The following is a 57,671-nucleotide window of genomic DNA, read 5'->3' as shown; positions in this document are numbered from 1 at the left end:
AACCAGAAGTCGTTGATCACCGAGGTTCGCGCGGTCGCGGCCACCACCCGCGATCCCAACGCTCCGGCGTCGATCTCGCAGAGCACACCCGAACGGACGCTGACACTGTCCCCCGTCGGCGTCACCGACAGTTGGCACGGCTACCTCGCCATGGCGGGCGCCGGGCCCCTGAGCAATATCGACAGAGTGTTGCTCGGGCATGCGGTCTCGCTGCTCACTCTCGAACTCGAGAAACCGGTTCGACTACGGGCCGAGCGAACTCGACTCAACGCCATGGCTTTCGGGCTCTTACTCGACGGCCGAATCCCCGAGGACGGTGTGCCGTCGTACTTGGACGAAGCGAGCGACACGCACGGCAACGTCCGTGTCGTCCACGTTCGCGGATCCGGACTCGGCCCCGTTCTTCGCGAACTCGACAACGCTCTCGCGCGAGCAGGCCGGCCATTGTTCGCGCAATCCGAGGACGGTTCGCTGACCGTCCTCCTTCGCGGAACCGACACAATCGACACTGCCAAAACACTACTGGCGCAGCTCTCCCCCACCGAGGCGAAGACGGTGCGTGCCGGAATCAGCACCCCTCACCGTCTTCTCGACGCACCCCGCGCACTCGTCCAGGCCCGCGCCGCGGCCAACCTCACGACGGCTACGGCGCGTATTCTCGAGTTCGACGCTCTTAGTGGTTCGACGATTCTGGCATCCGAGTCTGCCCGTGAGGCATTGATCGCCATGGCTGCGGACACCATCCCGGTGCTGACGGAACACGACCAGGCACACGGAACCGCACTGGCCGCGTCTTTGCGCGCCTATCTCGAGGCAAACGGCCAATGGGAATCGGCCGCAGCCGAACTCGGTGTTCATCGGCACACCCTCCGAGGTCGCATCGCACGCATCGAGGAACTGCTGCAATGCGACCTCGGACAGGCCAGGGTCAGAGCCGAACTGCTGCTATCGCTACTCGCCTGGGAGGGCCGCTGAACCCTCCTCCGCGTGCACCGAAGCGAAGCTCGACGCACCGCGGACGAGTAGTTCGAGTTCGGCGTCGACCGTGCAGAGACGGGCGGTGTCCAGCGCTCCGCTGCGGCTCACGCTCGACATCAAAGCCGTGAACCGGCGCACCGCTTGCGGATTGGCGGCGGTCCACAACTCGACGACCTCCGGAATACCTTCACCGAGCGCACCGGACACGAGGTCCGCGAAACGCGCCGTCAACCTGGCATGGACGGCAGCGCTGCCCATGACCTCCCAATGCGAGGCACCGACGGCGACGTCGACGCCGCCGAGAACATCGCCCAGGTCGAGAGCGTCGGAGAGTTCCCGATAGATCGCGGCTGCGGCCGCGGCCGTCGTATTCTCCTGCAGTGCAATGTCTGCCAGGGCGAGTGCTCCGAAAGACGCCTCGATGCGCTCGCTGGCCGGCAAACCGTCGGTGAGTTCCCGCACCGGGGCTGCCCACCGATCGATGTCGGCGCGCGGGTTCACGGTGAACCGGCCGGCTGCTCCCGGACGACGCAACACCCAGCTCATCTCGGATTCCAACAACTGCTGCAAGCGATCGAGAGCCTGCAACTGCTCGGTGGCGCGCAGCTCCGAGTTCAAGATCTCGCGCCGAAGTTCCTCGGTGCCGAGCACTTCGCTGACTACTGCGTAGGCCAGAGCCGCTTCCGGACTGTGGACTCCGAGGTGTTCCTCGAGCCGGAACAGCACGCCGGGGCCGACGCGGTTGACCAGTTCGTCGACCACCGAGGTGATGATGATGTCGCGGCCCAACCGATGTGCGCGGACCGCGTCCGGTGCTGCCTCGACGACGGAGAGCGGGAAGTACTGCGGGAGACGATCGGCGAAGATCTGATTGTCCGGGACGGTCGACGCCCCCAATTCCGCCGTCAGTACGTTCTTCGACTGCGCCACCAGCACAGCAAGTTCCGGCCGCAGGAGACCCTGCCCGGCACGCGCCCTGACCGCCAGCGCCTTGGAGTCGGGCAGAGATTCTTCCAGTCGCTTCATGGCGCCCGCCGAGACGAGGTTCTCGATCAACCGCTCGTGCTGATCGAGCAGGGCCGGTGCGCGGTGCTCGGCCAGGCTGATCGCGAGGGTCTGATCTTCACTGGCCTCGAGCACCGATGCGGCCACCTCGTCCTGGGCCGCCGCGAGTAGTTCATTGCGCGAGGTCGCTTCCAACTCTGCGAGTGCGATCTTGATGTTGACCTCACGGTCCGAGGTAGCCACGCCTGCCGCGTTGTCGATGAAGTCGGCGTTGATTCGTCCTCCGCCAGCGGCATATTCGATGCGGGCACGCTGGGTGAAACCCAGGTTGCCGCCCTCACCCACCACGGTTGCACGCAACTCGTCAGCGCTGACGCGAACTGCGTCGTTGGACGGATCGGCCGCGTCGACGTTGCTTTCGGTCGACGCTTTCACGTAGGTACCGACGCCGCCGTTCCACAACAGGTCCACCGGAGCACACAGGATCGCTCGGATCAGTTCCTGCGGGGTCAAGTTCTCCTCGGTGATTCCGAGGGCCGCACGCGCCTCGAGCGGAAGGCGGATCGACTTCGCGCTCCGCGGCCAGACGCCACCGCCCGGCGACATCACGGTGCGATCGAAGTCGTCCCAGGACGAGCGCGGCACGGTGAAGAGGCGAGCGCGTTCGGCAAAGCTCGTCTCGGTGTCGGGGTTCGGGTCGATGAAGATGTGGCGGTGATCGAATGCCGCGACCAGACGGATCTTGTGCGAGAGCAACATTCCGTTGCCGAACACGTCGCCGGACATGTCCCCGATACCCGCGACGGTGAACGGATCGGTGTCGACATCGAGGTCGCGCTCGGCGAAGTGCCGTCGAACCGCTACCCAGGCGCCGCGAGCGGTGATGCCCATCGCCTTGTGGTCGTAGCCGGCCGAACCGCCGGAAGCAAAAGCGTCGCCGAGCCAGAAACCACGCTCGACGGCGATGCCGTTCGCGACGTCCGAGAACCGTGCGGTCCCCTTGTCTGCTGCCACGACGAGATAGGAGTCTTCACCGTCGTACTCGATTACTTCTGCCGGGTGTACCGCAGCGCCGTCGACGATGTTGTCCACCACGTCCAGCAAGCCGCGAATGAAGGTGCTGTACGACTCCTGCACCTGCGCCGGAGTCGGTGACGACGTGCCCCGAACCACGAACGCGCCCTTGGCACCCGAAGGAACGATCGGGGAATTCTTCACGCTCTGGGTCTTCATGAGGCTCAGGGCCTCGGTGCGGTAGTCCTCGTATCGATCCGACCAACGCAGGCCGCCACGGGCGACGGAGGAACTACGCAGGTGAACGCCTTCGACATTGGGTGCGCTGACGTAGATCTCGCGGAAGGGAACGGTCTTCTGTGGGGTGGAGAGCAACTGCGAGTCGATCTTGAACGACGCGTACGGCAGCGGGTCGCCGGACTCACCACGCAGGTACCAGTTGGTGCGCAGAGTCGCCTGCAGGAACGAACGAACGCCGCGCAAGACGCGATCCTCGTCGAGAGTGTCTGCACCGTCGACTGATTCGTCGATGGCCGCCGCCGCGGTGGCCACTGCTGTCTCCCGCAATCCTGCTACGGCGGGATCGAAACGCGCAGTGAAGAGTTCGATTGCCTGCCGTACGAAGAGTGGCTTCGCTGCCAACACTCCGACGATGTAGCTCTCGGACAGCCCGATACGAGCCTGAGCGAGGAAACGGCACGCAGCGCGCAGCAACTCTGCGTCGCGCCACGTGATGTCTGCTCGTCCGATCAGACTGGAGAATGCGTCCATCCGGGTCTGTCCGGCGATGACGGCTTCGAAGGCGTCCGCCATCTTCTCCAGCGCACTGCCGTCGAAGGTGCTCGGCTCGAAGGTGAAGTAATGCGCCGAACCCAGAACGGTTGGAAGGGGGCGGTGCGTCGAAACTCGGAGTCCGAGGGACTCGAAGTTCTCGCACAGATCGGAGAGGGAGGGCTCTCCGGACGGCCACAGCACCACACAGGTCAGATCGTCACTGCTCAGGGCATCGCTGTTCAAGTCGTCGCCCTGACGGAAGACGAGTCGCTGGCCCGCTGCTGCCAATTCGGCGACCAGTTCGAGCGCCGGGTCACCGGATCGATCACCGCCTGCCGGTCTCGATTCTGCAGCTGCGGTCTTGGTCGCCGATGATGTGCTCGCCATTGAACACCCTCCTGGAAATTATTGGATCCGAACACTTTCCAGTGTTGCGTGGATCACCGGAAAGAGGTCGTGCCCGATAGGAGTACCAACCCCCATCGGGCACGACATTTCGGCAGTTGCGGTGAGCTCAGTCGCCCAACCTGATCGGAGCAAGCTCCTCGAACACGTCGCCGGGTCCGGGATTCTCGGCAGGCGCAGCGCCGCCGAGATGGTTGACGACGCCCCATACCGCGTTGATCGCGGTCTGGATCGCGCCCTCAGCCCAGCCGGCGGTCCACGACACGTCGTCACCGGCGAGGAAGATTCCCCGATGACGCGGTTCGAGATCATTCTGCACGAAGTGGGAGAACAGGCGCTCCTGGTAGCGGTAGTGCCCCGGAAGGTTCGCCTTGAATGCGCCCATGAAGTCGCGCTCGGTTTCCCACGACAGCGTCACCGGGCTCGAGATGATGTGGCTGCGGAAGTCAACGCCGGGGTAGATCTCTTCGAGAGAGCGCAGCATGATGTTCATGCGCTCGGTGGCGTCGAGCGCCAGCAGCTTCAGCGAATCGTCCGACCAGGTGTACGACAAGCAGATCAGGCCTGGCTTGCCCTCGCCTTGATCGAGCAGGTAGGTGCCGCGACTCATACGGTCGGTCAGTGTCATCGACACCGAATCACGGCCGGTCACGGGGTCCTTGTCCTTCCAGAACGGGCGGTCGACGAGAACGAACACCTTGGTCGAACCCATGTAGTGAGTTCGCTCGATCGCAGTCCAGTGGTCGATCGGGAACAGATCGTCGTCACACCTGATGTTGTTCAGCAGCATCCAACTCTGCACTGTCACAACGGCACTCGCATACGTGCGAATGAAACCTTCGGAGTCCGTCACCGTGATGTTGCCGGGCTCGGTACGCCGGAGTTCGGTGACGCGGGGACGCGTCTCACCGTCGTTGAGCGAAGCGACCGTAGTACCGGCAGGCCAATGCGCCATGTGCGCCGGGGCGCGGTTCCACAACCGCATCGGCAGCTGCTGCGATCCACCGACGATGCCGCGGTGGTCGTCGTCGGCGGCCGTGATGACCACACGAAGGATTTCGAGGATCGAGTTGGGGTAGTCGGTATCCCAACCGCCCGTACCGAATCCGACCTGTCCGAACACTTCCCGCATGTGGAAGGACTTGAAGTGCTTCGACGCGGCGAGGAATCCGTAGAACGTCTGGTCGTCGTAGCGCACCACGAGGTCGTTCCAGATCCGCTTGATTTCTGCGGTGTCGCGGTCACGAATGGCCTGCTGCAACGGAATCAGATCGGCATGCTCTTCGAGAGTGCGCTGCCAGGCCTGCGCCACCTCGGTGTAGATCGGCGGCAGATCCTCGAGAGTGTGCGCGTAGTGGCTCTCGCCCTTGAGATCGATGACGGTGCTCGGCGTGACCTCGGCAAGGGGATTGGGGAACTCTTCGGTCTGCAGACCCAGTTCGTTCAGGTAGTGGAACAACGTTGTCGACGACGGTGGGAAACGCATTGCGCCCATCTCGGCAACAACCCCGGGGTGCCCGTCGAACTCGACCGACCGCATCCGGCCACCGATCTGATCAGCTTCGTAGACAATCGGTTTGAGACCGATCTTGAGCAACTCGTAGGCCGCGATCATGCCGGAGAGTCCGCCACCGATCACGGCAACTTCTGTACCCAGTGCCAGATCGGGCACCGAGCCGAGTCCCGCCGGACTGGAAACGTAGTCGTTGTACGGGAACGGAAAATCCGGCCCGAACATCGTGAGGGGCGGCTGCTTGCCGGGTTCCGAGGAACTGTCCGGAGCTACTGGGATGGTCATCTACGGTTCTCCTTGGAGACAGTCGTGACAGAAAGATCTGGATACAGATCGAGGCGTCGATCGTCGAGATGCGTGTTGAGGGTGCGCGATTGCGAGACGGTGGCGGCGGCGATATCCGCGAAGAGCAATTCCTGGCCGAACCCGGCCCTCGCCAACTCGGCACCGTCGGGCGCGATGGCGCACGAGAGACCGCAGTAGGTCAGCTCGGTTTCGGCGCCGCAGCGATTGACGTAGGTGACAAACATCTGACTCTCGTATGCGCGGGCCGGAACCACTTGCTGCGCAATGTGTTCGTACGGAGTCATCAACCCTGTCGGCACGATGAGCCATTCGGTACCGGAGTCGGCATGGGCCCGAACCGCTTCGGGAAATTCCACGTCGTAGCAGATCAACAACCCGCAGCGGATGCCCTCGAAATCGAACCCGACCACCAGGGTCTCACCTGGCCGGAAATGTTCGCGGTCGAGCGTGCCGAACAGGTGCGTCTTGCGGTAGTGCGCAAGCGAAGTGCCGTCGCGGTCCACCACCTGCACACTGTTGTAGACATCTCCCCCGTCGAGTTCGGGGTAGCCGTAGACGACTGCGATGCCTGCACTTCGAGCAATCGCGGCGACGGAATCGAAGATCGGGCCGTCGGCCGGTTCCGCGCGTAGCGACACCAGTTCGCCGATGTCGTAGCCGGTTGCGGACATCTCCGGCGTCAGCAGGATCTTCGCACCGGATGCTGCAGCCTCGCGGGCAGCAGTGTCGATTGCAGCGAGGTTGAACTCCACCGACGCAAAGGTGTCCGGGGTGGTGAGCGGACCTTGGAACAGGCCAACTCGAACTGAATCGACATGCATGGTGCGCTCCTTCAGGAGTTCCGTGACGCCAATTTTCGACGGTGTGTGTGACGGGGACAACTACCAGCGTGACGGCTGCCGCCAATCATGTCAACTCTTGTTTCCTAAGAATCAACATTGACGGATTCGAGTCTCACGAAGACGACGCGCGTGGCCCTTCCGGCAATGCCGGATTCAAGACCCACAGAACCTTCGCCAGAACCGAGCCTTCGGCCTGAAAACTATGGTTGTGCGTCGGCGTGAATGTGAAGGAATCGCCCGCCGCAAGTACGACGTCTTCGGCATCGACGGCCTCACCGTTCGGATCCGTCCGACCGCCCTCGAACGAGACCCGCAAGCCGCCCTCGAGCACGTGCACGAAGTTCACGTCGATCGGCAGACTGTAGAACTCCCGACCACTTCCGCCGCCTGGTTCCAGCTCGCCGAGCAGCACCTGAATTCGACGCTCGTTGGTAGGCGTGAGCAGGTACTCCGTCATCTTTTCGCCACCGAAGCTGATTTGCGGCATGGCGTCGGCGCGGACTACTTCACCGGCGGACGCATTCTCGAACAGGGATCCGACGGGGATCTCGAGCACCGCGCACACCTTTATCAGGGTCGCCACCGACGCGTTGACGTGATCGCGCTCGAGTTTCGAGAGATACCCCTTGGTCACACCACAGGCCTCGGCCAGGTCGTCGAGGGTCAACCGCTTCGATTGACGTGCCGCCTTGAGCCTCGCCCCGATGCGCGGTCCGACCGGCTCGACCGCTTCCTTCGCCTTGGCCACTGAACCCACTCCTTCACGACCGCCGTGTCCCTTTCAGGAAACAGGGGTTGACAACCGAGCCTCTTGAAGAAACCATACTTGCTCAGAGAGCTACATCACTGAAGGGCGCCCGGTGTGCGCCGAATCGAGAGCAGGGACCTCTGCACATGGCTACCAACAACCCCGGATCGTTCATCGGACCCGTCGACGCCACGCGCGTCCCCCGCTACGCCGAGCCGACCACCTTTGCGCGTCTCCCGCGCCTGGACGAGGTCTCGCGCGCCGACGTGACGATCCTCGGCATCCCCTTCGATTCGGGTGTCAGCTACCGCCCCGGTGCCCGGTTCGGTCCGGGGCACATCCGCGCTGCGTCGAAGCTGCTGCGTCCGTACAACCCAGCGCTGAAGGTCTCGCCCTTCGCCAATCAGCAGGTAGCCGATTTCGGCGACATCGGCGTCAACCCCTTCGACATCCAGGAAGCTCTCACGACGGTTCAGTCCGCCGTCACCGACCTGCGCGCCGACGGTTCCTCCGTGCTCACGCTCGGCGGCGATCACACCATCGCACTGCCGATCCTGCGTTCACTGGCCCGCGATCACGGCCCGATCGCCGTCCTGCACTTCGACGCTCATCTCGACACCTGGGACACCTACTTCGGTCAGCCTTTCACCCACGGCACCCCCTTCCGCCGCGCCAGTGAAGAGGGCCTGATCGACATGGAGCGTTCGCAGCACATCGGCATCCGTGGACCGCTCTACAGCGAGAAGGACCTCGAAGACGACCGCGTCCTCGGCTTCCAGGTGATCCGCAGTGACGACTACGAGGTCGACGGTGTCGCCAGCATCGTCGAGCGCATGCGTAAGCGCCTCGACGGTGGGCCGGTGTACGTCTCCGTCGACATCGACGTACTCGATCCCGCCCACGCTCCGGGCACCGGAACACCCGAAGCGGGCGGCATGACCTCGCGCGAATTGTTGAACACACTGCGTGGGTTGGTAGGACTCAACGTGGTCGGCGCCGACATCGTCGAGGTAGCGCCGGCGTACGACCACGCCGAGATCACCGGTATCGCAGCGGCCCACGTCGCTTACGAGTTGCTGTCGGTGCTCGCACTCAATCGCTGAAGCAGCACAACGGTATCCGTCGTGTGATGCATCTCGGGGTTCGCGGGAAGATCACGTTCCCGCGACTCCGAGACCAACACCTTCCAACCATCGGTGAACAGCGACTCCACGTATTCGGGTGTATGGAGCATGGCCCGATGGTGCTCGGTCGGCGACTCGTGAGGTGAGTGGCCCACGATCAGCAAATGCCCGCCGGGCGCGACCAGATCTCCGAGAGCACGGAACAATTCCCCGCGCGCGGGTTCGAGCATGTGGAAGAACTGCGCGGACACCAGATCGAACGAGCGCCCCTGCGGATCCCACTTCGTCAGGTCGGCTTCCAGCCATTCGATGTCGACGCCTTCGCCCTCGACGTGAGCCTGGGCGCGGCCGAGCGCAACCGACGAGATGTCGGTGCCGGTGACCTTCCACCCGCGACGCGCCAACCACAAAGCGTCGGCACCTTCGCCGCAACCGACGTCGAGTGCCGTGCCCGGTTCCAGGTCGGAGGCTTCGGCAATCAACTGTGGGTTGGGATTTCCGCTCCAGCGCGCGGGGCGTTCCTCGTACAGCGAATTCCAGAACTGTGCGTCCGCCTTGGCGTACGGATTCTCAGTGGTATCGGAGTTTTCGTGGTGATTGTGGTGTTCGTTGCTCATGCACCCAGGATGAACGACCTTCCACAACTCACGCAACCATCTTTGCTGAAACAGCAACTTCTCCATTTCGACGCCCTGCTAACGTCACGTCGTGGCCGGTGGATTTCCCGTGTTTCGTCTCTACTGCAACTCAGCAGGCCCATACGTTTTGTGTTGTGCGCATTTCCCCGAGTTCACCGGTTCGAACTCGGACGAAGAGTTCAGCGTCCAGCAGAGCTTCGACCGCGCAGTCGAGAAGATTCTGCGCGATGCATCCTTCGAACCGACTACCTTGACTTTGGTCGGCGAGCAGCAGGGCTATCCCGTCGGAGACCGACTGTTCGATACGACAATTCCGCGTACCGGAACCGTCTCGTACGCGTTCCAAGAAGCCGGACCGCCGTGGATCGTTCTCGGCCTTGATGTTTCGGCGGACGAATTCTGGTCCGAAATCGACGACGACGCAGACCTCCACGGTCTCGGCCCCGCCTCCCCGTTGAGGTCAGTTCCAGCAACCGTGCTCACGGAGACCGGGTGGCCACGACGAAGTGACCTCGACTCCCCGTGAACTGAACCAGAACTCCAACCTTCGTGAAATCGAACAAAAATCCGCCCGATTTTCGTGAGGATCGACCGAGATGCCCGTCACGTCCTACGCCAAGATTTAGCGGTCACACTCGACTGCGCCCTCACGATTCACTCCCGGGCCCCGGCTCCTTCACGGAGGCACAATGAAACACCGCTCCTATTCGACGCTTGCCGCGACCGCGGGGCTCGCGCTCGTATTGTCGGCTTGCAGCTCGGGAGGCACGTCCTCGGGCTCCGGCGGCGGTGAGCCTCTGACTGACGGAACCTTCCGGTACGCGTTGCAAGGCGATCCGGGTGCACTCAACCCGATCATGTCCGGCTCTGCGGCAACCGCGGAAATTTCGAAGCTGGCGTACGACTCCCTGGTCTACCAGGATCCTGAAACCAGTGAATTCAAACCATGGTTGGCCGAGAAGTGGGAAGAAACGCCGACCTCCGCGTCCTTCACCATTCGTGAAGGCGTGACCTGTACCGACGGGTCGACGCTGACTGCACAGACCGTCGCGAACAACATCAACTTCGTAGCCGATCCAGCCAAGGGTTCACAACAACGCGGCACCACAGTTCCCATCGGCGCTTCGGCCACTGCCGATCTCGCCACCCGCACCATCACGGTAACCACTCCGGCGCCGACCCCGTTCCTCCTCCTCACCATCAGTCGCCTCCCGATCATGTGCGATGCCGGTCTCGAAGATCCGACCGCCTCGAACAACAAGTCGCTGGGCTCCGGCATGTTCGAAGTCACCGAAGTCTCGGCCAATGACCACTACACGTTCGAGCGTCGTGACGGTTACAGCTGGGGGCCCGACGACACCACCTCCGACACACCGGGTGTCCCCAAGACAGTCATTGCTGTCATGGCACCCAATGTCAGCACCGCAGCAAACCAGCTTCTCTCAGGCGAACTGAGCGCATCTCCGATCGCCGGTCCGGACAAGGATCGCATCGATGCCGCCAATTTCGACTCGGTCCAGCGCCCACTTCCCGCCGGTCAGATGTACTTCAATCAGATTGCGGACAATCCGACCAGTGATCCCGCCGTTCGAAAAGCTCTCGTCCAGGCTGTCAATCTCGACGATCTCGCTGAAGTCATCACCGGCGGCCAGGGCACCCGTGCAACAAGTCTTGTCTCCGTCGAGCCCCGAGCCTGTGTGTACGACTCTGTCGCAGGCAACATTCCGGACTTCGACCTCAGCGCAGCAAAGGCAACACTGGACGCTGCAGGTTGGACCGCCGGCTCCGACGGCAAACGAAGCAAGGACGGAAAGCCGCTGACCCTCCGCCTCTTCTACGCTGCCGGCGAAGATGCGCGCAGCGCGGCAGCCGAGCTCACCCAGTCGGCATGGTCCGACCTCGGTGCGACCGTCGAGGTGACAGGAGCCGACCAGACCAAGGTTGTCGACGTCATGCTCAGTGGCAAGGACAACAACCAGTGGGACATCGCGTGGATCCAGATCAACAATTCGGTTCCCAGCGGGTTCGTCCCGTTCTTCTCCGGTCCTGCTCCGGCAGCAGGTAAGAACTTCTCTTCGATCAACAACCCCGCCTACGAAGCAGCCGTTGCCAAGGCATCCGGCTTGACCGGCGAAGCAGCGTGCGCGGAGTGGGCAGACGCCGAGTCACAGATCACCAAAACGGTGTCCGCAGTCCCGTTTGCAGATACGGTCTTGAGCTTCTACTTCAACAAGGCCGGACTCGCATTCGGTAAGACCTTCATCGGTTCTGCGTTGCGCCTCTACCAGTAGGCCGGTCGACCGAACGCGGTGCGTCAACGAGATACGTCAGATCATTGTGATCTGACGTATCTTGTTGCCACACCGATCGTCTCGTTGTCGAGTTCGACGTAGGTCAGCTGAGGAATGCTGGACGCAAGTTCAGTGAAAGCCCACTTCGCAACGTTCTCGAATGACGGACTCGTCCAGAGCGTCCGTGTCGACAAACCATCCACGTTCTCCGAGTTGGTCGTCCTCGAACGAGAACGCCACTCGCATCGTCACGCGAAATCCGTCGGCAGGCATCAGCGGCGGCAAGTTCTTCGCGTCCCGCACCGGTGCCGGAAGCCCCTGCCTCACAGCGAATGTACGACGGATCTCGATACTGAACATGCGCACCAAGGTATCAATGTTCATCACAATTCTATGAGCGGACCAATCGCGCAATCGCGTCGTTCGCTTCTTTGATCTTCGCGTCCGCCTCGGGCCCACCGGCAACAGCGGCTTTGACGACGCAGTGGCCGATGTGGTCCTCGAGCAGGCCCATGGCCACCGCCTGGAGGCCCTTGGTCATCGCCGACACCTGCGTCAGGATGTCGATACAGTACTTGTCCTCGTCGACCATGCGCTGCAGGCCGCGAGCTTGACCTTCTATGCGACGCAGACGCGCCAGGTAGTCGCCCTTGGCGGTGATGTAGCCGTGCGAATCACTCGTGCAGCATGCATCGCCGGTCGCATCACTGCCTTGGGCACTGTTTGGAGCACTGCTTGGCGCACTGCCCACTTCTGTCGCTTCCGACATTCGATGTCCTCCTGTTCGTCAACGCGTGACTTCGCAACAATTCTCGTTACCGGGGCGATGTGCGGAGACTCTTCGACTTCCGTTGTCTTGCAGAGCAATCACTGCGCACATCGCCACGCATTTCGCTACGGCACGAACAGATGGATGCATGGCGATTGCCCATGCCCGTTTTCCCGTTGCTGCGAAACGCATTCGGTTTCAGTGCCCGTGGTGCGCGTGGCTCGAGTGTTCGGCCCCAGGCGTGGTCGCATTGTCGGCCGTCAGCGTGAATTCCGCCGTACGCACCACTCCGCCGTGCTTGAAGTCCAAAAACAACCGGTAATCCTCGGCGCTCGGCATGTTGGCGTAGAAGGTGATTGCCGGTCCAGTCGGCGTGACACCGTCACCGGGGTAGCCGTCCGGATGGACATGGAGATAGGCGAGGTCGGAGGCACGCAACGCGACCAGATGCCCGTATGCGGCAAGGTAGGGCTGCAAGTCCGTGACCGGGATTCCGTCACGACTGACCGAGAGCGTGAGCTTCGATGTCTGGCCGGCATGGGCCGCGCCTTCGAGGGAGACGGTATAGCCGTCGACCGTCGTGGCGGCAGCAGCAGCGGGCAACGGCCGAGGATCATAGGGTCCGGCGACGCGCACATCCGCACTGAGCGTGATTCCGTCACCACCGTCCGGAGTGAAATCAGCGAACACTCGATAGTCTCCCGCATGATCGAAATCGACTGACACATGCCAGTTTCCGTTCTCGTCCAATTCGGGATGCACGTGCTGGAATCCGGTCAGGTCCAGACCGACCACGATCAGATGCAACTGCTTGTCGTGGGTGTCCGTGTACCGGATCAAGGGAGTTCCAACCGGATCCAGGATCCGGAACTGCAAGGGGACATGGTTGCCGACGGCCGCCTCCGACGTTGCCAATTCCAGTGTGTAGCCGTTGTCGCTGAACATCTTGCCCTCCAAAGTTTGGGTCGGCAGCACTTTCGTTGCCGTCTGCGTCAGGTTCTGCACTCCTTGACATCGAACCTGTTGCAGTTTGTACCATACCCCCCTAGGGTATGCAACGAACTACTCGAACACCCTGAATTCACTCGAAGGAGATCCGATGCGCATCTACGCAGAGCGCCGGCCGAATGAGTTCCAAGAGCAGCATTTCCCCGTGCGCCCCAACGAAGCGCTGCGCCGATGTCACCCAGGCCCGCTTACGACACCCCTTGACCACACAAGCATCACCTATACCCCGTACAGGTAAGGAACTCAGAATGTCCACACAACCGAAATCCACCCGTAAGTGGTGGGCGTTGGCGTTGATCGCCGCCGCTCAGTTCATGGTCATCATGGACACCTCCATCATCGGCGTCGCTCTCCCCCAGATGCAGAGCGATCTCGGCTTTTCCCAAGAAGGCCTGACCTGGGTCTTCAATGCGTACGTCATCGCGTTCGGCGGGCTACTCCTCCTCGGCGGCCGCCTGTCCGACCTGTTCGGCGCCCGCAGAGTGTTCTCCGCTGGTTGGCTGATCCTGCTGATCGGTTCCGTTGTCGCCGGTGCCGCCGGTAACGTCGCCGTCGAACTTGCGGGCCGCGCAGTTCAGGGTGCCGGTGCCGCACTCATCGCGCCGTCGGCGCTCACCTTGCTGATGATGCTGTTCGGCAGCACGCAGAAAGAGATGACCAAGGCGCTGTCCATCTACGGCGCTGCCGCCCCGGCCGGCGGTACGGCCGGCGTGTTCCTCGGCGGCGTCATCACCGAATACACCAGCTGGCCTTGGGTGTTTTACCTCAACATTCCCATCGCTGTCATCGCGCTGATCGCTACTCCCCTCCTGATGCCGAACGCACCGGCACGTACCGGGTCGATCGACTTCCTCGGCGCACTCGCTGTCACCGCAGGTCTTGCTGTCGGAGTCTTCGGCATCGTCAGAGCACCTGATGTTGGATGGGGATCCGGGCAGACGTGGCTGGCGCTCGCCGTTTCGGCCGCTCTGTTGGGTGCATTCGTGTTGATCCAGTCCAAGCGTCGGGAACCTCTGGTGCGTCTGGGAATCTTCAAGGCGCCCAACCTCGGTGCCGCGAACATCGCTCAGCTCGTCCTCGGCGCTGCCTGGATACCGATGTGGTTCTTCCTGAACCTGTACCTGCAGCAAGTGCTCGGATACAGCGCCTTCCCGGCCGGTGCGGCGCTGCTGCCGATGACGATCTTCGTCATGCTCGGCATGGTCGTCGTGGCACCACGGGCCATGGCACGCTTCGGTGCAAAAGCGATGATCGTGACCGGATTGCTTGTACTGGGAATCGGTTTGGGTTGGATGTCGTTGATCCGGCCCACCGGCAACTTCTGGGTCGACGTACTGCCGGCATCGCTCGTGGCTGCGGCAGGTATGACGCTGGCGTTCATTCCCTCACTCGGTACGGCGATTTCGGCTGCGCGCCCGGAAGAGGGCGGATTGGCTTCCGGCATCGTCAACGTCAGCTACCAGGTCGGCTCGGCTGTCGGCCTCGCGGTGATGACCGCGATCGCAGCAGTGTTCGGCGCTGATCAACTCGGTGACCTGACGGAGTTGACGAACGGTTTCTCCGCCGTGTTCCTCGGAGCAGCCGCCATCGCAGTGGTTGGCGCAGCAATCACCGCGATCGTGATGCGGTCGACCAAGGTCGACGATCCTCGACCCGTTCAATCCACCGTCAATTCTTGACCAACTCCGGTGGTGGGTTCGGCCGGCTGTCACCAGCCGAACCCACCACCGGCGGAACCACTTAGGACTCGTTATGTCGCGCCTTGCTTCTCTCACGCCCACCACCGCTGTCGGTGCATCGAAAGACCTTCTCGCCGAACTCGTCAACCGTCACGGACAGGTCGGTGACATGGTCGCGGCGATGGCTCATTCGCCCGCTGTGCTGGGCGGCTATCTGCAACTCAGCCGAGCAATGAAGCGAGCGAAACTGAGCCGCAAGATCACCGAGCGAATCTCTATCGCTGTGCAGGTCCAGCAAGGTTGCGCTGTTTGCCTCGAAGCCCACGTGGCCGCCGCGCACGCCAACGGCGTCGAGGCGGACGAGATCGAGCGTGCCCGCGCGGGCACCTCGGCCGATCCCGCCATCGCGGCAATGATCGACCTCGGGCTTCGCGTCTATCGGGAGCCTGCCTCGATTTCAGACGAACACATCACGGGCCTTCGAGCGCACGGCTACGGTGATCGCGAGATCGCCGACGTAGTCGGAATCGTCGCCCTCAATGTCCTGACCGGAGCTTTCAATCTTGTCGCGGGAGTGAAACCAAATGAACCGGATCGCTAACTCCGCACCGGAACGGAACAGCCTGCGTCTGTTCTTGATTCGCGACTATCGCCTGCTCTTCAGCGCCCAGATCATCGCGCTGTTCGGCACCGGGTTGGCGACGGTTGCGCTGGGTCTACTCGCCTACGAACTCGCCGGACCGAGCGCCGGAGCCGTGCTGGCCACCGCGCTGACGATCAAGATGTCCCTGTACGTCGTGATCGCTCCACTCGCGGCGGCGTACGTAGACCGGTTGCCGAGGCGGGCTTTCCTCGTTGCCCTCGACGCCATTCGTGCAGCGGTCGTGATCGCATTGCCCTTCGTCAGCGAGATCTGGCACATCTACGTGCTGGTAGGCGTTCTCCAAGCTGCGTCGGCAGCGTTCACTCCCACGTTCCAGGCGGTCATCCCTGACATCGTGACCGACGAGGCCGATTTCACCCGCGCACTGTCGGCATCGCAGGTCGCTTACACGATGGAAAGCCTGCTCAGCCCTGTTCTTGCCGCGGTCGCACTGTCCTTCATGACATTCAACCTGTTGTTCGTCGCCACCTCCGTGGGCTTTGCGGTCTCGGCACTGCTCGTGCTGGCCACCCGAATCCCCAACGCTCGCCGAAGTACTCACCGCAAGGCGTGGGATCGGATCGCGTCGGGGGTGCGAATCTTCGTGACCACGCCGCGACTGCGCGGCATCATGGCACTCAATCTCGTGGCGGCAGCAGCCGGATCGATCGTGGTGGTCAACACCGTCAACTACGTCCGCGACGAGCTCGGTGGAACCCAATCCGACGTGGCGTGGATGCTTGCCGCGTCAGGCACCGGCACGTTGGTGACCGCGCTGCTTCTTCCACGCGTTCTCGACAGAACCGCTGAACGCACTGTGATGACAGCAGGTTCCGTTGTCTTGGTCGTCAGTGCCAGCGCGGCAGCAGCCCTCGCCGTGGCCGGTGCATTCACGTGGATGCTCACTGCCGCAGTGTGGGCACTCGTCGGCGCCGGGATGGCCATGCTCGTCACGCCGACCGGAAAAGTACTTCGGCGCTCCGTCGACCCCGCAAGTATTCCGGAGGTGTTCGCAGCCCAGTTCTCCCTGTCGCACCTTGCCTGGCTTGTCACCTATCCGATCGCCGGATGGGTTGGTTCGAGCGCGGGATTTGCGGTCACCTGGAGCATCCTTGCAGCGCTTGCCGCGGTGGGAGCCGTTGCAGGATTTGCACTTTGGCCTCGGGAGACGGTTGCTGAATTGCCCGTACAGGCGACGTACGAAACCACCCGAGGCGAATGCACCTTGGCGGCTGCCCAGTGCGCGTGCGCTCGCGCCGTCTGATGTCGACGGTCCGACTGCCCCCGACAGGGCTACAACGAAAGTGGTGGTGCAGCCATCGCCTGCACCACCACTTTTCGCTCAGCTCACGTCGGCATACTTCCTGGGATTTGCGTCGAACCGAGGACCACATCCCTTGCAGCAGAACCAGTACCGATTTCCTTCGAAGTCACGAAACAGGCCTTCCGCTTCGGCATGCACCTTCTCGATCACGCTGCCCGGCATGACCCGACATTCGACGAGTTCACTACTGCCAGCGGTGAGTAGGTCTTTCCCACCGGTCGGCATCGCCGTACCGACAGTGCCGACATCGCCTTTGGCGTCAGACTTCGGGGTGTTGCCACAGCCACAACTGCTCATTGGGATTCCTGTTCTTTTGCTGGACGGATGTGGCCCGGAAAGCGAGCCCGACACAATCAATATACCCCCTATAGGTATATTGGAGATAACTTGAAGGTCTGCGCGTACAGCATCTCGGCACATAAACCATTGCAGGAGAACGAATAATGCGTCCCCAGTCTCGGGTCACCTACAGCATCATGACACACTCAACCTTATACCTACCGGGGGTATAAGGTAGGTCTGGCATCGACCATCCATGTCCGCGTGGTCGTCGACGAAGAGGAGCAATGAAGAACTGGAAAGCAATCGGCAGCAGCCGATTCGCCGTAGTTGGAGCTTTGCTGTTGGTCGGCATGCTTTGGGGAAGCTCGTTCCCTCTGGTTGCTGTGGCAGCACCAACTCTCGGCGCCGTCGGCACGACGCACGGCCGCTTCATTGTTGCAGCGTTGGTTCTCGCGCTGATAACTGCTTCCAGCAGATCGACCTGGCGCGCGGTCCGTCATCGGTTTCCTGCATTCCTACTGCTGGCTGCCCTCAATGTCGCTGGGCCCCTGACACTTGTCGCAACTGCGATCGTCGGCCTCAACTCGTCGACGGCGTCGATCCTGAATGCCACGACTCCGATGTTCACAGTATTCGTCGCCGCTTTCTGGCTTCGACAAAAGATCACCTGGCGAAAACTCTCGGGGGTCGCGATCGGCATCGTCGGCGTCTCGGTGCTTGTCGGCGGAATTCCGTCAGCGATCGACAGTCGCGCAATGCTGGCCATTGGCGCATCTTTGACCGCGGCGCTGCTGTACGCAGTCGGAGGTGTCTACGCACGAAAGTCGTTCCAGGACACTCCACCCCTGACGCTGGCCCTCGGCCAACAACTTGCCGCGGTCGCCCTCTTGGTGCCGGTGTCCGCCGTCGCTCCCCCTCCGGGGCCCATAACCGTCGGCCCACTCATCGCCGTGGTAGCCCTGGGGCTGGGGGCTACCGCCGGTGGCTACCTGGTCTACTTCTGGATAATTCGTCAGGCGGGTCCAGTCGCGGCATCGGCCGTCACTCTTCTCGTTCCGATTTCGGCATCAGCCATCGGAGTGCTGTGGTTGAACGAGCCTGTTACCTTCGCGCTCGTTGGCGGTCTTGTCATCATTCTTGCCGGAGTCGGCTTGCTCCTGGATCTTCCGCCGACGCGAGATCCATTGCGCAGGGTTGCCCCGGACCGGGCGGCTAGCGCGGACAAACGGCCGGTCAGCGGCTGATCGGAGCCGTCCAAAGTCCGACCAGCGCGTCGACGAGGTCGGTCGTGAAGTCCTCCCATGACGTGACCGCGTCCGGCCCCTCTTCGGCAAGCGTGCGCTCGCGTTCGGCGAACATGTGCACGATCGCATTACGCCCGATGTCCGCGCGGGCGCGTCGAACACTCATCGGCATGTCAGTCAGACAGGCTGAAAGTCCGCGAAGCGTCTCCTGCAGAGTAGGCGAGGCCAGCACCTCGTCGTAAACGATTTTCCGCAGGACCGGGTCGGTGAGAATCTGCGCGCTGAACCGCGCATACCAGGTCGGGCCACCCATTTCGGCGTAGTGATCGGTCGACGCCCGAACCAGACACGAAATCCAGTCACGAACATTTGTGGACCCTTCGATCTCACGCAGCAGTTCGCCACGGTTCTTCTCGACCTGCTGGGAATGCTTGTTCACGATCGCGCGGACCAGATCGGTCTTGGTTCCGAAGTGATATCCGACGGCAGCATTGTTGCCCTGACCTGCCGCGTCGCTCACCTGACGGTTCGAAACCGCGAAGACTCCATGTTCTGCGAACAACTGCTCGGCGACGGCGAGAATGCGGTCTCGGGTTGCAGCAGAGCGCGCGGAATTTGCGGCGCCGCCGACATCGGCCGACGCGTCCTCAGTCCTCGTAGTCATGGACACCATCATCCTCGACCATCCGAAGCTGCTCGGCACCGGAGATATTCGTCACGATCGGAGACACAGCCTTCCGTTAAGTCAGTCACTTGATTTAACTTTAGTTCAAGCAACTGACTTAAACTATTATTCGTTCTTCCTCCGATGGAGTTACCGCAATGTCGTCAACCACTTCACCACCACCGACAACGCCGCCACAGACAACGAAGTCGCCAGCCACCACCGCAGTGGTGGCTGTTCTGGCGTTTTCCGGCATCGTCGTCTCGCTCATGCAGACGCTGGTGATCCCGATCATCCCGCATCTGCCCGAGTACCTGAACGCGCCGGCGTCCGATACCGCGTGGGCTGTGACCGCCACGCTGCTCGCAGCTGCCGTCGCCGTCCCGACCATGGGCCGCTTGGGCGACATGTTCGGCAAACGGCGTCTACTCCTGATCAGCATGGCGCTGTTGGTAACCGGTTCGGTGGTCGGAGCACTCAGTTCGAGCGTTATCCCCCTCGTTGCCGGCCGAATCCTGCAGGGCCTTGCTGCCGGCGTCATTCCGCTGGGCATCAGTGTGATGCGCGACGTGCTTCCGCCCAAGAAGCTCGCCGGCGCTGTTGCGATGATGAGCGCTTCACTGGGAGTCGGCGGCGCTCTAGGTCTTCCGATCGCGGCTTTGATCGCCGAGTACGCCGACTGGCACGTCCTGTTCTGGGCGTCAGCCGTGCTCGGCGCTCTTGCGGCCGTTCTTGTTGTCGTCCTGGTCCCCGAATCGACGGTTCGCACAGGTGGCACGTTCGACTTCGGCGGGGCAATCTCGCTCTCAGCCGCCCTCATCGCTCTACTACTGGCCATTTCCAAAGGTGGCGACTGGGGTTGGACGAGCACGCTCACGCTTTCCTTGTTCGGCGCCGCGATCCTGATATTCGGATTCTGGGCTTGGTGGGAACTACGCACCCCCAAGCCGCTGGTGGATCTACGCGTATCCATCCGCCGCCAGGTGCTCTTCACCAACCTCGCATCGATCGTGTTCGGATTCGCGATGTTCGCCGCCAGCATGGTCTTTCCCCAGGTAGTCCAGTTGCCTGAAGTCACTGGTTACGGCCTAGGCGGTTCGATGCTCACCGCAGGTCTGGTCATGGCTCCCTCCGGCATCATCATGATGCTGATCTCTCCGCTGTCCTCACGCATCACCAATTCGCACGGCCCCAAGGTGACGCTCATGCTCGGCGCCGTTGTCGTCGCAATCGGTTACGGCATCGGCATTTTCGCCATGCACTCGATTTGGGAACTGATCGTGATCGCCGTGATCATCGGCGCCGGTACCGGTATGGCTTACGGCGCGATGCCCGCTCTCATCATGGGGGCTGTTCCTCCGTCCGAGACCGGTGCAGCCAACAGCTTCAACACCCTGATGCGCTCCCTCGGTACATCATTCGCCAGCGCCATCGCGGGTGTCGTCATCGCCCAGATGACCATGTCCATCGGTGGGGCAACGCTGCCGTCGGAGAACGCTTTCCGCGTCGTCATGGCCCTCGCTGCGGGATCCGCCGTCGTCGCACTCGTCCTGGCCGGTTTCCTCCCTCGGTTCAACAGCTCCAACTCCCGCAAGGAGATTGGTAGCCAGCACACCGATACGTCCCCGACCACGTCGAAGGAATCCGTTCCGACACACTGAGCCAGCGCGCAATACACACTGCGCTGTACACACAGCCCGGCCCCGGCGGAGTCCAACTCCGTCGGGGCCGACGCGTTTCACACATTTTGCTGTTGATACACCTGCGGACGACAGTTTCGTGACATGCTCCGTTGAGATGGGTGCTCGTTCGATACTCGGGGAAAGGATGCCGCGATCGCCGCTCCTCGTGCTGACGTAGCCCTTGCTGTCGCCGCCGCTGCCGTCCTGGGCATAGGCGTCGGTGTCCTTCTTGCCGATGTCGTCGCCGGCCTGGCTGCAGGTGCGGGTGCTGCAGTGGTATTTCGGTTTGCTCTTCGGATGATCAATACCCGAAAGTGAGCGGTTGTCGAGGGTCCTACTTCAGGACACGGATCGCCGAGCCCGGAAGGATTCCGCTCGATGGCGGGTAGATCGACGTTGCGCCGTTGAAGAACATGTGAGCGGGAGTCGTGGATACCGGCAGCAGGTCGATGTCGTTGAACAACGCGCGCTCACTTTCCTCCCAGACCTTGCAAGACTCGTCACCGGGAAGAAGCGAAGCCTCAGTGGACAATTCGATGTACTTCTTGTTGTCGAGGGAAGCGAAGTTCACTCCTTCAGGTTTGGGCGGGCCGGTGAAGTACTTGGCAAAGATGCTCGGCGTATCACTCCCCAGCGTCAAACCGATGGAAACGTCCCACGACGACAGGTCGGTGGTGCTGAATGTGTTGGCGATGACAAAACTGTAGTCGCCGCCGGTCAGTTTCACATTCGCGCCCAGTCCTTCCCACTGTGTTGCCACGTATTCCGCGGCGGCAGAGTTCGTATCGCGTGAGTTGTTGAAAATCACGTTGAGGGCAAGCGGTCGACCGTCCTTCGTCAGGATGCCGTCGGGACCCGCCTTCCAACCTGCGTCGGACAGCGTTTTCTTTGCTGCATCGACGTCGAAATCGGGGATCGTCCCTTCGACACTGTTGTAGTCGCAGGCAAGGGGTTCCGAAACCGCGAGGGCGCGTGCGCGGGTTCCTTTACCGCCGGTGGTGATCTCGGTGTAGTCGTCCAGGTCTACTGCCTGCACGAGGGCCTGCCGCACAGCACGGTCTGCCGTGGGTAGGGCCGCGAAATGATTGAAGATGAACTCGCCGGACAACGTGGTGTAGGTCTTCGAATCCAGACCCGCGGCCAAGACTCGTTCCTCGTCCGAACCGGTGACCGCTGCGGCATTCACTCCGCCGGTGAGAACAAGATTCGCCGTCGTACTGGGATCGGTGACAATCTTGATCGTCACTGTCTTCGGCACTCCGAGAGTGTCGGAAGTGGTCTCGCCGTTCGGACTCCAGGTGTAACCGTCGCGGCGTTCCATCGTGATGTGATCGTTCGGAACAACTTCGGTGACCTTGAACAGACCCGTTCCGTTGCTACTCGAACGGATGCTGGCCGGGTCTTCGAGCGTCGCAGCGCACGGAAGCCGCAACGCGCCGATTCGAGAGAGCAGGAAGGGCGCTGGCTCGGCGGTAGTCACCGTCAGTTCGTCACCGTCCGCTGAGGCCGAAGTCGACATCGGCACAGTGGATCCGCGTAGCGGTGAAGCGTTTTCAGGATCCATGACCCAGTTGATGTCATCGGCCGCGGTCTGTGCGGTGAAGGAAGTGCCGTCGGCACAAGTGATGCCCTTCTTGAGCACGAACTTCAGCGTGTTCCCTTCTTCACTCCAGCTCTCCGCCAGATAGGGACGCACAGTGCGTGTTTGCGCGTCGATGTCGATCAACGAATCGTACGAGTACGCGTTCACGATCTGAGTCGACGTAAGGTTGGTGATCAGAGGGTGCAGATTTCCGGGATCGGCGTTGATGACAGTCGTGAAACTGCCGTCCTTTGCATACTCACCGACCGAACCTCCGGGACTGGATGCGCCGCCACACCCGGCCAGGGTGAAAACCCCAACGCTGATAACTGCTGTCGCGGAGACAGAACGGGCTTTCATACGAGCCGCCATCTACTAGGAGTTGCCATGGCGACAATCGTGCGGGATTGACGTGGTCTGTATCTCGTTGAAGTTCCCCATACAGTCGGCCGTACTCTGTTCGATTGTCACTATCGACCGGGCAAGCGCAGACGCTAAGTACGACGCTGCCGTTGACGGTGATTCGCGACGTTGATTCGGTTGCCGCACAACGCCGGCATGCAGTAGCGGCGTCGCCCTCCACGGCTTGTATCGACGAACACCCCGTTGCACGTCGGCGAGGCGCATGGGCGGAATCGTTCGTACCCCAATGTGCGCAGAGTCCCCAGCAACGAGTAGCCGATCAACAGCGCAAGTTCGCCGGTGAGATTGATTCTGCTGTCCGGTACCGCATTCCATCGATAGTCGGACCGGGCATCAGGCACGAGTCGGACGTGATGCGGGACGGTCTGCAGGAGTCGATGAGTGCGATCAACGAGCTCATCGGAAGTCGGAGCATCGAGAATCGAACGAATCCCCTCTCTGAGTTCCTTGACCTCAGCAAGTTCACCGCTGGTAAGCCGACGTCCGTTGGTGAGCGCATCCGGCGAGAGTCCATGTTCGTCCAGTAGATCGTGAAGCGCCTGAGGGGCAGCCAACGCGTCACCTGCCTCCACCCACACGCGGGGCGAGGTATTGACCAAGTCGGTCGCAAACGACGCACCGGCGACGTAATCGTCTAAAACTACTTGCATCCCTTACCGTCCTGCCCTACCGTAATTGAATAACCTAACTTTACACCTTACGGAGGCGGCGGGATGGAACATTGCGCAGACCACAGGCTGCCCGAGATACTCCGAGACACTCACCACCGATTGCGCCGCGCCGGTACCGTGGCATCGCAGACACCCGTCGTCGCTGCCGATCTCTACTGGTCGATCGGCGCGCTCGCCCAGTGCCTGACCGCGATGGACGAGGTCATTTCACAACTTGGAATCAATGCCCGAAAGCAGTTGCGCGCTGGAAAGTTCGACGTCCAGAGCGGACCGTTCGAAGGAGAGCCCGACGCCGCCCTACTCACCGCAGTTCTTGCGCTCGCCAGAGCATCGAGTAGTTGCGAACCGGTTCAGGCGGCAATCGGCAACGCTCAGATCGCGGTGAGTGATCTCGTCGTCTCAAGGCCCACCAGCGCTTGACGCCCGCGCTCGCAGCCTGTCCCAATAGAGACTGTATGGTTGGTTTTCAGGCAGCCATCGAGAGCATCGACCAGCAGGAACCGGGTTATCACTGTGAGTGCAGGAACATCGACAATCTACGAGGACCGAACCGTCCGGATCGACGATCAGGGCGTCACGATCCGCCACTACTACTTTCCGTTTGTCAGCAAGTTCGTCCTGTACTCGCAGATCGAATCCGTCGACCTCGGAGTCATGTCATGGCTGAGCGGACGCCTACGAATCTGGGGAACAACAGATTTCAGCTCGTGGTACAGCCTGGATCTTTCACGCCCGTGGAAGGAGACCGCGGTGGTACTCACTCTCGCCGGCCACGGATCGCCTTCGTTCAGCCCCAAGGACGCCGATCGCGTCGAGACCGAAATCCGCAGTCGCATCGGATCACACGCCGCGAACTGACTAGCGGAACTCGGATTCGACGGTGACGATCTCACTCCAGTCGGTTCGATCGAACAACCGCGCCAGCGCAGTGAACAGAACTTCCGGGTCGACGACGCTCTCGGGTGAGTGCACACCGATCCGATCCGAAATCGTTCCGTCGGCGAGCCGGGACACCACCTGAGCAAGGCCGAGCGCCAAGGGGATTCCGGTTGCACCGGCCATGTCCGACAGCAACTCCGACACCGGTGAATCGTCTGCAATCCGGGCCACGACGCGCATCTCTCGACCTTCGAGCGCCCCTGTCGCCGAGGCGAAGAACAACGGCAAGGATCCGTGGCCGGCGCGCGTGAGCATTCGAGGCGCAGCACGGATCATCCGTCCGAGCGAAGGCTTGCCCAATTCTTCAGCGGCCGAGTCGAGATCGATTCTCCCCTTGTCGATGTCGGCGCGGAGAACGTCGAGAAACGCCACGGTTTCCGGTGTGATGACCATCAGATTTGCCGAATGCCCCGCAGGATTGATGGTCCGATGAAACATCACCGGCTCCGGATGCCCGACCACGTAAGCGTTCCCCCGACGTCCGCCGGGCAGTTCGAGTGCGATGGAACGCAACGGTTCTTCGTTGACGATTCGCCCCGCACGAACCACCGGAACCTGGCCGCTGATCTGTTGCATCCAGTGAACGGCGGCTGCACTCAATGTGTCCACCGACTCGTCCTCGCCCTCGACATCAACCGGCCAGGCTGTATACAGATCGTCGACCACGTCCAATCGCGAGACTGCCATCGCGGCCAGGAGGTTACTCATCCCGGGACTTGCGCCCATGCCGACTACCGCACAGATTCCGGCTCCCCTCGCGGCACAGTCCAATTCCAGCATGTCGACGGCCGGCTCCCAGTCGTCGCAGATGTCGAGATAGTGAGTCCCGGTCCCGATCGCTGCCTGGAGAATGCCGACGCCGAAACGGAAAAACGGTCCGACCGTATTGACGACCACGTCTGCGCCGTCAAGCAATTCACGTAGCGTGCGACCGTCCGTGACGTCGATGCTGCGCGCCTCGACTTCCGCTGACGCCTGCGCCAGTTCAACTGAAAGACGCTTCGCAGCATCGATATCGCGATCCGCGACTACTACCTTGCCGATTCCCGGCAATGTTGCGGCCAGACGAACTGCTGCCGAGCCCATGGCACCGGCACCACCCAGTGCGACAACCGTGATTCCGTCAGCCATGAATTCCCTCCAAAAATGCAGTCTGATCCGCTAGATAGCCGGGAGCGAAGATCGAACGGGGAGCAAGGACGGCCACCAGAGCGGACCTCACTTCCGAGTCTTCGAGATCCTTGTCCACGATCGAATGCGTAGCGTCGGGGTACTTCTTGACCACCAATTGCCCTGGAGTGTCCAACAATTCGCGATACACCCTTTCGGTATCAGCCACGTCGACGTTGACGTCTTGTCCGCCGATGATCAAGAGCACCGGAACCTTCACGGTTTCGAGATCGGCTCGCGCATCCGAGAGGTAGTTCTTTCGGATGAAGTTCCACCGGTCTTCGGTGAGACCGTCGGCCTCGCCGGAGGCCACGAGATCGTCGAACGATGCATCACGGGCCAACTGATCCAAGTTCTTCGCACGATCGACCCGCGCTTTCTCGAACTCGTCGGCCGACGCATTTCTCTCGGAAAGTTCGGCTAGGGTATTGAATTCGCCTTGTTGGAGCCAGTTGATCGCGGGACCCACGGCTATGACGAACGCTACGTCCGGGTCGAGGTTCACCACCTTGGGCATCACCCACCCTGCCTGGCTTGCACCCCACAGACCGATCCGAGACGGATCGATATCCGAACGTCCCCGCGCCCACTCGATTGCCGCTTCCGTTTCTGCCGCGCGATCGTCCATGCTCTGGTCGAGCCAATTGCCCGGTGCCCCATTCACCCCCGGCTTGTCCCAGGAGAGTGACGCGTACCCCGCCTTTGCGAACGCCTCCCACACCGGTCGATAGAACGTCTCATGTGTTGCATCGACCGGGCCGTCTCCGTGGACGAAAACCACGAGCCCGAAGGGACCGTCACCGTGTTCGGGCAGTGCAAGGACTCCCTGGAGCGGCACCGATCCCCCGGTGATCGTCACTTTTTCCTCACGGATGTCATAGGTGTTCTGGTACAGCGTCCAGCCCACCAGAGTCGCGATCAGAACAACGACCACCGCCAGGGAAGTAACCATCCACCTGCGTAAACGAGGCTTACTCTTGCCCTCGCTCATCGATTCCGCTGCCATCTTCCCGCCCTAACGTACGAATTTGAAACGATCGTATTGCATTCGATAGTACAGTTGTGGGCGAAGATGTCGAGAAGCGAGGAAAGGACATGGCGATGACCGACAGGGACGTCGATGTACCCACGAGGATCTTGATCGAGGGACTACTGCGCACGGACGGAACTGTCGACGGGCACACCCTCTATGCCACCGCCGACGCCCTCGGCAAAACTGATCAACAGGTTCGGCTGTGCATTAAGCGGTTGGTCACCGAGGGGAAGTTCACTCAGGAAGGTCGCGGGCGGCAGGCCACGCTACGAGCAACGCCGAAAGCCCTGCGCGAGATGGAACCCGACGTCGAATTCGTTCGGCTGGCCTATCGACAAGACCGCGACACTGTGACGCCGTGGGACGGGTACTGGCACCTGGCCGGATTCGCAATTCCGGAGTCGTCACGGAAAGGGCGAGATGCGCTGCGCACCAAGGTCGTTTACCTCGGCGGCGCGCTCGTCCAGGGCGGTCTGTACGTCTCGCCGCACGCCTGGGAACCGTATATTCGCGATGCGGCCGCCGAACTCGACGTCGAACAGCATCTGTCTTCTCTCACCACTCGAGATCTGAAAGTGGGCACTCTCGAAGACCCCGTGAAGATTGCCGCGCAGTTGTGGCCACTGGACCAGATCGCTGACGGATACGAACGGCTACTCGACGTAGCGACCGCACGCCTGCACAAACTGCAGAACAGTCCGGGTACCGATGCTGTCACGATGACCATCGAACTCGCGGCGGAATTCACGCGAGCCATGGAACCGGATCCGCTGTTGCCGCCGGAACTACTGCCCACCAACTGGATCGGCACGAGGGCTCGGTCGATCACTGCGCAGTGCTGGACGCTTCTGGCACAGGTGGACGGTGCCGACGAATTACCGTCGCTGTTCCACCTGTACGCAGATGCAATCGGTGACGATCAGGATGCAAGCGTGCGCTGACGGGGCGGCAGTCCGAAACGCCCGAGAACCTCGTCGACTGCGGTGGACGGTGTGACAAGTCCGCGATCCTGAAGCCACGGAATGGTGCTGTCCACCAGATGCTCGAGCGTTCGAGGCAATGCGAGAGGCAGCAACGTAACGCCGTCGGCGACCTCCGCAGCTCGGATATCGGCGATCAAACTGCCGAGACCGGAAGGCGTTCCGACGTAATGAAGCGAAACGGGAACCCGCGGCGAGGTCAACGCGCTGTCCAACTGCGCAAGCTCCTTACGAGCGGAGCGAGCCTCCGGCGCGATCAGAATCTCGAGATCGACCAGCACTGCGACGCTGTCGGGATCGCGTCCTTCTTCGGCGACGGCAGCGCGTATACGTGCGCGTTCGAGCTGTGCCTCACGCAGATCCGCAGCGCGAATCCGAACCACATTGGTAGGGAATGAAGCCAAATCGAGAGCCTTTTCACCCTCGGTGAGGTCCACCCAGTAGTCGCCGCCGATGATGGGCAGGTTGCCGGGTGCGCCCTCAGCGGCCGGATGGTGACCGGATCCGGTCAACTCGACCGCTACGTGCAGAGAATGCGAAGCGAGTGAAGACATGTGAGACCTCCGAAAATCAGAAAAGTATGGGATGAGCGAGACGAATCGTCAGCTCGAACACATTCCTGAAGAGGTGCGGCACAGATCGACATGGCGACGGCACCACTGACCGAGAGTGATGCTCACTCTCGAAGGGGTGGCGGGAAAATCCGCTGGTGCCATGGCTGCCATGCTAGTTGTCCGTTCGAGTTTTCGGGGACCGAGCTCAGCTCAGACGCACTCGGCTGCGCCGGCATTGTCGTCTGCGGCTCCGAGGAAGGGGCGGGTCTCGGGCACAGGGTTCCACGCACCTGCCGTCTTCGCGTACTTCCAATCACGCTGATTCGAAACCAGGATGTTCACGGCGTCGACCAACCGCGTCACGTCGTCCGAGCTGCTACCGAGGCCGAGGCTGGCGCGAACTGCACCGCCGGAGAGGCCGAGGCGCGCGAGAACCGGATGTGCGCAGAAGCGACCGTCGCGAACTCCGATGCCGTGCTCGGCGGAGAGGAATGCGGCGATCTCGCCCGCTTCGAATCCGTCAACGGTGAAGGTGACGATTCCGACGGCGTCGGGAGCGTCGTTCCACAGTCGCACGAGTGAGACGCCCTCGATGGCGGACAAGCCGTCAGTGAGCTGGGCGGTGAGCGCCTTCTCATGCTCGGCGATCACGTCGAAGTCCAGGGCGTGCAGGGTTTCGCAGGCGGTCGCGATGGCAGCCGCACCGAGCACGTTGGGGGAACCCGCCTCGTGGCGTGCGGGCGCGCAAGCCCACTCGGTGGATTCGATGGTCACCTCACGCACGGCGCCGCCGCCGGCGAGGTACGGCTGAGCTTCGTCGAGCCAGTCACGGCGGCCGACGAGAACGCCGGCGCCGAAGGGCGCGTACAGCTTGTGGCCCGAGAACGCTACGTAGTCGACGCCGCATTCCTGCAGGTCGATGCGACGGTGGGGAGCCAACTGAGCAGCGTCGACGAGAATACGTGCGCCGCAACGGTGAGCGATGTCAGCCAAACGTGCAATCGGCAGGATCTCACCGGTCACGTTGGAGGCCCCGGTGATTGCGAGCAGCGCGGCAGGCTTGGTGCACAGTTCACCGATCAGACGCTCGATCGTTTCTTCGATGGTGTCTGCGGCGGTGACGATACGAGCGTCGTTCCACGGCAACAAGTTTGCGTGATGCTCGACGTCGAGGACGACGGTGCTGCCAGGGACGCACTGTGCAAGCAGGTTCAGCGAATCGGTGGTGTTCCGGGTGAAGACGACAACCTGATCGTCGGCACAGTTCACGAAACGAGCAACGGATTCACGAGCGTTCTCGTAGGTGAGCGTGGAGATCCGGGACGCGTAGCCGGCACCGCGGTGGACGCTGGCGTATGTCGGCAGCAACTCGGCGATACGGTCGGTGACCTGGGCCAATGCCGGCGCACTCGCGGCGTAGTCGAAGTTGGCGTAGGAGCATTCGCCACCCTGAACCAATGGAACCTGCAGGTCGGAACCCGAAACCTTGGCAATCGCGGTGGTGCAGCAGGTGTCGGCACTCAATACAGCAGTCATCGAAGACAATCCTCACGTTCAAGGACTCGTTCGTCGGGAGATGGCCCCGGAAGAGTCCGCGCTTGCCGCATTCGTTTTCGAACGCAGCCGGGTCGTCACCCGGAGCACCCCACCGCGGAGGAGGGTTGCCGACCAGCAAGCCGGGGCTGAACACTGGTACTCGTGACCTGGCAACGAGGATGGCAGGAACCTCCCGTGCTTGTCAAGACGAAGCCGCGAAGATCTCCGTCAGGGCGCGATGGTCCGGCAAGCAAGGTGGAGCGCGAGTCGCGTTTCCGGATCGGCCAGATCGACCGAGAGAAGGCGCTGAATTCTATCGATCCGACTCGATACGGTGTTGCGGTGCAACCCCATTCGGGTTGCGGTGTGAGCCAGAGACGATTCTTCGTCGAGGTACGTCGACAGAGTCTCGAGCAACTCTCCATTGGAATCGCGTAGCGGTGCGAGCAATGCTGCGGCCGCAGGCTGGAAGGTGTCGGTTCGCGTCCACGCCAGCAGCAACTGCGCCAGCCCGAGGCGGTCCACGTGCAGGAATCGACCTGTTTGAGATCGGGAACCGGCGAGCCGAGCGGCATCCCCGGCCTCCGACAGGGACGAACCGATTCCAGCCGGACCGTCGTGTGCGCGTCCCACACCTACCCAGGTCTCCATCGTGGGTTCCAACCTGGCCTGAGCTGCACGGATGCACTCGGCGATCCTGGTGATCGCCTCCGGTCGCGGCTCGCCTGGCAGAGTCGTCCACGCCGCCCAGCCGTCAGCCTGTTCCACGACATTGGCGTCGATTCCCTCGGCGGCGAGAGCATCTGCAACCTCGCTGCGTCTTGCCACCAGGTCGACCTCACCGACCGCCAGGACTTTGATGCCGATGTGCCATCCGTCCAGCATCCAACCCGCGTCGAGTGCGCGCCGGAGCAGTCCGGGTGTGGCGTCTGCTGACGTGTCGATCAGTTCACCGAGCAACGCGCTACGCCGGCGCGCTTCACGCTCGTCGACCATGCGCGCAACGGCCAGTCGGTGCCCGGCAGCCAACGAGGCCACGTCGAGAACCACTGAGAGAGAAGCCTCTTCGACGCTTTGACGCACCGGGAGCAGCACCGCCAGCCAGGGCTCTCGGGCTGCGCCGGACATCACCGGGCACGCAATCAGGACCCCGCCGGAGTCCAATTCGACCGTGGTGGGCGCCCCGCGACCCGACAACATACCGGCAGCTGCTCGATCAGCGTCTGACAACACGTCGGCGCCGGTCATCGGACGTCCGGACGAGTCCAGGAGAAAGAATGAACGCTGAAAGGTGTTCAGTAGCACCGACAGAAGATTCTCGACGCTTCCTCCGGCTCGTTGGCCCGCGTGTGTCGCCCGCAGTACTGCGTCGGCCATCACCGCCCGCGAATTCGAGAGAAGATCACGAAGATCCACGCTGAACTGCCACGGGTCGGATACTCCGAGCACCACCAGTCCGAGCCGATCGGCAAGCAACGAGAGATTCGCATCCTCCGCCGCAGTGCTGTGCACAGCGACCACCTGGCAGCCGGTCGCCGCTGTGCGCCGAAGGAGAGCGTCGAATCTCCACTCCCCGATGTCGATTCGATCGAGAATCACCAGAACTGATCCTGAACTCGCCGCATCCGACACGGCCTCGGCCGACTGTGCCGATTCCCCGGTGAGTGCTCCCACTGTCGTCACGACGGGATCACCCTCCCCGGCCAGTCGATACAGCCCGACAAAGGCCGGGTTGTTCAGCAACGCCGAAACACTCGCGCTCATCGCGCCTCCATCAGCACTGCGTCGTGGTCGATCCCGAATGCCCGCGGGCCGACAACTTTCAATCTGCCCACTTCTTCCGCCCACCACTGTGGACCGGGAAGAACCAACACGGCCACATCGTGCCCCTGGTGCACGGATTCACACGAGACGAAGGCGCCGGTCCGCACGTCGAGCAACGTCACGATGTCCGGGCACGTTGCAATCATCTCGCCGTCCAACGCGACGGTCAGGAACTCACTCTCGAATTCGACTCGTATCACCGCGGAATCGTGTTCGAGAATCACGCTGCCCCGACGATCGCCGGTGTCCGGACGACTACGACGGACCGCACGCACCCGGCCAGTCCCCATTACCAGGGCCCCGGAGCTCTCCGCGATCTCCTGCCAACTGCCCAGGGCCCCGATATGCTGACCCAGTTCGTGTGCTCGGGAGAGAGTTCCCGGAATGCACGCCTCCTGCACCGTCCGCGCATCAATCGACGCGATCGCCAGAGCGCCCCAACCGCTGGTTCTCCCGATCAACGACCGCACTGCTACCTCGGCGCCGAGCACATCCACTCCGTCGACGACGGTAATGAGGCCGCCGGGCTGGGTGAGTGTGACCGGGCACAATTCCAACCCGGCTGCGGCGAGAGAGAAGTGATCGAGCCGCGGCATCGCTCGACCCAGCAGGTCCGCGTCGACCACGGGAATTCCCAACGCCAACGCCGCCGCAATTCCGGAGAGAGCGTTGAGCCCACCGCCTTCGAAAGTCATCACCGCGGTCGGACGCTTCCCGGTCCAGCGCGTCAAAGCTGCTGCAGTATCTGCGAACTCACGCCCGGAGGGCAATTGCTCCTCCAAAGCCAGGGCCGATCCGACGATTCCCACCGGCATCACCAATGCCTCCTCCGGCAACTGGTCCGGCGCGACGACCTCCACCGAAGTAGACGTCATCAGTGGACGCAGCAATTCCACGAACAAGCGTGGATCGCCGCCCCCGCCGCAGCCCAGGACCACCGCCCCCGCTGCGATCGCGTCGAGGTCGGCCTCCCGGACCGCGTGCAGCCTGCTCACGGCTCGCTATTCTGCCAGTACAGGTTGCTCGAGTGTCTCCACCGGCAGGAACGGGCGATCGAGCCCGAAGCTAGCCGGGCCGAAGACCGCCAGTGCCTCCGGGGTTCTCATGATGGGTGGGGTCGCGATCCCGATGACCGCAACGCGCTGCCCGTACCGCAAGCCCTCGGTGGTGATGGGTTCGGCGGTATCGGCCTCGACGATGCAGATCAGGTCTGGCACGATCGCCACCATCACTCCGGATTGGACGGCGATCAGATTTTCGTTCTGGAACTGAACTTCCAGCTCTTCGTCTCCGACGCCGGCGATCCGCACCGAACCGCGAGCGAACCCCTCATCGGTTCGCCTGTCGACATCGATCACCTTGCCGTGAAAGAGAACTCGCCCGTATCCGTAGAGCGTGTCGGCGAGACTGTCGACAAGCGCCTGCACCGGGTCCACCCGCTGCTCACGTGAAAGTCTGATGGACCGGCCGATGGTCATGGCCAACGACAGAGTCCGTGGGATCGCCGTCCGCTTCACATCTGCACCCGTCATCGAGTACTGCGCGATGTGCGCCATCCCACCGAACCTCGACGTCACCCCGCGGGCGAGGCCCTCCAATCTGCTGTTGTCACTTCCGGTGTCGAAGATCGCCACCTCGTCGTGCTCGTTCGCCATGGCGAGCGGACTCGCCGAAATCCCGTACACCGAGAAGGTTTCCATCTCGAGCTGAGGAAAGGCTCGCCCCATCCCGTCGGCGTCGACAACCGGCAGGCCGCGCCGTGCGGCCACCAGCAACGGAATCATCGAATTGATTCCGCCGCACTCCATCGGCATCGTGGCATCTGCAGTTCGACCCGTGTGCTTCTCCAACGTGATCAGCGCCAGCTCGGGTTCGGTTCCGCGCGGCATCTTTTCGACCACGACGGTCGGGGCACCCATCTGCGCGACGGGAATCACCCACGCGTCGTCATCAAGCTCCTCCGGATCGAGAATTGTGATTTCACCGGCCTCACCGAGCGCCTGCGTGACCAACATCTTGCCGACGAACGGATCTCCCCCGCCGCCGGTGCCCAACAAGGCTGCGCCCCTGGCGAGGTCGTCGAGATCCGCCGTTCGTAGTGTCCAACTCATCGTGAGCCCTCCTGACCGGTGGAGACCAAACCACTGTGCAGTGCCAAGTCACCGACTGCCTTCACTCGAATACGTGTTGCGTTGCCCGGCAGATACGGAATCGGGACCTCGTCGAACTCCACGATCTGCACCGACTCGGGCCGTGCGCCTGCGGCGACTGCCCGATCGATCGCCTCCTGGCGAGCATCGTCGGCAAAAACCTGCCGGTGCCCGTCCCGCACCGCTTCGACTCGATCTACCTCACCACTGACCTGCGCGATCGCAGCGCCGATCGCATTGGCAACATCGAAGCGCTCAGGACGAATCACCGTTCCCAGGCCCGGGAGTTCACGCTCCAGCAGTACCGATCCCCCGCCAACCGCCACAACGGGAAGTGGATCCGACGTGGTCCGCATCTGTTCCACGGCGTCGGCGACTCGGCGCGAGATCCGGTCGAGTGCCGTCGACACCAGGCCGCGGTCGAGGTGCGCCACCGCACTGCGATCTCCGACGTCGGCCAAGCCTGCCGCGACGGCTATGTCGGTGGCCGTCAACGTGTCACCGCCGAATACGATTGCCCGTGAACCCAATTCGTATCCCACAGATTCGGGTCCGACTGTGAGTCCGTCTGCATCCACCAGCGAACCACCACCGATACCGATCGAGAAGACGTCCGGCATACGGAAATTGGTCCGTACCCCGGCGACCGTCACCTCCGTGGTGGCTTCTCGCGGGAAACCGTTGGTCAATACGCCCACGTCGGTAGTGGTACCTCCGATGTCGATCACCGCACAGCTGGCCAGACCGGACAGCACAGCGGCGCCTCGCATGGAGTTGGTCGGCCCCGAAGCGAAAGTCGCCACCGGATAACGCCTCGCGTACTCGATGTCCATCAAGGTTCCGTCGTTCTGGCTCAGGTACAGCGGCGCGACAATGCCGTGCTCGACCAAAGATCGGGCAAGACCGTCGACGATGTGATCGGCGAGCTCGCGCAGCGCAGCATTGATGATGGTCGCGTTCTCCCGCTGGAGTAGACCCACTCGACCGATCTCGTGCGAGAGCGAAATTGCGACGTCCGGGCCGAGTTCCTCACGCACGATCTCCGCGGCGGCCGCTTCGCATTCGAGATTGACCGGAGAGAACACCGAAGATATTGCGACCGAACGAGTACCGCTGCGAGCCATATCGGCGGCATGGCGGCGAATCTCGTCGGGGTCCAGCGACGAAATACGACGACCGTCGAACTCGTGCCCACCGTGAGCGAGGTAGCGCCTTCCTTGCACAGCGGAGACCAGGTCTCGCGGCCACCCCACCATCGGAGGAAGCGCCGCGGTCGCCGGAAGCCCCAATCGCAGAGCCGCTGTCGGTGCAAGTCCGCGTTGCTCGATGAGAGCGTTGAGAAAGTGCGTCGTGCCGATCATCACTGCTTGAACAGCGCTGGGAGAGAACGAGTACTGCTGCTGCAGCGCCGTCAGAGCTCCGCCGATTCCGCCGGTGATGTCCTTGCTGGTCGAGTGTTTGACATGCCCGATGACGGTGGTCCCGTCCATCAGGACCGCATCGGTGTTCGTACCACCGACGTCGATTCCGATTCGCATCGCGAACTCCCTTCTACAGTGTGTGCCGTGCTAGTGCGTGAGCGCAGATCTTCCCGAAGTCTCTTGCGGCGCTTCGGTTGCGGTGCGTCCGACTCCGCGAATCAGGCCGAGTCGACCCGCGACGACGTAGAGAACGAAGGCCGAGGCCACCGCGTTGATCGACGGCAGGCCGAAGGTGCTGTAATGACCGATCAGCGCCGAGACGATCCAGATCACCAGCGTGGCCGGTACCCAAGTGGGTGCCGAGTTCGGGAGGGTACCCGCAGCTCGACTCTCCTCCAGATCCTTGCGCCATGTCTTGACGATGAAGTATTCCGCCACCATGATCCCGGCGATCGGCGGGAATCCGACGCCCAACAGGATCAGGAAGTCGGTGAACGAGTTCAGGATTCCGGCAGCCGCGAGGACCGAACCGGTGATGCCGACAACTGCTGTGACAACTGCGCGATTGATCCGTCGACCGAACACGACGTCGATGAAGTTCACGACGCCGAGCCCCGAGCTGTACAGGTTCCAGTCGTTGATCTTGAAGGTGCCGAGAACGATGATCAGAACGCCGACCCAACCGACCGACGAGAGAATGATCGTGGCAATGTCGGAACTGCGAACGGCATGGGCAAGGAGAACACCGGTCAGCCCGATCACGTATTCGCCCAACGTTATTCCGACGAGCGTCTGCTTCACGACATCGCCTGCCGTGCGGTTGAAGCGCGTCATGTCGGGTGTGATCACTGCTCCGGCAATGAAACCGCCTGCGACGATGGTAGTTCCGGCGAGGAAGCTGAGCTCCGGCCCGGCCGGCGCAGATGTCATCAGATCTGACAGCGAGTGATTACGCAGTTCGGCGACGACGGCCCAACCGACCAGGATCAGGAACAGCGGAACGGTGATGTTGGCGATCAGTTGCATGGATCCGAACCCGCGAAGGACTATCGCGGTGATCAGGAGACCGAAGGCCAAAGCCCACGCCCACTGCGGCAGAAACGGCATGATTCCGTGCAAACCTGATGCAGAGACAGCAGATTGAATGCCGAACCAACCGATCAGGCTGACCCCGATCACCAAACCGATCACCGCGGAACCTGCGTGCCCGAATCCACACCAGCGTGCGACCACCGATGTGTTGAGCCCTTCACGAACCCCGATGATGCCGATGAAAATACAGACGACCTCGAGAATCACCGCCCCGACTGTCAATGCCCAGAAGGCATTCCAGAACGTCATACCGTAGCCGAGCGTCGCACCGAGCAAGAACTGTGCGAGTGCCGATACCTGACCGAATCGCTGTACTGCCACCGAGAACCACGAATATCGTGCTTCGTCGGGAACGCGGGTGAGCGCGTAGTCGTCACCGTCGGACACTTCACCGCCGGCGGCGGTCGCTGACGTGTTTTTCATGACGGACTCCTCGAATAGTTGGGAAGTGTTCTCGGAGAAGACGGTACGAATGTGGCAGGGGTCACGCCTATGGGCGAATTGGCGTTTCTTCGTGTTACGACAATGCATTTCGCACAGTCGTCATTTCACACAGTCGCCAAATGGCACGGGTCTAACGCAACGCGTACCCGCCGTCGGGGTACAGCGTGGAACCCGTTGTGTACGTGTTGGTGAAGAGATAGAACACCGCTTGTGCAATCTCGTCTTCGTTCCCGACGCGGCCGAGCACGTTGTTCTCGGCACTCCAGGTGAACGCGGCCTCCCGAACCTCCGCCGGGCGCTGAGCCCACAGATGCCCGTCGATGGTTCCGGGAGCGACAGTGTTGACGCGGATCGGCGACAGTTCGACCGCCAGCCCCCGCCCGAGCCCCTCGATTGCCGCGTTGGCTGCAACGTATGCCGCGGCAGCTGCGGGTGGCCGCACACTGGCAGCGCCGGACATGAGGACCACCGATGCGGTGGGTGTCAGCTTGTCGAGCGCAGCGTGCACGACGCGGTACTGCCCCCAGAACTTGGAGGTGAACGGCGACGCCGCTTCCTCGACGCTCTGTTCACGGAACGAGCCGACCTGGTAATCGGCAGCCGTGGTGAAGAGCGCATCGACGCTGGGGATGTTGGTGAAGAACGCTTTCACCGAGTCGTCGTCGGAGGTGTCGACGGTGAACCAGTGCGCCGCCTCACCCAGCTGCGCGGCCGCTGCTTCGAGCTTGGATGCGGTTCGGCCACCGAGAACTACCTGCGCGCCGGCGTCGACGGCAAGCTGCGCCACTCGCAGCCCGATGCCTGTTCCGCCGCCGATCAGTACGACGGTCTTGCCTGAGAGAGGAGAAGGTGTCGTTGTCATGCAGCGACTGTAGGGCTCACCTAATTGTCCCGACATGTGCAGAATGCACAGATTTCACTACGGCACAGTGCTAAGTATCGAGACTTAGCTGTTAGAGGACACCGCCCCCGGGGATCTCGCTTGACGACGTTTGCTGCGTCGAAACTGCCTTCGCATGTACCCCTCCTTCGAGTTCGCTTGTAACAAAACAACTCCCACGACCGAAAATGTCGGTGAACCACAACAGCGAAGGGAAGTAACGACTATGGGATCAGCAGACGTCATGGCCTGGCTCGCCGAGGGTTACCTCGCCGGCGATCCGATTCGCTATCCGCTCTACGTCGGATCGATGTTCCTCGCGATGCCGTTCCAACTGATCGGCGTAATTCTGGGTCACCCCTTCTGAATCGTCACATCAGGCCAGGGCGGTCGACGTAGAACGGCCAGAGTTGCGATCACTGCGGCCGCCAACCCGATGAACTCCCCCATCAAAGCCGCCCTGGTGTGATCGACGGCCGGTGACCACGACGGCTCACCCTCGTGGATCGAGAACACTCCCACTGGCACCGGTATCGGGTCGCGGCGCCACCGCCGGTGTAGACGCGAAACCGTGATGATCGTCGATCCGTCGCTGGTCTGGTGCGGTTCTCCGAAGATCGTCGAGGTCCCTGATTCCCCTCGAAATCGCTCCACCGCATCACGAATCTCCATGATCTCCATCGTCGCATCGAAACCGCAGCACTGTGCGAGTATCGATCGATGGCCGAGTGGTGGAATCCGAGCAGGCGCGTCGAGCGATGGTGGCAGACGATTGGCCTCGTCCTGCTCGTAGTCGTAATCGGTCCGAGCACCATCCATACAGTGACCACGGAACCGACAACCGGTAATTGGGTTCGCCTGGCAATCTGGCTTTTCGCGACGGCCGGATTTGCCTACGGCACCGTCCAAGCCTGGCGAAACAGGAACAAACCTCAGTCGGTGTGGTGGGAAGGGACAACTGCCCCCACCGAAATACCCGCCGACGACGTCCGTAGCGCACTCGCGTCGACTGACGACCGCATTCCGGCAATCAAGGCACTACGCGAACTGCATCCGGGCTTGGGTCTGAAGGATGCGATGGATCTGATCGACGCTCAGCGGGGCGAACAGGGCCCGCATCACTGATAGTTGCGACCATCACAATCACAGTTAGGTATCGACACCTGACCGCCACGATCGGGCAAGCACACCAGGAGTTAACCACCTGACAGACAGGCTGTTTCGCCGAGTTTGACAAATGTGGTCAATCGGTGAGCGTCGACTCGACCGATTCAACTCACCGTACCAATCGAATTCGCCGTTCAGCATTCCACTCATGACCCAATGCCACTATTACCCAACGATTTACAACCGGAACTACGGCATCCAGTGAGAACTTTCGCGACAGTGCAGCATCTTTCGTCCAGTTGAGTTGACCGAAACTTGACGTTACGTTGAATTTCAAAGCAATAGCCCGGTCTTGACCTGCGATGGTGTGAGCGAAACGCCCACCTACGCGTGACACGTGGCCGCCCTGATGGGCGCTGTGAATGCCTGAACGTTCGAGGAGTGGAATGACTGCGGTCAAAACTGCGTGGCGTGAACTACGGAAACCCGTGTTCATCCCCGCGTCGATAGTGATCTTTGCCCTGATCGCCTTTGCCGTGATCTACGCGGGAACCGCCGCGGATGCTTTCGAAACACTCAACAACGTGATCAGCGACGGCGTCGGCTGGTGGTACATCCTCTCGGCCACCGGTTTCGTGATCTTCGCGCTGTACTGCGGAATCAGCCGCATCGGCAACATCCGATTGGGACGTGACGACGAGCAGCCCGAGTTCGGGATGCTCTCGTGGTTCGCGATGCTCTTCAGCGCCGGCATGGGCATCGGGCTCGTGTTCTACGGAGTAGCCGAACCACTTTCGCACTACGTGACCCCACCCGTCGCCGGGCAGATCGCCGGATCCACGGACGCCGCAGCCAATCAAGCCATGGAACTGACGCTGTTCCACTGGGGCTTGCATGCATGGGCGATCTACGTCGTCGTCGGCCTTGGTCTGGCGTACATGACCTACCGAAAGGGTCGCCCGCTGTCGATCCGTTGGCTGCTCGAGCCGCTCCTCGGACGGGCTCACATCGAAGGAAAGATCGGCCACGCCATTGACGTCGTCGCCATCGTCGGCACGCTGTTCGGTGTCGCGACGTCGCTGGGCTTCGGTGTCCAGCAGATCTCGGCCGGCCTCGACTACCTCGGCTGGGTGGAGACCGACAACTGGTTGGTCATCACCATCATCGTCATCGTGACGGGCATGGCGACCTTCTCGGTCATCTCCGGTGTCACGAAGGGCCTCAAGTGGCTCTCCAACATCAACATGATGCTCGCTGCCGCGCTGGCACTGTTCGTCCTGATTCTGGGACCGACGCTGTTCCTCATGCAGTCGTGGGTGCAGAACCTCGGCGGATACGTCCAGGCCTTGCCCGAACTGATGCTGCGTACGTCCCCGTTCGCCGAAGACGGCTGGCAGGGCGCATGGACCATCTTCTACTGGGGTTGGTGGATGAGCTGGGCACCGTTCGTCGGCATGTTCATCGCGCGCATCTCACGCGGCCGCACCATCCGCGAATTCGTCTTCGGTGTGCTGCTGGCCCCGACGCTGGTTGGTTCGTTGTGGTTCACGATCTTCGGTAACTCCGGCATTCTGCGTCAGCGCAACGAGGGCACGATGCTCGACGCATCCGGCGCAGTGGACACCAACACGTCGCTGTTCACGCTTCTCGACGGACTTCCGCTCGGAACGATTTCGAGTGTTCTCGCGATCGTCGTGATCGTCTTCTTCTTCGTCACGTCCGCGGATTCCGGCTCGATCGTCATCGACATCCTTGCGACCGGTGGCAGCTTGGAGACCTCCAAGATCACGCGTGTCTACTGGACGTTCCTCTCCGGTGCCGCGGCCGCAGTTCTCCTCATCGTGGGTGGCAGTGGATCGCTCACGGCGCTGCAAACCGTTGCCATCGCCACGGCGGTACCGTTCTCGGTCATCATGGTGCTGGCATGTCTGTCGATGCTGAAGGCGTTCCGATACGAGGTCGCGTCGGCACCACGCTACCTGCGGGTTTCTACAAATGCCTCGGCATCGACCGACGTTCCGCAACCCACCGAAAAGCGGCTCCGCGATCTGAAGATCTCGTCGACCTTCGCCGGGCTCACTCCGTCACAAAGCGGGATCATGACGGATCCCTCCGACGCCCACATGCTCGTCGCGGTCCACGAAGTCCCCGCCCATGCGGTCAACATCGACCCGGATACCGGCGCCGTCGACTTCTCCGAGGAATCGAAGGTCGTCGATCCACTGGGCGGAGAGGTGTTCGACACACCCGAGTTCGCCGACTCGGCAGAAGGCCACGCGCAAGCTGCCAGTACGGACTGACCGGCACGTTCGGCATGTTGCATTAGGCATATCTGTTCACCAACTCGCAAACTTGTCATGAGACTTTCAACTCGACAGTTCGCAGGACTCTAAGTTTCGTGAGTAGAACAGGACCAACGGGTTTGCCACTCCAGTCGCAGTCGGAGACGGAACAATCTTTCGGGATTCCGTCCGTATTCCTACGGTCGGCGCATGCACCTGCGCCGCGCACGCTCATCGACATCGTGCGGGCCTCAGCCGAGGCCAACCCGGAAGCACCTGCCATCGACGACGGCGACACCACACTGTCGTACTCGGAGTTGCTCGACGAGATCGCGCTCGGTGCGCGCTGGCTCGGTGATGCCGGCGTCGGCGCAGGTGACCGCGTCGGAATCAGGATGCCGTCAGGTTCGCGTTCGCTGTACGTGGCGATCCTGTCGATCCTCGCGGCGGGCGCCGCCTACGTTCCCGTCGACGCCGACGATCCGGAAGAGCGCGCCGAGTTGGTGTTCGGCGAGGCGCAGGTAGCGGCAATCATCACCGGCGACGGAATCCAGCCGGGGACGGCGCCGAAGCGGCTCGAACATCCACCGGTTCGCGAACCCGAACCCGAGGACGACGCCTGGATCATCTTCACCTCAGGATCCACGGGCACCCCCAAGGGCGTCGCGGTCACTCACCTCAATGCCGCTGCCTTCGTCGACGCCGAGGCGCGCATGTTCCTCCAGGACGAGCCCATCGGGCCTGGTGACCGCGTCCTCGCGGGACTCTCCGTGGCATTCGACGCGTCCTGCGAGGAGATGTGGCTCGCGTGGCGCCACGGCGCCTGCCTCGTCCCGGCTCCTCGTTCGCTGGTTCGCAGCGGCATGGACCTCGGCCCGTGGCTGGTCTCGCGTGACGTCAGCATCGTCTCCACTGTGCCGACGCTTGCGTCTCTGTGGCCGGCCGAGGCCCTCGAAGCCGTTCGACTCCTGATCTTCGGCGGCGAAGCCTGCCCACCCGAACTGGCAGAGCGCCTGGCCGTCGAGGGCCGCGAGGTCTGGAACACTTACGGCCCCACCGAGGCAACCGTCGTCGCCTGCGGCGCACTGATGGACGGCAAGAGCCCCGTCAGCATCGGCCTCCCCCTCGACGGCTGGGACCTTGCCGTCGTCGACGCCCAGAGCAATCCCGTCGCGGTCGGTGAGGTGGGCGAGCTGGTGATCGGCGGCGTCGGCCTCGCCCGTTACCTCGATCCCGCGAAGGACGCCGAGAAGTACGCGTCGATGCCCTCGCTCGGGTGGGATCGCGCCTACCGAAGCGGCGACCTGGTCCGGCTCGAGACCACCGGCCTGATGTTCCAGGGCCGCGCGGACGATCAGGTCAAGCTCGGCGGCAGGCGCATCGAACTCGGTGAGGTCGACAACGCCTTGCAGAACCTGCCGGGTGTGAGCGGCGCTGCCGCAGCCGTGAAGAAGACGGCAGCCGGCAACCAGCTCCTCGTCGGATACATCGCCAGCACGGATCCCGACTTCGATCTCAAGGCCGCTCATGCGCTGCTCAGCGAGCAACTACCAGCGGCCCTCGTGCCGCGTCTGGCGTTGATGGACGAACTTCCGACGCGTACGTCAGGCAAGGTCGACCGCAATGCGCTGCCGTGGCCGTTGCCCGGCGCCGGTGAAGATGCGGGGGCCGCGTTGGGCCTCGACGGCACCGCTGCCTGGGTTGCCGGTCTGTGGGGTTCGATCCTGGGCGCGCAGATCACCGGACTCGACGACGACTTCTTCGAAGTGGGCGGCGGATCCCTCTCTGCGGCTCAGCTGGTAACCGCCCTGCGCGAGCGGTTCCCCGAAGTGACCGTCGCACAGCTCTACGACCACCCACGGTTGGGATCGCTCGCCGAATATCTCGACGAATTGGCACCCACCGAAACTGTGGAGCCGCGCATCGTCGCTCCGACACCCTTCAAGACTCAGCTCGCGCAGATCGCCGTCACCGTTCCGCTCACGACGCTCACCGGACTGCAGTGGGTGACGTGGCTGGCGATCGCGAACAACGTCCTCGGCTGGTTCGTCGACGTCAGCTGGGCGCCCACGGTCTCGTGGTGGTGGATCCTGTTGGCATTCATCGTGTTCATCACGCCGATCGGGCGCATGACCATCGCTGTCGTCGGAGCGCGCCTGCTCCTGCGCAAGCTGGAACCGGGCACGTATCCCCGAGGCGGTAGTGAACACCTGCGTCTGTGGATAGCGCTGCGACTCACCGAAGCCAGTGGCGCAGCCAACCTTTCGGGCGCACCGTGGATGCTCTACTACGCCCGCGCCCTCGGCGCCGACATCGGCAGCGGCGTCGATCTCCACACCCTTCCTCCCATCACCGGCATGCTCGAACTCGGTGACGGCTGCTCCGTCGAACCCGAAGTCGACCTCTCCGGCCACTGGATCGACGGCGACGTCATTCACATCGGCGAGATCAAGATCGGTGACGGCGCCTCCGTCGGTTCACGCTCGACGCTTCTGCCCGGCGCGCGTATCGGTCGCGACGCCGTCGTCGAACCCGGATCTGCGGTGTTCGGCCGAGTGAAGGCAAACCAGCAGTGGGCCGGCTCCCCCGCCACCAAGGTCGGGAAAGCGAATCATCCTTGGCCTGCCGAACATCCGAAGCGTGCACCCGGCTGGGTGCCGGTATACGGCGTCACCTCGGTCTTCCTGGCCGGTATGCCGATCTTCGCGCTGATGGCCGGGATCGCATTGATCGGTTGGTGGATTCGCGACACCGACACGCTCGCGAGCGCAGTGCTCCAATCGCTGATCATGCTTCCCGTCGCGACCATCCTGAGTTTGCTCGTCTTCGCAGTCGTCACCCTTGTGGCCGTTCGTCTTCTCTCGATCGGGCTGACCCCCGGTTACCACCCTGTCCGCAGCCGCATCGGCTGGCAGGTGTGGGCGACCGAACGCCTGCTCGACTCGGCCAGAACCTTCCTCTTCCCGCTCTACGCGAGCCTGCTGACGCCGGGATGGCTCCGCCTTCTCGGCGCCAAGATCGGCAAGAACGTCGAAGCATCCACCGTGCTCCTCCTTCCCAAGTTCACGACGGTCGCCGACGGTGCATTCCTCGCTGACGACACCATGGTTGCGAGCTACGGCCTCGGCGGCGGCTGGATGCACATCGAACAGGCGAAGATCGGCAAGCGCGCGTTCCTCGGCAACTCCGGTATGACCGCCCCCGGTCGACGCGTCCCCAAGAACGGTCTGGTGGCGGTTCTGTCGGCTACCCCGTCCAAGGCCAAGTCCGGATCATCGTGGCTGGGTAGTCCACCGGTACGTCTGAGAAGGGCTGCCGGAGACACCGACGCCGCCCGCACGTTCAATCCGCCCATGCGCCTCAAGATCGCCCGCGGAGTGGTCGAAACCTGCCGACTGATCCCCGTCATGGTCACGTTCGGCATCGGTCTCGGTGTTCTGTTTGCACTCGAAGCACTGGTCGGCGCAGTCGGATTCTGGTTCGCGGCTCTGCTGAGCGGCGTAATTCTGCTCGTCGCCGGAGCAGTGGCGGGCGCGATCACCATCGCCGCCAAGTGGATCGTCGTCGGACGCATCGCCAAGGTCGAGCATCCGCTGTGGAGTTCGTTCGTCTGGCGAAACGAGGTAGCCGACGCCTTCGTCGAGACCGTCGCGGCGCCGTGGTTCGCTCGCGCGGCGACTGGTACGGCCGTACTGAACATCTTCTTGCGTGGACTCGGGGCCAAGATCGGTAAGGGCGTTTGGTGTGAGTCGTACTGGCTACCCGAGGCAGATCTTGTGACTTTGGGCGACGGAGCGACAGTGGAACGGGGGTGCGTCGTGCAAACTCATCTCTTCCATGATCGGATCATGTCCATGGACACCGTCACTTTGGGAGCAGGAGCAACGCTGGGACCGCACTGTGTCGCGCTACCCGCAGCCGGCATCGGCGCGGGAGCGACGGTAGGGCCTGCATCTCTGGTGATGCGAGGTGACACCGTTCCGCCCTCCACCCGCTGGCAGGGCAACCCGATTGCACCGTGGGTGGCGTCGTGAAGCCGAACCGAATGCTCGAGGAGCCGATCGATCCGTACCTGCCGCTCAACGGCAACCGCGGGTACCGCGTGTCCCGGTACGAACTGGAACTGACGTACAAGGTCTTCAGCAACCGTCTCGCCGGCAAAGCTGTCATCACCGCTGTCACCACCGAGAGCCGATCCAAGTTCAGCTTCGACCTCGCGCAGAACCTGCAGGTGTCCAAGGTGTCCGTCAACGGTGCCCGCGGCACCAAGTACGCGCACTTGAACAACAAGCTGATCCTCACGCCGTCTACCAAGATCCCCGCGGGCGGTGCCCTGTCGGTCACCATCGCGTACAGCGGCAACCCCGAGCCGATCAAGAGCCTGTGGGGCGAAGTCGGCTGGGAGGAACTCGACGAAGGAACTTTGGTCGCAAGTCAGCCCAACGGCGCGGCGTCCTGGTTCCCGTGCGACGACCATCCGATTTCCAAAGCGTCGTACCGCATCTCGATCACCACCGATTCCCCGTTCTATGCCCTCGCCAACGGCAAGCTGATCCGCAAGCAGACCCGTGCGAGTCAGACGACGTGGGTCTACGAGCAGACCGAACCGATGGCAACCTACCTGGCAACCATTCAGATCGGTCAGTACGAGCACCGGCAGGTGAGCGCCGGGCCGGTACCGGTCTTCGCCGTTCACCCACCTCGGCTGCGAGCAGCGTTCGACGTCGACTTCGGGCGCCAACCCCAGATGTTGGAGGTCTTCGGAAAGCTGTTCGGACCGTATCCCTTTACCGACTACACCGCTGTGGTCACCGACGACGAACTCGAAATCCCCATCGAAGCGCAGGGACTCTCGATCTTCGGAGCCAACCACTGCACAGGCAGGCGCGGTTCCGAACGTCTTGTCGCACACGAGCTTGCCCATCAATGGTTCGGCAACAGCCTCACTCTCGGGCAGTGGTGCGACATCTGGCTGCACGAAGGCTTTGCCTGTTACGCGGAGTGGATCTGGTCCGAGAATTCCGGTGGCCCGTCCTCGAACCAACTCGCGACAAACGCCTATCAAGGGCTCGGGCGTAAATCTCAGGACTTGATCGTCGCCAATCCCGGTCCTGCCCTGATGTTCGACGATCGAATCTACAAGCGGGGCGCATTGACTCTGCACGCCCTGCGCGGCGTTCTCGGAGACGAGAAGTTCTTCGAACTGATCCGTCAGTGGACCACGAAGCATCGACACAGCACGGTCAGTACCGAGCAATTCACCGATCTCGCTTCACGTTTCACCGACACTCCATTGCGCCCACTGTGGGATGCATGGCTGAATCAGCGCTCCCTGCCTCGTCTCTGACGCTCTCTCACCGCGATATCACCACGCCGAAACATTCCGAATGCGCCGATTATCTTTGTCTTACCTTTACTATAGAGGTGGGCCGAGGGACGACCCCGACAACACAATTCTCAGGGCACGCTTCCTCGACAGGTAGATCGGGGGATCGATGTTCGTTGTATTCACAATATGTTTCGTGATCGGGGTCGTGGCCCTGGTCGGAGCCTTTGCCGTCGGCGAGGTTGCAGATCTGGGCGGCGGCCACGCAGACGGGCTGCCATTTCTGAGCCTGACAACCTTGGCCACAGCACTTTTCGGCTTCGGCGCCGGCGGCGTAGCTGCCACTCTCGCGGACGCCCCGACATTGGTAGCGGCGATTGCAGCACTCGCACTCGCCGCCGTTCTCGTTGTCGTCACGCGCGGCCTACTTCTCCCCTATCTCCTTGAACAACAAGATAATTCGCACATCGGACGAGCTTCGTACTCCGGGCTGTTGGGCACCGTCACTCTCACCATTGCAGCCGAAGGTTGGGGAGAAGTCTCGTTCGTCGACGCCGAAGGCAATCGCGTGCAGGCCAAGGCCGTCAGTGCACAGCCGATGGCGCTCACCACCGGCACCACCGTCTACATCGCCGATGTAGACGATCAATACCTTCACGTCGTCACGGTTGACGACGCGATCTAAGGACTCGATACATGCTGCCAATCATCATCATTGCGGTTGTAGTCGCAGTAATCATCTTCATCGTTCTCCCCGCGATCTACGTGAAGAACTACGTCAAGGTCCCGCCGAACGAAGTGGCGGTTTTCACCGGACGAGGCAAGCCGAAAGTCGTCCGCGGCGGAGCCCGGTTCAAGATTCCGGGAATCGAACGCGTCGACATCATGTCGCTCGAGCCGTTCAACGTCAGCATCAATCTCAAGAATGCGCTCTCCAACGACGGTGTTCCGGTCAACGTCGAGGCAGTCGGCCTGGTACGAATCGGTTCCGCCGACGAAGCGGTTCAGACAGCGGTGCAACGATTCCTGACCTCCGACCTGGACGAACTCCAGCAGCAGATCAACGAAATCCTCGCCGGCAGCCTGCGCGGAATCACCGCGACCATGACGGTCGAGGATCTGAACTCCAACCGCGATTCGCTCGCACGCAGCGTGGTCGAGGAGGCAGGCGGCGACCTCGCACGCATCGGCATGGAAGTCGATGTCATCAAGATCGCGGGAATCTCCGACTTCAACGGCTACCTCGAATCGCTCGGTCAGCGCCGCATCGCCGAGGTCAAACGTGATGCCGCGATCGGAACTGCTGAAGCAGAGCGTGATTCGCAGATCCAGTCGGCAAAGGCGCGACAGGCAGGCTCCGTCGCACAGGCCGAGGCCGACACTGCGATCGCGAGTGCAAATCAGAAGCGCGACGTCGAACTCGCTCGCCTTCGAGCACAGACCGAAGCCGAGAACGCCGAAGCCGACCAGGCCGGACCACTCGCGCAGGCAACGGCCGAGAAGGCCGTCGGCATCGCACGTGAGCAGGCCGAGGCGGCCCGCGTCGAAGCTCGCACCGAGGTCGAGCGTCGTCGCGCCCAGCAATCGGAAGCGGCATTGCAGGCAGATGTCATTGCACCGGCCGAGGCCGAACGCCAAGCCTCCATCGCACGCGCAGAGGGTGAGCGACAGGCCGCGATCCTCCGCGCCCAGGCACAGGCCGAGTCAGCAAGGCAGGCCGGCGGGGCTCAGGCCGATGCACGAAAGCTCGTCGCCGACGCTGTTCGCTCCGAGCAGCAGGCTGATGCCGACGGCCTTCGAGCACGTCTGGAAGCCGAAGCTGACGGCCGCAAGGTAGCGGCCGACGCCGTTCGCGCCGAACAGCAGGCCGAAGCGGATGGTTTGCGCGCCAAGCTCGAAGCCGAGGCTGCCGGTAAGCGTCAGATCGCCGAGGCGCTCAATTCCTACACCCCGCAGGCCGCGCAGTTGCTCACTCTGCCTGACGTTCTGGCAGCACTGGTCGACGCCACCGCAGCAGCAGCGAAGCCGGTCGGCGACATCGATCGGATCTCCATCGTCGGCGGAAGCGACGGGGCGCAGGGTTCGATCGGCTCGATCCTGGGCATCAGTCCCCAGGTGATTGCCGGTGTCATCGAAACTCTCGAAAGCTCAGGCGTCGATATCACCGGTTTGCTCAACGGCCTGAACAAGACCGCATCGGTTCCGGCTGGTTCGGTACACAATTCGGTCCACAATTCGGAAAACGGTTCCGCAACCGTAGACGCGTGATTTCGCCCCGGTCCGCCGACTCTCGCAGGAGTCGGCGGGCCGGCTTCACGCGCTCGGAAGATGTGAACGCGACTTGAAGAGAATCAGAATCAAGCAGGCAGCGGCGGCGGCTGATCCGAACAGCAGAGTCACCGTGTAGCTCAGTGCCGGAATGCTTTCCGACAGCATCGCCAGCAACGCAGGCACCGCGAACCCGATGTAGGTGATCGAGTAGAACACCGCGGTCAATCCTGCCAGATCGTCCGGCCCCGCGATTCGCTGGATCTCCAGCAACCCGGACACCAGTGCCATGCCGTACCCGCAACCGAGGATCGCTGCAGCCACGATCGCGATCGCCACGGTCAGCGTCGACGCAACCAGAGCAGCACCGGCCATACCGACCACCAGAAACACCAGAGCCACAACGGCGCCACGAGCACTGCGGTCGGTGTCGATCTTGCGCCCCAACGACTGAATCGCGAATCCGCATGTCAGCGCGACCATGCACAGCAGAGCCGAAAAGGCCACGGGCGCATCGCCACTGTGCCCGGTCATGAGCGCCGGAATAACTGCATACGCGACACTGGCGGCACCGAACACCCACGGCGCCAACGGAACGACGACGTAGAGGAATCTGCGGTGACCTGCCGAGGGGATCTTGAGGTCGTCGATCAACCTGCGACGGTCGGATTTCGCCTGTGCCGGTCGTGTTTCGGGCGCACGCCACAGCGCCATGGCGGCGAGGACGGTGATCGCGATGTGCAGCACGTACGCCAACACACTCGGCATGGGCGCCCACTGCGCCAAGATTCCCGCAGCACCCGCTCCCAAGGCGAAGCCCGCGGTCAGACTCATCGCTGCTCGCCGAGCACCTGCGCCTTCCGACGCCGTCGGGTCCCAAGGTTGCGTGGACAACTCCTTGACCCAGGAGCCGCCGACGGCCATACCGATCCCCAAGGCGATGCCACAGAGGATTCTTCCCAGGATGAGAGCAGCGGCGGAGTCCGCCCCGAAAGCGAGCAGCGTCGAACCGGCGATCGCGATGATCGGCGCGGGGAGCATGATCGGGCGTCGACCCAATCGATCGGACAGCGGGCCGCCGAGCAGCAGGGCCGGCACAATTCCGACGACGTAGGCGAAGAGGAAGAAATCGACCATCACCGGCGAATAGCCGTGGTCGAGTCGGTACATCACCAGCAGTGGGGTGAATTCGTTTCCGCCCCAGGCAGCGGCGAACATACTGGCGGCAACGGTCAGCCACAGCCACTTTCCGCCGGAGAGGCGTTCACCCTCGAGACGAGTTTCGGCCGCGGTCCCAGCGCCGATCGTTTGGGTGCTCATCACAGAGTTCCTTCGAAGCCGAGGCCGTGGACCTGGCGCATGTGTGTGAGGACGGCAGTGTTGTATCCGTCGGCATCGCCTGTGTCGACGAGGTCGGTAAGCGCGGTGTGATCGGCAAGGATGCGCGAGAGTTGGCCAGGGTCGCGTGAGATCGACCGGGCTGTCATCCGTCGTTGCCTGTCGCGCAGACTCGCGTAGAACGAGTCGAGCAAAGGGTTCCCACCGGCGGCAACGATCATCTTGTGGAAGTCTGCATCGATTGCGCTGAACGCGGCCACGTCCCCGCGATCAGCAATCTCACGTTGCTCGATCAGATTCGCGCGCAACGCTGCGACAAGCGCTTCCCGTGCGTGCGGTCGGACCGACACCACTCGAACGCTCTGAGTCTCGACGAGCTGTCTGGCACTGACTACGTGTTCCGCTTCCCCATCCGCGACCGGGACGATCAGCGCCCCCTTCTTCGGATAGAGGCGCATCCAACCTTCCGATTCGAGACGCAGAAACGCCTCACGCACCGGCGTTCGGCTCACATTGGTCCGTGCAGCGATGTCACCCTCACTGATCAGCTCCCCGCCGGCGAGCTCGCCGGAAAGGATCAGCTCCTTGACTTCGCGGAAGACGGTTTCGGAAGCGGAATACAACATAGACACAAGATGTATTTATACTCCACGCTGGCGCAACGCAGACATCCGGGTCACCGATCCGAACATCTCGGTCCGATGCGGCATCGATCCAGTTAGCATTGCAAGGTGCCAGACAGAAGAGGAATCAGTTCGCGATGAATGGCGCACGCTCCAGCCTTCGAAGACTGATGCACTCATGACATCGCAGATGAAGTCGATGAGGACGCTGACCCGCGAGTGGTTGATTCTTCCCGATCAATACGACCGCTTCACTCGCTATCTCCGCGACAACGGCCTCACGACCGCCACCCGGCTATTACTTGGCATCATTGTCATCGGACTGGGAGTGTGCGCACTACTGAACAGATTCAGCCCTGCCGGTCCGACAAGCACGATTGCGCTGTTCTTCAATACTGTTGTCGTGATCTCGTGCTTCGTAGTCGGAGTCTCATGGTGGGTCTTCGGCCCCACAAAGCGTCGCTCGTTCGGTTTCGTGGTCTTCTGCGACATCGCGGTCACGATCTCCGTCGTTGGAGATTCCTCCCAGCTCGCACGATTGCTCACCTGTGTCATTTTTGCTCTGGTCGGCATCTACATCGCCTACTTCCACAACCCGAAGTTGCAGATCGCGCACATAGCTTTTTCGCTTCTTGTGATCGCGGTGGCTGCGCAGCCAATTCTGTTCGGGCCGGATCGCGATCCAGCCCTTGGTGTTTCGAAAGTACTGGTCGTCATCACCGCGTTGGTGGTCTGCGCATTCATCTCGCAGATCGTGCTGACGATGCTCAGCATGGATGCTTCCAGTTCCGACCTCGATCCTCTCACCGGCCTCTTGAACCGTCGTGGCCTCGACCGCCACGTCGAGAAGGTACTCGAGGGGTTCCAGCGTCAAGAATCTGCGGCACTACTCGTGATCGCGATCGACATCGACCGGTTCAAGACGATCAACGACGTGCACGGCCACGACGTCGGCGATCGCATCATTCTCCGGGTATCGCAGCGGTTATCCGCCTGGGCACACGCCGATGCTGTCGTCGCGCGGGTCGGCGGCGACGAATTCATCCTCGTTCAAAGACTTTCCGTGCCAGCCATCGGACCGATGCTCAACTCGATCGGACCGGCAATGCACTCGAATACCGACGAGATACCGTCGACTTCGAGCATCGGAATCGCCGTGCGTACCCACAAATTCGTCGCCGGAGAAGACCGCGCAGCAGCGTTCACGGACATGCAGAAAGTCGCCGATTCGGCGATGTACGAAAGCAAGAGACTCGGCGGCGGACGCGTTCACACGATCGTCACCACCGCCGGCAGGTAGCAGTACGCACAATTTCAGTAGTAGACCGGCCCTGGCACTCCTCCACCCGCTGCCACTGCGTCACCGGTGATCGCGATGCTTCGCGGCGATGCCAGGAAGGTCACGACATCGGCTACCTCTTCGGCGTCGATGATCCGGTGTATCGAATTCGTCGCGATACCCCGCTCCACCTCCGCCTGCGAGCGGCCGGATTCTTCCGACTCGCGCGCAATCCGCGCGGTCAACCTCTCGGTCCGCGTCACGCCCGGATGGACGACGGTGACGTTGATTCCCTTGGGGCCCAGCTCGTCTGCAAGATTCTTGGTCAGCGCAGACACACTGACGTTGCGGATCGTGTGGGCGATCGAGGTTGCCTGTCTGGCACCCAAACCGCTGATGTTGATGATCCGACCCCAACCCTGATCGATCAGATACGGCGCTACAGCACGCGCAGTACGCAGGTAGCCGAGCACTTTCACTTCGACTTCGTCTCGCACGACGTCGTCTGTGGTCGCCTCGAAATCCGTCGGCTTTCCGGCGCTGAACGGAGTCGCTGCGGAGTTGACCAGAATGTCGACGCCGCCGAACTCCTCTACTACTTGCCGCACCGACGCCTGAACCGCGTCGTCGTCTCGCGTATCCGTCACGACTCCGATCGCACGAATTCCGAACTCCGAAACCAAATCTCGTGCAACGCTTACGACGGTTCGCTCAGTGCGCGCGAGTATCGCGATGTCGACCCCTTCAGCGGCCAGACCTCTGGCGATTGCCAGACCGATCCCCTTGCTACCACCGGCAACGATCGCACGCTTTCCAGACAAGTGAAGATCCATACCTGCGACACTATCCAACAGGCGGTCCCCGATCTCTACGAAGAGGGATCGGGGACCGTCGGAATCATTCCTGTGTCTCAGACCATCAGATCCGCGTACAGGTAGACGTTGTCGGCGTAGTTGCCCACACCGTCCTCGAATTGCAGTTCGCCGCCGCAGGTTACGACTGCCAACTTACGAGGGCCTTCCGGGCCGGCCAGCACGCTTTCCTCCACACCGTCGGCCTTCGGGCGCGTCGTCACCGCAGTCACCTTCCACGACGTGCTCTTACCCGTCGCGTCGGATGTACGGATCACTTCACCCGGCTCGATCGTGCCCAGGTCGAACAGCGCGCCGTTACCCTGGCCGGTCAGATTGACGTGTCCGGCAATCAAGGTCGTGCCGGTGGCGGAATCGAGAGATGCACCGTCGAGCCAGATTCCGACGTTCTTGACGTTCTCCGGCGGAGTGAGAACTCCTTCCGGCACGGTGGCGTCCACGATCGGCGCCTGAACACCGACCGGGTCGAGCGAAAGGGTGTTGGGAGTCATCATCGCATCCGTAGGCGTTGCCGGATTCGCGGAGTGCGACATGACAACTCCCGGACTCGGCGGGATCGCAGCATCGCCATCGGAGGATCGCAGGCCGACGAAGGCCATGGAAGCACCGGCGGCCAACACCGCGATGAGAGCCAGAATGAACGCGACACGACGCCCTTTGCCTGGACTCGCGGGCTGATCGTGGTTGGGATCGTCGTATGGATTGGATGGATTGGGATCCGACTCGTACATGGTCATCGAACTGTCTCCTGCGGGATGAGGCGCCCCCGGCACCTCGTGCGAATTGACGCCCCCTGCGTCTGATCAATGTCGGCACCGATCACACGAATCGTGATCGGTGCCGACGTCTACTACACGTGCCTGGTGTCAGGATCGCTTGCGGCGGAGAGCAACTGCTCCGGCAGCAGCCATTCCGACAAGCCCGAGGCCCGTCACTGCGACGGCGACGTCGCGGCCTGAATTCTGTTCAGCAGCACCACCGTCGATGGCAACCGGGCGGGGGCCAGTGGCCGGCTTCGGAGCCGACGGCGCCGGAGTTGCGGGAGTTGCAACCGGCTGCGACGGAACAGGTGCACCCGGAACTACAGGCACAATCGGCACGATGGGCACGATCGGAACAATCGGCACGATCGGAACGACCGGGGTTGCAGGCGTCGTGGTGGCCGGTGTGGTCGTTGCCGGTGTCGTTGTTGCCGGCGTGCTCGTTGCCGGTGTCGTCGTGGGTGCTGCTGCATATCCGACGCTGGCAGATGCATTCATCGAAGCCGGCCGAACGGTGTCGAACGACGCGAAGATCTGGCACTGTGCGCCTGCCGTGTTCCAGTGCAGGTTCTCGACCGAATCCGGAATGACGCTTGCAGTCACCGAGTAGTCCCCGCCGGCCGCAGCGGTGAGGCAAAGATCAACAGCAGTCGGTGCGTCGCCGCGGCCGTCGACCGTCAGTTGGTTTGCAGTCAACGTCGCCTTGGCGTTGTCACCACAGACGGTCAGTTCGGTGCCCGCCGAGGACTGAACAGTGATCGGCTTCCGGTACATATTCGTATTCAGGGTGAAAACGGCAGTCTCGCCGGCCTTCAGAGTCCCCGTCGCGGGTGTCTTGCGAACGAGGTCGAGCGTCTGCGTGACGTTCATGATCTCGACGATGCGAGCTCGCTCGTCGTCTCCGATGTTCCTGTCGCACAGGCTTTTGAAATCGGCCATCAGCGGATTGTCGTAGTCCGAGACACACCACACAAGCGTCTGCCGCGCCGAACGTGCATCCTCGCTGCCATTTCCCGAAACGACACCGTCGAGTTTGGCGGGATTCTGCAGCAACCAACTGATGACAGCGAGATCGTCGGCTGACAGATCGGGATTGCCCGAAGACGGCACCGTCGCACCCATCTCGTCGTTGTGCTTGTCAACCGGCAAACCGTTCTCGTCGACACCGGCACACGGATCGAGATCGAAGTCCGTGCAGTACATCCATTCCGACTTCGCAATTCCGTCGACGTCGCGGACACCGCAGACCGGAGCATCCACCGCGGCCGAGGTGCCCCGATCGGTGGTGCCGTACATCGGCACGATGTTGCCGTCGTTGTAGTGATCCAGCCGAATGCCGGAGATGTCGAGCATCTGCTCCGAGGGCGTGTACTCGGTGCCCTCACACAACCCGGCGGTGAACGCCGGAGCGGCCGCGGTTCGCACCGGCATCGGCGCGGACACAGCTGGCGAAGCAAAAGCAACGCTACTACCGGCGACCGTTACGGCAATAGCTGCAGTTAGCGAGAGCCGGAGAACAAGCGGCCTACGCCGTGAACCAGACACAGTCATCAAAGCTTCCCTTTCAAGACATTTCGGTAGCGGGACGGTTGCCTGGATTCCCAATACCACGCCACCCAGCGCTCACTTCCGAGAGGATCAGCCGATCACTTTTGGCAATCAGCCAGTTACTGAATGGCAATGTAGTGCATGTTTCAAGAAAGATCACCCAATCGTCGAGCACCCAGGGCGCAGCTTGGACATTCGGATGACGAGTTAGCCATGAAGGTGACTGAACCTTTGTCCAACCGCACAACAATCGCGATCCCCCCAAAATCTGCTCATCCAACCGCGACGTTCCCGACATTTCGCCAACGCTAGCCAGTCGGTAACTTGGACATTCTGGGGAAACTCACAGGAAGGGGCGTTTTCAGCTCGCGCGCAAAAGAAGGGGCCCGCTATGCGGACCCCTTCGCCGGAAACTTCCGACCGAGACTGCTTTGTCGGGATTCGGGCAACTTGTAGATGACCCAGAACAATCTCCACTCACATTATGTGATTTGCCTCACATTCAAAGAATCTGTTGGTTTTGTTCACACCCTGAACCAATCTTTTGGTCCTCTTTGCGCCGATTACCCATATCTCCGACGGCGGAACCCTGCCCTGCCGGAGAGCGGAGCACGAGCCTCGGATCAGTCTCGGACCGGAGGCGCCTTCCTCGTGGTAACCGCAATGCGATTCCACGCATTGATCGTCAAAATGACGCTGATGAGCTGAGCCAGTTCCACGTCCGAGAATTCGCCGGCAGCCTCGCTGTACACCTCGTCCGGAACGAAACCGTCGGTGAGGACTGTCACGGCCTCGGTCAAGGCGAGCGCGGCACGTTCACGATCGGAGTACATCCCTCGCGCTTCTTCCCATGCGTTCAGTAGGTAGAGCTTCTGCTCCGTCACGCCGACCTTTCGTGCGTCGCGAGTGTGCATGTCCAGGCACCATGCGCAATGATTCAGCTGCGACGCACGCGTGAGGACCAGCTCGACGAGCGTCGGCTCCAGCCCCTTGCGTGCAGCGGCATCCAACGCAATCATCGCCTTGTAGACCTCGGGCGCCAGCTTTGCGATATCCAGTCTTTGTCCTGTTGCTGTAGTCATAACTCAAACGGTAATCCCGGAAAGACCCGGAAACATGGTTCAATCCGGTGGTGAATTCGTGGGCCAATCTTGGGTTCGATCTACATATCGAGCTGCCACAGGGAATCGGGGTTCGCGCTGCACTGCTTCAGACCCTTCGCGACGCGATCGACAGTGGACTGCTGAAGCCCGGCACCAGACTCCCACCTTCCCGCACCCTCGCGCTCGACCTCGGAGTTGCCCGAAACACCGTTGCGGACTGCTATGCCGAACTCGCCGCAGCTGGGTGGCTTGTCACACGGCCTGGTTCCGGGACCCTGGTCGCCACGCTCGCCAGCACACACACCCGCGAGGTCGAGCCGTCACCGACTCGACGACGCTGGACCTACAGCCTTCTCCCTGGATCGCCCGACGCGTCGGCGTTTCCCCGCGCTGCATGGATTTCGTCCGCCAGACGTGCTTTGACCACCGCGCCGACCGACGCGTTCGCGACTACTGATCCCAGGGGCCGAGTCGAACTCCGAAACGCCCTCACCACATACCTGAGCCGCACCAGAGGCGTTCGCGTCGATCCGACCTGCATTGTGATCAGTGCCAGCTCGGGTCACGGGATTTCCCTCCTTGCCCGCGCACTCGGAGGAACGATCGCGGTCGACGCTTTCTGCCTTCACCTGCACCGGCAGTTGCTCGCCGACGAAGGGCTGCTGACAGTTCCCATATCGGTTGACCAATCAGGCACTTGCACAGACGAATTGGCGTCTACTTCTGCTGAGAGTGTTCTGCTGACGCCGACCCATCAGTTCCCTCTCGGCGGTCCCCTCACACCGGCGAGGCGCGCGACCGCTCTCGAATGGGCCACGACTACGGGTGGCGTCATCATCGAGGACGACTACGACGGCGAATTCCGTTACGACAGAAAACCTGTCGGTGCACTCCAAGGAATCGCACCGCAGCACGTTGCGTACCTGGGCACTGTCAGCAAGACACTGTCGCCGGCCATTCGCATCGGATGGATGGTGTTGCCGGACAGGCTGATCGAACCTGTCCTCGCAACAAAGGGACCCTACGAACGCTGGGTAAGTTCAACGGATCAATTGACCTTGGCGGACTTCATCGAATCCGGAAGATTCGACAGCCATATTCGAAAGATGCGCACCTCGTACCGACGACGACGCGATCAACTGGTCGCGACACTTGCGCAGCAAGTACCCCAGGTCAGGGTCGAGGGGATCTCCGCGGGACTTCACGCTGTGATCCGTCTGCCCTCCGGCACCGAACAATCTGTTCTTGCAGCGGCCCGGGCGCGCGATCTCGGGCTCGAAGGGCTGTCGGTCTTTCGACATCCCGACGTGTCGTCAGTCGGCGGTGACGGCATCGTCGTCGGCTACAGCACGCCGACGCAGTCGCAGTACTCGAGGACGCTGGACGTGGTCTGCGAGGTGCTGCAGGCAGCTCTGCCATAACGCCTGCCGGCTTTGCCCAGCCGCTCACCTGCCCTGCCCTGCCCTGCCCTGATGGAGTGAACGTACCGTTCCCCTCGTCTAAGAGGGTGAGCGTGTCGTTCACTCCATGCC

Annotated in this window: 50 protein-coding genes and 1 riboswitch (1 of these 51 running past the window's edge); of the genes, 21 read left to right on the top strand and 29 right to left on the bottom strand. The window is 62.2% G+C overall.

The annotated features are described in order from the left end of the window. Positions 1-975, top strand: the 3' portion of a protein-coding gene (locus QRN54_RS16700; RefSeq protein WP_064111427.1) for a PucR family transcriptional regulator. Its footprint begins 543 nt before the window's first position; only the last 975 of its 1,518 coding nucleotides appear in the window; its start codon lies beyond the left edge, outside the window; it ends in the stop codon at positions 973-975. On the opposite strand, the gene QRN54_RS16695 is transcribed toward QRN54_RS16700, so the two are convergent. From QRN54_RS16695 to QRN54_RS16680, 4 genes are all read right to left on the bottom strand, one after another. Further along, the gene (locus tag QRN54_RS16695) at positions 952-4,158 is read right to left on the bottom strand and encodes an NAD-glutamate dehydrogenase domain-containing protein (RefSeq protein WP_083055931.1); all 3,207 of its coding nucleotides are present in this window, start codon (positions 4,156-4,158) and stop codon (positions 952-954) included. The genes QRN54_RS16700 and QRN54_RS16695 overlap by 24 nt on opposite strands. A gap of 127 nt (positions 4,159-4,285) precedes the next feature. Continuing rightward, the gene (locus QRN54_RS16690) at positions 4,286-5,974 is read right to left on the bottom strand and encodes a flavin monoamine oxidase family protein (protein ID WP_285182452.1); all 1,689 of its coding nucleotides are present in this window, start codon (positions 5,972-5,974) and stop codon (positions 4,286-4,288) included. Beyond that, on the bottom strand, positions 5,971-6,816 hold the full coding sequence (locus QRN54_RS16685; protein ID WP_007727087.1) for a carbon-nitrogen hydrolase family protein: 846 nt from the start codon (positions 6,814-6,816) through the stop codon (positions 5,971-5,973). The genes QRN54_RS16690 and QRN54_RS16685 overlap by 4 nt, the downstream gene beginning before the upstream one ends. A 133-nt stretch (positions 6,817-6,949) precedes the next feature. Next, complete coding sequence (locus QRN54_RS16680) at positions 6,950-7,585, bottom strand: helix-turn-helix domain-containing protein (RefSeq protein ID WP_007727089.1); 636 nt, start codon at positions 7,583-7,585, stop codon at positions 6,950-6,952. 146 nt (positions 7,586-7,731) lie between these two features. Between QRN54_RS16680 and speB the strand changes: the two genes are divergently transcribed. Beyond that, entirely contained in the window at positions 7,732-8,688 is a 957-nt protein-coding gene (gene speB / locus QRN54_RS16675) for an agmatinase (RefSeq protein WP_003941134.1), read from the top strand. On the opposite strand, the gene QRN54_RS16670 is transcribed toward speB, so the two are convergent. Beyond that, a complete protein-coding gene (locus tag QRN54_RS16670) occupies positions 8,652-9,326 on the bottom strand; it encodes a class I SAM-dependent methyltransferase (protein ID WP_037129351.1) in 675 nt (224 codons plus the stop codon). The two genes, speB and QRN54_RS16670, sit on opposite strands and share 37 nt — an antisense overlap. Positions 9,327-9,417: 91 nt before the next feature. On the opposite strand from QRN54_RS16670, the gene QRN54_RS16665 reads away from it, so the two are divergent. Beyond that, complete coding sequence (locus QRN54_RS16665) at positions 9,418-9,873, top strand: hypothetical protein (protein WP_285182451.1); 456 nt, start codon at positions 9,418-9,420, stop codon at positions 9,871-9,873. A 163-nt stretch (positions 9,874-10,036) separates the two neighbouring features. Next, positions 10,037-11,638: an ABC transporter substrate-binding protein gene (locus tag QRN54_RS16660; protein ID WP_003941166.1), complete on the top strand. Its 1,602-nt coding sequence runs from the start codon at positions 10,037-10,039 to the stop codon at positions 11,636-11,638. Between the two features lie 129 nt (positions 11,639-11,767). Here the strand turns inward: QRN54_RS16660 and QRN54_RS16655 are convergent, their stop codons facing one another. From QRN54_RS16655 to QRN54_RS16645, 3 genes are all read right to left on the bottom strand, one after another. After that, complete coding sequence (locus QRN54_RS16655) at positions 11,768-12,022, bottom strand: hypothetical protein (protein ID WP_225989420.1); 255 nt, start codon at positions 12,020-12,022, stop codon at positions 11,768-11,770. 7 nt (positions 12,023-12,029) lie between these two features. Beyond that, positions 12,030-12,407 (bottom strand): metal-sensitive transcriptional regulator, encoded by a 378-nt coding sequence (locus QRN54_RS16650; RefSeq protein ID WP_020906032.1) that lies wholly within the window; start codon positions 12,405-12,407, stop codon positions 12,030-12,032. Positions 12,408-12,605: 198 nt separating this feature from the next. After that, positions 12,606-13,412 (bottom strand): DUF8832 domain-containing protein, encoded by an 807-nt coding sequence (locus tag QRN54_RS16645; protein ID WP_285182450.1) that lies wholly within the window; start codon positions 13,410-13,412, stop codon positions 12,606-12,608. A 251-nt stretch (positions 13,413-13,663) separates the two neighbouring features. Here QRN54_RS16645 and QRN54_RS16640 point away from each other — a divergent pair, with 251 nt between their 5' ends. The 3 genes from QRN54_RS16640 (at position 13,664) to QRN54_RS16630 (ending at position 17,001) form a co-directional block, all read left to right on the top strand. Next, positions 13,664-15,094: an MFS transporter gene (locus tag QRN54_RS16640; protein ID WP_041814608.1), complete on the top strand. Its 1,431-nt coding sequence runs from the start codon at positions 13,664-13,666 to the stop codon at positions 15,092-15,094. A gap of 73 nt (positions 15,095-15,167) precedes the next feature. After that, on the top strand, positions 15,168-15,695 hold the full coding sequence (locus QRN54_RS16635) for a carboxymuconolactone decarboxylase family protein (RefSeq protein WP_020906029.1): 528 nt from the start codon (positions 15,168-15,170) through the stop codon (positions 15,693-15,695). After that, positions 15,679-17,001 carry an MFS transporter gene (locus tag QRN54_RS16630; protein ID WP_178377292.1) on the top strand — a complete coding sequence of 441 codons (1,323 nt, stop codon included), beginning with the start codon at positions 15,679-15,681 and terminating at the stop codon, positions 16,999-17,001. Before QRN54_RS16635 ends, QRN54_RS16630 begins: the two co-directional genes overlap by 17 nt. 78 nt (positions 17,002-17,079) lie before the next feature. On the opposite strand, the gene QRN54_RS16625 is transcribed toward QRN54_RS16630, so the two are convergent. Next, entirely contained in the window at positions 17,080-17,358 is a 279-nt protein-coding gene (locus QRN54_RS16625) for a YHS domain-containing protein (protein ID WP_073512084.1), read from the bottom strand. Positions 17,359-17,627: 269 nt separating this feature from the next. Here QRN54_RS16625 and QRN54_RS16620 point away from each other — a divergent pair, with 269 nt between their 5' ends. After that, the gene (locus QRN54_RS16620; RefSeq protein WP_208689917.1) at positions 17,628-18,587 is read left to right on the top strand and encodes a DMT family transporter; all 960 of its coding nucleotides are present in this window, start codon (positions 17,628-17,630) and stop codon (positions 18,585-18,587) included. Here QRN54_RS16620 and QRN54_RS16615 read toward each other — a convergent pair. Continuing rightward, a complete protein-coding gene (locus QRN54_RS16615) occupies positions 18,577-19,251 on the bottom strand; it encodes a TetR/AcrR family transcriptional regulator (protein ID WP_042450572.1) in 675 nt (224 codons plus the stop codon). The two genes, QRN54_RS16620 and QRN54_RS16615, sit on opposite strands and share 11 nt — an antisense overlap. A 158-nt stretch (positions 19,252-19,409) precedes the next feature. Here QRN54_RS16615 and QRN54_RS16610 point away from each other — a divergent pair, with 158 nt between their 5' ends. Further along, positions 19,410-20,912: an MFS transporter gene (locus QRN54_RS16610; protein WP_020906025.1), complete on the top strand. Its 1,503-nt coding sequence runs from the start codon at positions 19,410-19,412 to the stop codon at positions 20,910-20,912. Between the two features lie 355 nt (positions 20,913-21,267). Here the strand turns inward: QRN54_RS16610 and QRN54_RS16605 are convergent, their stop codons facing one another. Both QRN54_RS16605 and QRN54_RS16600 read right to left on the bottom strand, forming a co-directional pair. Continuing rightward, positions 21,268-22,875, bottom strand: a complete 1,608-nt coding sequence (locus tag QRN54_RS16605; protein ID WP_218695577.1) for an ABC transporter substrate-binding protein — start codon at positions 22,873-22,875, stop codon at positions 21,268-21,270. Positions 22,876-23,009: 134 nt separating this feature from the next. Continuing rightward, positions 23,010-23,588 carry a CGNR zinc finger domain-containing protein gene (locus QRN54_RS16600; protein ID WP_042450527.1) on the bottom strand — a complete coding sequence of 193 codons (579 nt, stop codon included), beginning with the start codon at positions 23,586-23,588 and terminating at the stop codon, positions 23,010-23,012. A gap of 63 nt (positions 23,589-23,651) precedes the next feature. Here QRN54_RS16600 and QRN54_RS16595 point away from each other — a divergent pair, with 63 nt between their 5' ends. Both QRN54_RS16595 and QRN54_RS16590 read left to right on the top strand, forming a co-directional pair. After that, positions 23,652-24,029, top strand: coding sequence for a hypothetical protein (locus QRN54_RS16595; RefSeq protein WP_042450525.1), 378 nt, complete (start codon positions 23,652-23,654; stop codon positions 24,027-24,029). A 93-nt stretch (positions 24,030-24,122) separates the two neighbouring features. Continuing rightward, positions 24,123-24,467: a hypothetical protein gene (locus QRN54_RS16590; RefSeq protein ID WP_042450522.1), complete on the top strand. Its 345-nt coding sequence runs from the start codon at positions 24,123-24,125 to the stop codon at positions 24,465-24,467. Here QRN54_RS16590 and QRN54_RS16585 read toward each other — a convergent pair whose 3' ends face one another. Together QRN54_RS16585 and QRN54_RS16580 are read right to left on the bottom strand one after the other, a co-directional pair. Further along, positions 24,468-25,679: a saccharopine dehydrogenase family protein gene (locus QRN54_RS16585; RefSeq protein ID WP_007727131.1), complete on the bottom strand. Its 1,212-nt coding sequence runs from the start codon at positions 25,677-25,679 to the stop codon at positions 24,468-24,470. It abuts the gene before it with no gap. Beyond that, a complete protein-coding gene (locus tag QRN54_RS16580; protein ID WP_042450570.1) occupies positions 25,672-26,670 on the bottom strand; it encodes an alpha/beta hydrolase family protein in 999 nt (332 codons plus the stop codon). Before QRN54_RS16580 ends, QRN54_RS16585 begins: the two co-directional genes overlap by 8 nt. A gap of 143 nt (positions 26,671-26,813) precedes the next feature. Here QRN54_RS16580 and QRN54_RS16575 point away from each other — a divergent pair, with 143 nt between their 5' ends. Next, positions 26,814-27,692, top strand: a complete 879-nt coding sequence (locus QRN54_RS16575; RefSeq protein WP_350318878.1) for a PaaX family transcriptional regulator C-terminal domain-containing protein — start codon at positions 26,814-26,816, stop codon at positions 27,690-27,692. Here the strand turns inward: QRN54_RS16575 and QRN54_RS16570 are convergent. The 8 genes from QRN54_RS16570 to QRN54_RS16535 form a co-directional block, all read right to left on the bottom strand. Beyond that, complete coding sequence (locus QRN54_RS16570) at positions 27,671-28,285, bottom strand: LLM class oxidoreductase (protein ID WP_003941149.1); 615 nt, start codon at positions 28,283-28,285, stop codon at positions 27,671-27,673. The two genes, QRN54_RS16575 and QRN54_RS16570, sit on opposite strands and share 22 nt — an antisense overlap. A 210-nt stretch (positions 28,286-28,495) precedes the next feature. Beyond that, positions 28,496-29,821: an aminotransferase class V-fold PLP-dependent enzyme gene (locus QRN54_RS16565; RefSeq protein WP_054831718.1), complete on the bottom strand. Its 1,326-nt coding sequence runs from the start codon at positions 29,819-29,821 to the stop codon at positions 28,496-28,498. Between the two features lie 53 nt (positions 29,822-29,874). Further along, a riboswitch (SAM riboswitch) is annotated at positions 29,875-29,989 on the bottom strand. Between the two features lie 60 nt (positions 29,990-30,049). Next, a complete protein-coding gene (locus tag QRN54_RS16560) occupies positions 30,050-31,585 on the bottom strand; it encodes a PucR family transcriptional regulator (protein ID WP_285182446.1) in 1,536 nt (511 codons plus the stop codon). Continuing rightward, a complete protein-coding gene (locus QRN54_RS16555) occupies positions 31,582-32,640 on the bottom strand; it encodes a DUF917 domain-containing protein (protein ID WP_285182445.1) in 1,059 nt (352 codons plus the stop codon). The genes QRN54_RS16560 and QRN54_RS16555 overlap by 4 nt, the downstream gene beginning before the upstream one ends. Positions 32,641-32,646: 6 nt before the next feature. Next, on the bottom strand, positions 32,647-33,756 hold the full coding sequence (locus tag QRN54_RS16550) for an S-methyl thiohydantoin desulfurase family protein (protein WP_050655919.1): 1,110 nt from the start codon (positions 33,754-33,756) through the stop codon (positions 32,647-32,649). After that, positions 33,753-35,333 (bottom strand): hydantoinase/oxoprolinase N-terminal domain-containing protein, encoded by a 1,581-nt coding sequence (locus QRN54_RS16545; RefSeq protein WP_285182443.1) that lies wholly within the window; start codon positions 35,331-35,333, stop codon positions 33,753-33,755. The genes QRN54_RS16550 and QRN54_RS16545 overlap by 4 nt, the downstream gene beginning before the upstream one ends. A gap of 30 nt (positions 35,334-35,363) precedes the next feature. Beyond that, positions 35,364-36,731, bottom strand: coding sequence for a purine-cytosine permease family protein (locus QRN54_RS16540; protein WP_285182441.1), 1,368 nt, complete (start codon positions 36,729-36,731; stop codon positions 35,364-35,366). A 151-nt stretch (positions 36,732-36,882) separates the two neighbouring features. Then, positions 36,883-37,614, bottom strand: coding sequence for an SDR family oxidoreductase (locus QRN54_RS16535; protein ID WP_042922757.1), 732 nt, complete (start codon positions 37,612-37,614; stop codon positions 36,883-36,885). A gap of 244 nt (positions 37,615-37,858) precedes the next feature. Here QRN54_RS16535 and QRN54_RS16530 point away from each other — a divergent pair, with 244 nt between their 5' ends. Continuing rightward, a complete protein-coding gene (locus tag QRN54_RS16530; protein WP_003941170.1) occupies positions 37,859-37,999 on the top strand; it encodes a hypothetical protein in 141 nt (46 codons plus the stop codon). Here QRN54_RS16530 and QRN54_RS16525 read toward each other — a convergent pair. Continuing rightward, positions 37,987-38,451 carry a hypothetical protein gene (locus QRN54_RS16525; RefSeq protein WP_372455471.1) on the bottom strand — a complete coding sequence of 155 codons (465 nt, stop codon included), beginning with the start codon at positions 38,449-38,451 and terminating at the stop codon, positions 37,987-37,989. The two genes, QRN54_RS16530 and QRN54_RS16525, sit on opposite strands and share 13 nt — an antisense overlap. Positions 38,452-38,454: 3 nt before the next feature. On the opposite strand from QRN54_RS16525, the gene QRN54_RS16520 reads away from it, so the two are divergent. The 6 genes from QRN54_RS16520 (at position 38,455) to QRN54_RS16495 (ending at position 48,615) form a co-directional block, all read left to right on the top strand. Further along, entirely contained in the window at positions 38,455-38,757 is a 303-nt protein-coding gene (locus QRN54_RS16520; protein ID WP_232329970.1) for a ribosomal protein L7/L12, read from the top strand. A 428-nt stretch (positions 38,758-39,185) separates the two neighbouring features. Beyond that, the gene (locus QRN54_RS16515) at positions 39,186-41,039 is read left to right on the top strand and encodes a BCCT family transporter (protein ID WP_285182440.1); all 1,854 of its coding nucleotides are present in this window, start codon (positions 39,186-39,188) and stop codon (positions 41,037-41,039) included. A gap of 122 nt (positions 41,040-41,161) precedes the next feature. After that, the gene (locus QRN54_RS16510; protein ID WP_275231443.1) at positions 41,162-45,055 is read left to right on the top strand and encodes a Pls/PosA family non-ribosomal peptide synthetase; all 3,894 of its coding nucleotides are present in this window, start codon (positions 41,162-41,164) and stop codon (positions 45,053-45,055) included. A gap of 11 nt (positions 45,056-45,066) precedes the next feature. Then, positions 45,067-46,368 carry a M1 family metallopeptidase gene (locus tag QRN54_RS16505; RefSeq protein WP_047269739.1) on the top strand — a complete coding sequence of 434 codons (1,302 nt, stop codon included), beginning with the start codon at positions 45,067-45,069 and terminating at the stop codon, positions 46,366-46,368. Positions 46,369-46,516: 148 nt separating this feature from the next. After that, entirely contained in the window at positions 46,517-47,032 is a 516-nt protein-coding gene (locus QRN54_RS16500; RefSeq protein ID WP_037129298.1) for a DUF1449 family protein, read from the top strand. A gap of 11 nt (positions 47,033-47,043) precedes the next feature. Further along, a complete protein-coding gene (locus tag QRN54_RS16495) occupies positions 47,044-48,615 on the top strand; it encodes a flotillin family protein (RefSeq protein ID WP_050655914.1) in 1,572 nt (523 codons plus the stop codon). A gap of 45 nt (positions 48,616-48,660) precedes the next feature. Here the strand turns inward: QRN54_RS16495 and QRN54_RS16490 are convergent, their stop codons facing one another. Both QRN54_RS16490 and QRN54_RS16485 read right to left on the bottom strand, forming a co-directional pair. Then, positions 48,661-49,935 carry an MFS transporter gene (locus QRN54_RS16490; RefSeq protein ID WP_052959811.1) on the bottom strand — a complete coding sequence of 425 codons (1,275 nt, stop codon included), beginning with the start codon at positions 49,933-49,935 and terminating at the stop codon, positions 48,661-48,663. Beyond that, entirely contained in the window at positions 49,935-50,579 is a 645-nt protein-coding gene (locus tag QRN54_RS16485) for a GntR family transcriptional regulator (RefSeq protein WP_007727164.1), read from the bottom strand. Before QRN54_RS16485 ends, QRN54_RS16490 begins: the two co-directional genes overlap by 1 nt. Here QRN54_RS16485 and QRN54_RS16480 point away from each other — a divergent pair. After that, a complete protein-coding gene (locus tag QRN54_RS16480; RefSeq protein WP_285182439.1) occupies positions 50,539-51,876 on the top strand; it encodes a GGDEF domain-containing protein in 1,338 nt (445 codons plus the stop codon). The two genes, QRN54_RS16485 and QRN54_RS16480, sit on opposite strands and share 41 nt — an antisense overlap. 14 nt (positions 51,877-51,890) lie before the next feature. On the opposite strand, the gene QRN54_RS16475 is transcribed toward QRN54_RS16480, so the two are convergent. The 4 genes from QRN54_RS16475 to QRN54_RS16460 all read right to left on the bottom strand — a co-directional run bounded on the left by QRN54_RS16475 (position 51,891) and on the right by QRN54_RS16460 (position 56,118). Further along, the gene (locus QRN54_RS16475; RefSeq protein ID WP_047269707.1) at positions 51,891-52,688 is read right to left on the bottom strand and encodes an SDR family NAD(P)-dependent oxidoreductase; all 798 of its coding nucleotides are present in this window, start codon (positions 52,686-52,688) and stop codon (positions 51,891-51,893) included. A 77-nt stretch (positions 52,689-52,765) separates the two neighbouring features. Then, the gene (locus tag QRN54_RS16470) at positions 52,766-53,464 is read right to left on the bottom strand and encodes a class F sortase (protein WP_285182438.1); all 699 of its coding nucleotides are present in this window, start codon (positions 53,462-53,464) and stop codon (positions 52,766-52,768) included. A gap of 129 nt (positions 53,465-53,593) precedes the next feature. Further along, complete coding sequence (locus QRN54_RS16465; protein ID WP_285182437.1) at positions 53,594-55,039, bottom strand: hypothetical protein; 1,446 nt, start codon at positions 55,037-55,039, stop codon at positions 53,594-53,596. Between the two features lie 620 nt (positions 55,040-55,659). Further along, a complete protein-coding gene (locus QRN54_RS16460) occupies positions 55,660-56,118 on the bottom strand; it encodes a carboxymuconolactone decarboxylase family protein (RefSeq protein WP_007727180.1) in 459 nt (152 codons plus the stop codon). A gap of 47 nt (positions 56,119-56,165) precedes the next feature. On the opposite strand from QRN54_RS16460, the gene pdxR reads away from it, so the two are divergent. Then, entirely contained in the window at positions 56,166-57,560 is a 1,395-nt protein-coding gene (gene pdxR / locus QRN54_RS16455) for a MocR-like pyridoxine biosynthesis transcription factor PdxR (protein WP_285182436.1), read from the top strand. Positions 57,561-57,671: the final 111 nt, after the last annotated feature.

The sequence above is a fragment of the Rhodococcus sp. MEB032 genome (genome assembly GCF_030208925.1).
Classification (GTDB): Bacteria; Actinomycetota; Actinomycetes; order Mycobacteriales; family Mycobacteriaceae; genus Rhodococcus_F; species Rhodococcus_F qingshengii.
The sequence above is the reverse complement of the archived record's forward strand: the minus strand, read 5'-3'. Positions and strand labels throughout refer to the sequence as shown.

Bases quoted from the DNA above. Each gene is read 5' to 3' on its own strand.
- QRN54_RS16515 (WP_285182440.1), top strand. From the start codon at position 39,186: ATGACTGCGGTCAAAACTGCGTGGCGTGAACTACGGAAACCCGTGTTC.
- QRN54_RS16545 (WP_285182443.1), bottom strand. From the start codon at position 35,333: ATGCGAATCGGAATCGACGTCGGTGGTACGAACACCGATGCGGTCCTG.
- QRN54_RS16655 (WP_225989420.1), bottom strand. From the start codon at position 12,022: ATGAACATTGATACCTTGGTGCGCATGTTCAGTATCGAGATCCGTCGT.
- QRN54_RS16530 (WP_003941170.1), top strand. From the start codon at position 37,859: ATGGGATCAGCAGACGTCATGGCCTGGCTCGCCGAGGGTTACCTCGCC.
- QRN54_RS16635 (WP_020906029.1), top strand. From the start codon at position 15,168: ATGTCGCGCCTTGCTTCTCTCACGCCCACCACCGCTGTCGGTGCATCG.
- QRN54_RS16490 (WP_052959811.1), bottom strand. From the start codon at position 49,935: ATGAGCACCCAAACGATCGGCGCTGGGACCGCGGCCGAAACTCGTCTC.
- QRN54_RS16470 (WP_285182438.1), bottom strand. From the start codon at position 53,464: ATGACCATGTACGAGTCGGATCCCAATCCATCCAATCCATACGACGAT.
- QRN54_RS16685 (WP_007727087.1), bottom strand. From the start codon at position 6,816: ATGCATGTCGATTCAGTTCGAGTTGGCCTGTTCCAAGGTCCGCTCACC.
- QRN54_RS16560 (WP_285182446.1), bottom strand. From the start codon at position 31,585: ATGAGCGCGAGTGTTTCGGCGTTGCTGAACAACCCGGCCTTTGTCGGG.
- QRN54_RS16475 (WP_047269707.1), bottom strand. From the start codon at position 52,688: ATGGATCTTCACTTGTCTGGAAAGCGTGCGATCGTTGCCGGTGGTAGC.
- QRN54_RS16595 (WP_042450525.1), top strand. From the start codon at position 23,652: ATGGAACATTGCGCAGACCACAGGCTGCCCGAGATACTCCGAGACACT.
- QRN54_RS16640 (WP_041814608.1), top strand. From the start codon at position 13,664: ATGTCCACACAACCGAAATCCACCCGTAAGTGGTGGGCGTTGGCGTTG.
- QRN54_RS16575 (WP_350318878.1), top strand. From the start codon at position 26,814: ATGGCGATGACCGACAGGGACGTCGATGTACCCACGAGGATCTTGATC.
- QRN54_RS16550 (WP_050655919.1), bottom strand. From the start codon at position 33,756: ATGAGTTGGACACTACGAACGGCGGATCTCGACGACCTCGCCAGGGGC.
- QRN54_RS16695 (WP_083055931.1), bottom strand. From the start codon at position 4,158: ATGGCGAGCACATCATCGGCGACCAAGACCGCAGCTGCAGAATCGAGA.
- QRN54_RS16690 (WP_285182452.1), bottom strand. From the start codon at position 5,974: ATGACCATCCCAGTAGCTCCGGACAGTTCCTCGGAACCCGGCAAGCAG.
- speB (WP_003941134.1), top strand. From the start codon at position 7,732: ATGGCTACCAACAACCCCGGATCGTTCATCGGACCCGTCGACGCCACG.
- QRN54_RS16605 (WP_218695577.1), bottom strand. From the start codon at position 22,875: ATGAAAGCCCGTTCTGTCTCCGCGACAGCAGTTATCAGCGTTGGGGTT.
- QRN54_RS16580 (WP_042450570.1), bottom strand. From the start codon at position 26,670: ATGGTTACTTCCCTGGCGGTGGTCGTTGTTCTGATCGCGACTCTGGTG.
- QRN54_RS16535 (WP_042922757.1), bottom strand. From the start codon at position 37,614: ATGACAACGACACCTTCTCCTCTCTCAGGCAAGACCGTCGTACTGATC.
- QRN54_RS16495 (WP_050655914.1), top strand. From the start codon at position 47,044: ATGCTGCCAATCATCATCATTGCGGTTGTAGTCGCAGTAATCATCTTC.
- QRN54_RS16650 (WP_020906032.1), bottom strand. From the start codon at position 12,407: ATGTCGGAAGCGACAGAAGTGGGCAGTGCGCCAAGCAGTGCTCCAAAC.
- QRN54_RS16465 (WP_285182437.1), bottom strand. From the start codon at position 55,039: ATGACTGTGTCTGGTTCACGGCGTAGGCCGCTTGTTCTCCGGCTCTCG.
- QRN54_RS16585 (WP_007727131.1), bottom strand. From the start codon at position 25,679: ATGGCTGACGGAATCACGGTTGTCGCACTGGGTGGTGCCGGTGCCATG.
- QRN54_RS16570 (WP_003941149.1), bottom strand. From the start codon at position 28,285: ATGTCTTCACTCGCTTCGCATTCTCTGCACGTAGCGGTCGAGTTGACC.
- QRN54_RS16615 (WP_042450572.1), bottom strand. From the start codon at position 19,251: ATGACTACGAGGACTGAGGACGCGTCGGCCGATGTCGGCGGCGCCGCA.
- QRN54_RS16670 (WP_037129351.1), bottom strand. From the start codon at position 9,326: ATGAGCAACGAACACCACAATCACCACGAAAACTCCGATACCACTGAG.
- QRN54_RS16630 (WP_178377292.1), top strand. From the start codon at position 15,679: ATGAACCGGATCGCTAACTCCGCACCGGAACGGAACAGCCTGCGTCTG.
- QRN54_RS16525 (WP_372455471.1), bottom strand. From the start codon at position 38,451: ATGGATGGTGCTCGGACCGATTACGACTACGAGCAGGACGAGGCCAAT.
- QRN54_RS16565 (WP_054831718.1), bottom strand. From the start codon at position 29,821: ATGACTGCTGTATTGAGTGCCGACACCTGCTGCACCACCGCGATTGCC.
- QRN54_RS16460 (WP_007727180.1), bottom strand. From the start codon at position 56,118: ATGACTACAGCAACAGGACAAAGACTGGATATCGCAAAGCTGGCGCCC.
- QRN54_RS16620 (WP_208689917.1), top strand. From the start codon at position 17,628: ATGAAGAACTGGAAAGCAATCGGCAGCAGCCGATTCGCCGTAGTTGGA.
- QRN54_RS16485 (WP_007727164.1), bottom strand. From the start codon at position 50,579: ATGTTGTATTCCGCTTCCGAAACCGTCTTCCGCGAAGTCAAGGAGCTG.
- QRN54_RS16625 (WP_073512084.1), bottom strand. From the start codon at position 17,358: ATGAGCAGTTGTGGCTGTGGCAACACCCCGAAGTCTGACGCCAAAGGC.
- QRN54_RS16500 (WP_037129298.1), top strand. From the start codon at position 46,517: ATGTTCGTTGTATTCACAATATGTTTCGTGATCGGGGTCGTGGCCCTG.
- QRN54_RS16505 (WP_047269739.1), top strand. From the start codon at position 45,067: ATGCTCGAGGAGCCGATCGATCCGTACCTGCCGCTCAACGGCAACCGC.
- QRN54_RS16540 (WP_285182441.1), bottom strand. From the start codon at position 36,731: ATGAAAAACACGTCAGCGACCGCCGCCGGCGGTGAAGTGTCCGACGGT.
- QRN54_RS16600 (WP_042450527.1), bottom strand. From the start codon at position 23,588: ATGCAAGTAGTTTTAGACGATTACGTCGCCGGTGCGTCGTTTGCGACC.
- QRN54_RS16660 (WP_003941166.1), top strand. From the start codon at position 10,037: ATGAAACACCGCTCCTATTCGACGCTTGCCGCGACCGCGGGGCTCGCG.
- QRN54_RS16610 (WP_020906025.1), top strand. From the start codon at position 19,410: ATGTCGTCAACCACTTCACCACCACCGACAACGCCGCCACAGACAACG.